Origin of the sequence: Streptomyces rugosispiralis (assembly GCF_024505145.1) — a bacterium.
GTDB lineage: Bacteria > Actinomycetota > Actinomycetes > Streptomycetales > Streptomycetaceae > Streptomyces > Streptomyces rugosispiralis.
The window spans coordinates 402,725-457,760 of the sequence record NZ_JANIAA010000001.1 but is presented as its reverse complement, the minus strand read 5'-3'; the positions used below and the strand labels follow the sequence as shown (position 1 = coordinate 457,760).

The window sequence follows — 55,036 nt, the reverse complement described above, 5'->3', positions numbered from 1 at the left end:
GGGACAGGTCCACCGCGTCGTCGGTGACCACGACATCGCCCTCGGCATCCGGCGCGACCATGAGCACCGTGGGAAACGCCATGATCTCGAATGCCGCGCCCATGGGTTCCTCGTTGCGGGTCTGGGTCACGACCTTCGCCACCGACCGCAGTTCGGCGACCATGGGCGCGGCCAGATCCGCATCGCCCACCACGGCGGCCAGCACCCGATCGCGTCCGCCGGGCATCGTACGCGCGTACTCCATGAACTTCGGCAGTTGCTCCTTGCACGGTCCGCAGGTCGGCGTGAAGAAGCCCACCAGGGTGGCCCCGGTCATCGTGGCGCGGCTCAACGGCTCGCCGTCCACGCTGTGGGCGGTGAATTCACCGACCGGCTCGCCGAGTTCGATCGCCGAGCGTGGCCGGTCGACGGCCCTCGCCGCCAGCAGCTCGCCGTGTTCCCGCAGACGCTTGATCACGCCCAGGGTGAGGATCAGGTCCAGCGAACACAGTGCCCCCACGAGCACCACGGCGCTGATCAGGACTGGCATGGTCGTTCCTCCCGGATGTCCCGGATATCCCGGATGGCCTTCGGATGGTGTGTGCGCGCGTCGAATCGTGGGTCGGCCGGGCCCTGGACGGGCCGAAGAGCTCGGCCAGGTCGTCGAGTACGGTCACCAGGGCACCCGCGACGAGCCCGGCCACCGCCGCCACGAGGGCTCCCGTCGCCGTCGTCGGCGCCCGGTCCGCCAGTGTCATCAGGCCGGCCGCCGCCGCGAGGGCGGTCAGTAGCACATTGCGCACGAGATGGCGGCGGCCGAGCGGGGCCGCCGAGGCCCCGAAGCAGCGGCAGGTGGCGCCCGTTCCCCGCCGTATGGTGCGGGCCGTGGCGGCGGCGAAAACGCTCAACAGCACCGCCGCGAGGGCCAGTCCGGCCACGGCGGCGACGTCCGACGGCGCGATGAGCAGGGCACAGACGGCACCCTCCGCGGTGACCACGGCCCCCGCCGCGGGTCGGACCAGCCGCGGTGGCACCACTCCCATGGCGGGCAGCGAGTCCACGAAGGCCGCGAACCTCCCCCGGCCCGCCGACTTGCCCAGGAAGGCGATCAGGAAGACCACGCCGATCACGGCCCGGACCGCGATCACCAGATACTGCACGGCAACCCTTTCAATCGAGGTAAGGGGTGCGGGCTGAGCGTGAGGGCGGCCCCCGAATGCCCCCGTTGGCCACTCGGGGGCCGCCCGCCCGCTGTCGTTCAGCGGCGCGCCGGGTACGCCGTCGTCCAGGAGCGGACGGCGGTCGGCGCGGCCTCGCGTGGTGTCAGCAGCCCACGCAACCGGCGCAGTCGAAGCCTCCGGCCGAGTTCTTGCAACACCGGGCGTTGCAGCTGCACTGACCGCCGTACTGCCTGTTGCACTGCCAGCACTGCGGCCAGCACTGCTTCACCTGCACGGCAGAGGCCTCCACCTGGGGAACGAACAGGCCGAGCAGCCTGCTGCCCATCGTGGTGAGCGTCCTGTACATGTCCACCCTCCTTCCGTCGAGTCCGGCCCGGCTCCGTGGACTCGGCGCGGGCCGGTGTTGGGTCGAGCCGGCAGACGGCGCCTGCCGACTCCGCCACCATCGCGATCCGGCGGGAGGGATGTCTTGTACGAATGCGACGCAAAGGAGACACGGCGGTGACGCCCCGACTCGGCGGGTCGGCCGCGCGCACTTACTCGGCGAGCAGAACGCTGGTGACCTGATCGGGCAGGAAATCCAGCGGGTCGCCGGGCTTGGACGACGCCCGGCGGGTACCGAACCGGCCCGGCGTACAGCCGACCCGGTCCTTGAAGGCCCGAGCGAAATGGGCCTGGTCGTAGTAGCCCGCGAGGGCCGCCGCCTCCGCCCACGGCAGACCGCCGTCCTGCAGCCGCAGCGCCTCCTGCAGCCGCAGCACCTGGGCCAACTGCTTGGGCGGCAGGCCGATTTGCTCGCGGAAGCGGCGCTCCAGCCGTCGGCGGCTCCATCCGGTCTCGGTGGCCAGGTCCCCCACGCGTATCCGGCCGTGGGTGCGTCCCAGCCGCCGCCATGTCCAGACCACCTCGGGCGCGCACTCCGGCCCGGCCTGGGCGCGGGCCGCGAACACCCCGTCGAGCAGGGCGAAGCGCGATGTCCAGTCGCGGCACTCGGCCAGGCGGCAGAGGAGACGGCCCGCCTCCCGGCCGAGGAGATCGGCCGGGTCCAGATTGTGCTCCGCCAGCTCGGCCATCGGCATGCCGAAGAAGCGGAACGCCGCGATCGGCGTCAGCATGACCGTCACGCCGGATAACTGGCCGGTGTGCTCGCCCAGCGTGGCGGTGGCCCGTAAGCCGTTGATCATTGAGGTTCCGGTGACGGACTGGCGCGGATCCACCGCGTCGGCGATGCGTAGCGGCTCACCGAACCCGAGCATCACCTTCACCACGCCGTCCGGCACCAGCAGTCGACATCGGGGCCGGCGCGCCCCGAACCGGAAGCCCCGGTATCCCAGCACATGCTCGCGGACGGCGGCGCCGGGTTTCCTGGTGATCAGCTCTCGCGAATCCGCCGTGGTCAATGAGGCCCTCGGCGAGTGCGTCTCGTGCATATTGCTTCCCCCTCGTGTCCGTGGATCGGTCACATGAGGCCCATCGTGTCCGGCGCGGGGAGACGGGGACCACAGGGATCAGGCCAATGCGGACGGCGGGGGCGAGCCAGTACACCGGCTACCCGTCGCCGCCCCGCTCCGCGAACCGGTCCACCAGCACGTCGAGCCGTCGTGACGCCTCCTGCCGGGGGAGGCGGCCCGAGCGCGTGAGGCTGACCAGGCCGTGCAGGGCCGACCAGAAGATCTCGACGAACAGAGCCGGATCGGCCGATCCCGCGATATCGCCGAGCGTGTCGAGCAGTGTCTCGAACCCCTCACGCAGCGGCACCGGCGTCGCCTCGTCGGCGAACGGCAGACCGGTGTCGAGGAGGAACATCGCGTCGTAGAGGGCGGGGTTGCGCTCGGCGAAGTCGACGTACGCGTCGGCGAGCGCGGCCACCGCGGCGCGCCCCTCCGGCCCGTTGGCCACCGCCTCCCGCATCGTGGCGGTCAGCTCGGCGAATCCCTCCAGGGCCACCGCCCCGACGATCTCGCGCTTGCCCCGGAAGTGGCTGTAGAGCACGGGCTGGCTGTACTCGATGCGCTCGGACAGCCGACGGGTGGTGACGGCGTCCCAGCCGTGGGCCTCGGCGAGTTCACGAGCCGCCGCGACGATCAGCTGGTGGCGGTGGGCCCGCTCCCGTTCCTTGCGTTCCTGTAGGGACATACCCCGGATCCTAGCAGTGCTAGACATTCGAGCGGCACTCTGTTTAGCATCGCATGGAAATCTAGCAGCGCTAGAAGCTCGCTCAGGGGCTCAGGAGGAGACATGCAGCACACACTCGCCATCGTCACGGTTGTGGTCGTCGGCTTGCTGGTGGGCGTCGAGTTCGCGGTGGCGGCCTTCGTCAACCCGATCATCAGCCGGCTGCCGGACAACGGCGGCCTCGCGGCCCGCGGCGACGGGGCGCGCATCCTCGGCAAGGTGATGCCGTTCTGGTACATCGGTGCGGTCGTGCTCAGCGCCTTCTGGGCTGCCCTGGCGAGGGGCGACGCGGGGGCGGGGATCATCGTCACGGCCACCGCCCTGCTCGTGCTCAGCGTGCTGATGTCGATCGCTCTGCTCGTCCCGATCAACTCCCGCGTGGCCCAGTGGACCGAGGACAGTGTCCCGGCGGACTGGAGGGAGCAGCTCGGCCGCTGGGACCGGTTCCACTATCTGCGGGTCGGTGTCATCATCGCGGCATTCGTCCTGCTGGTCGTCGGCATGGCATGACGCCGCGACCGGGGATGCCCCGCGGCGTGTGGCCGGACCGCCCGACCGTGGCGGTCCGGCCAGGTGCCGGACTCCAGGTCAGGCCCCGGCCGCGGACCGCCCGGTCGCCTGACGGCAGGCGCGTACGTAGTCCAGCACCAGGGGACGGTGGTCGTCGGCGCGCCGGGCGAGCGCGTACTGGCTCGGCGAGATGCCGCGCACCGGCCGGGTCACGACGCCGCCCAGGGTGATGAGCGGCGCGTTCCCGCCGGCCAGCAGGCAGACCCCGCGCCCGTCCACCAGCGCCTCGTACGTCTCCTCGGTGCCGGCGATCTCGGCGCCGACGACCGGTGGCCTGCCGTCGCGGGCGTCCGTGGCGAGCCAGTACTCCCGGAGCGGCCCGGCGCTCGGCGGCAGCGCGAGGAACGGCTCGTCCAGCAACTCGGCGAAGTCGACCACCTCCCGGGCGGCCGGCGGATGCCCCTCGGGCAGCGCGACCAGACGGGATTCCCGGGCCACCACCACCCAGGTGTAGCGGTCCGGATCGGGAATCGGGAGCCAGACGAAGGCGACGTCGCTGGAACCGTCCGCGAGCCCGGCGGTCGGATCCTCCCAGCTGACCTGGCGCGGTTTCATACGGGCGACGGGGTGTGCGTCGGTGAACCGGGACCTGATCCCCGGCAGCAGACCGCCGCGGCCCGGACTGGTGCTCATCCCCACGACGAGCGTGGCCCGTTGCCCGGCCTTGGCCTGCTCGACCGCGTCCCGCGCGGCGTCCCATGCGGTGAGCACCTGCTGGGCGTGCGGCAGCAGCGCGGCGCCCACCGGTGTGAGCCGGACACGCCGAGACGGTCGGGCCCACCCGGCGGATGACCCGGACCGCCGGGGGCACGGAGCCGGGCGACCCGGCGAGGGCCGCGGCGGTGATCCTGGCCGCCCTGGACGCCGAGCGGACACCGCTGCGGCTGCCCCTGGGCGACGACGCGGTCGACGCGGTCCTCACCCACCTCGACGCCATCCGCTCCGACGTCACCACCTGGGAGAAGACCGCTCGCGACACCGCCTACCCGCGGTAGACCCGCGGCAGGCGGGATGTCCTGGAGCGGCGGAGCGAGGCTCAGCGCCCGGTGCTGCCGTCGATGAGCTCGCGCAGGATGTCCGCGTGACCCGCGTGGCGACCGGTTTCCTCGATCATGTGGGTGAGTGCCCAGCGAACACTCGGTGCCGGGCCCGGACGCCCCGGCCGGGGCAGTGGCGCACCGAGATCCGTGCATTCGTCGAGCACCTTGTTCGCCCGCTCGACGGTCGCCCGGTAGCGCGTGACGACGTCGGAGACGCTGTCCTCGGGGGCGGGCCGGAGCGTCGCCTGCCAATCGGTGACCCGCTCGCCGAGGAATGTCGCCCCCTCGACGGCGATCAGATGGTTGAGCACGCCGAGCAGGCTCGTGCCCGAGGGCACTGCCGGCGTCCGGACCTGTGGCTCCGCGGCTCCGTCGACCTTCTCGGCGATCGAGACGCGCAGATAGCCGAGGAATCCGCGCAGGACGTCCGCTTCGCTGTTCGCGGTGCGGGGCGGAGGGGTGTCCTTGCGACGGGAGGGGGTGGGCACGGCGTACTCCTTGTGTGGCGCGCGTTGGGGCGGCCCTCGGCTTCGGAGGAGCCAGTCTCGGCGCAGCCGTCACAAGGTGGCGAGAAACATTGCCGTTTCGGCAAGCCGGCCTCGAGGGTTCATCGTTGCGGGATGTGGTCCGTTTCCCGCTGGGCGGCGTACCAGCCCAGTGCGCGCACCATGGCCTTGTGCGGGGTCGGCGGGAGCAAGGGCGCGAGGGCGCCCCAGGTCTCGTCGACGAGTGTGCGGGCCTCGGCCACGCACGCGTCGACAGCTCCGCTGCGCATCAGCAGCTCGGACGCTTCCAGCGCACCGGCGTCGGAGCGCTCCCGGAGGGCGTCGCGCAGGCGCTGCCGGCCGGTCGCGTCGAGGAGACCGGTGGCGTGGGCCACGGGGTAGGTGACCTCGCCGTTGCGGAGGTCTTCGGCGGGGGAGCGGGTGGTGATGCCCCGCTGGTGTTCGTCGCGGGTGCACTGCCCGTACAGGTCGGCCACGTCGTCGGTGATCTGGTAGGCGATGCCGACGGCCTCGAAGTACTCGCAGATCGCGGCCAGTTGGGGCTCGTCGGCGCCGCCGAGGATCGCGGAGACCTCCGCCGTGCTGCGCACGAGCATGCCCGTCTTCAGCCGGTGGGCGGTGCGGATCTGGTCGAGGAGGGCGCGGGCGTCACCGGTTGCCACGGCTTCGTCGAACGCGGTGTGGTGCCCGGCGAGGTCGAGGGCCTGACCGGCGTGGGCGGCGCGCAGGTCCCGCAGATAGAGCCGGTAGATGCGCAGCATGGTGCCGGGGTCGGCCTGCGGGACGCGCTGGATGAGGGCGTCGAAGGTGTAGTAGCCGAGGGTGCCGGCGGTGATCGCGGGAGCGGTGCCGAAGACCTCGTGGACGCTCGGACGGCCGCGCCGGGTGGGGGAGTTGTCCTGGATGTCATCGATGACCAGCGCCGAGACATGGAGGAGCTCGGTGACCGCGGTCAGCGGCCGGTAGGGCTCGGGGTCGGCGTCGAGAAGGCAGAGCACGGCCGCGGCCACGTACGGGCGCCACGAGCGCCCGGGGTTGTCCAGCAGGTGCAGCAGGGGAGCGGCGACCCCCTGGTGGAGGCGGATACGGGCGGCGGTGTCCAGGCCCGTTCGCTCGCCGATGCCGGTGAGCAGCCCCAGCGCGGTGTCGTCGGTGGCATCGCCGGAGTAGAGCGCGGCGGCTTCCGCACGGGCGATGTCGTGGGTGCGGCGCATGTAGTGCTCGATGTCGCCGATGGTGTTGGTGGGAAGCGTCTGCAGGAACGCCGTACCGGCCACGGGCACGGTCCCCATGACACCGCGCACGGTGGCGGGGCTCTCCCACAGGGCGCGTCCGACGAGCAGCGTACGGACCTCGCCCGCCGCCGCCGGAGCGATCACCTCGACCTCCAGGCCGAGGTCGGGGACGCTCACGCGCACGGCCGTCGGGTAGGTGTTGAGGGTGGCCAGCGAGGTCCAGTGGCGCACGGGCCGCCAGTCCACGTCGTGGTAGCTGACACCGCCGTCCGGGGCGACCGCCGTGGCGCGGGTGAACTCCAGCGTGGTGGCACCGGTGACGGGATCGGTGCTGCGCGCGTGGACGCAGCTGATCTCCCAGTCGTTGCCGAGCTGGATGCCCGCCCATTCCCAGGTGTGCTCCGGCGTTCCCGGGGCCCGCTGGACGTCGTAGTAGGTGCTGCCCCAGTCCTGCTCGAACCAGGCGTGCCCCGCCAGCCGCTTCCGGCTGCCGTCCGCGTGGCGCAGGGTCCCGTGGGCCCGCAGCCGGGGCACGAAGTACGACGTCATCGTGTCCGCCCCGGTCGGAAGCCGACCCGGGTAGCGCCCCTCGGCGTCGAACTGCGGGACCGCCGCCTTGAGGGGGGTGAGGACGAGTTCGAAGCGTTCCTCGTCCTGGAAGGCCAGGCGGTAGCCGCCGTCCTCCTCGCGGCGCAGCGCGGCCGGCTCCCCGAAGGAGATGTCCAGCGTCGCGGCCGACTCCACCACCGGCTCGGCCAGCATCCGGTCGGGCAGCAGCGGGCCCTCCGCGAGGGACTCCGTCAGCGCCTCGCGCACCCGGTGATCCAGCGCGGTGTCGCCGCGGAGCGCGTCATGGACCGCGCGGTGCATGGTGGGCGACATCCAGGCGCGGTGGGAGACCCCCGCCGGGCCCGAGCACGTGGACACCAGGCCGTACCCGGGACGGGCGGCGCGGTCCCGCACATCGTGGTGTTTCAGGAAGCTGACCATCCACGTGTACGCGTCGCCGCTCTCGTCGCGCAGATGCCCGTTGAGATACCACGCTTCGGCGCCGGCCGAGGGATGCGGCGCGCCGAAGGGCGCCGGGGCGGTGGTGTGCCGCGGTGCCGGCCGCGAAGGGCGCTGGGCCACGGAACGGGACGGTGAGCTGGTCATGTCCGAAACCTAGACGTCCATCGCCCGCTCACCGGGTTCCCTCGCACCGGCCCCACCTCATCGGATGAACGCACAGCCCGGATATCGGGTCGTCACCGTGCCCTCCACGCCCCCCGGCTCGTTATAGCGGAACGCCAAGGGGAGGAGGCCCTCGATGGAGGTGACCGGCGTGCCGAGCCCTACCAGGGCTTCGACTGGGAGACCTACCAGCGGTTCTGGGACCTGGCCGGCCGGCTGCGCGAGAACGGCCGGTCGGTCCTCGTGGTCTCCCACCTGGCCTACGACGCCGAACGTCTCGATGTGTTGTGGCGCCTGGAGGGCGGCCTGCTGCACGAGCGGACCACGGAGCCCACCACATGACACCCCTCCGCGCCATACGCCGCCACCGCCCCCTGTTCCTGACCGCGGCCCGCTACGCGCTCATCGAGCATCTGCGCAACCGCTTCGCCATGGTTCGCATCGCCCTGTTCATTCCCGTGTGGACCGCGCTGGCCTTCTGGTCCGTGCCCGGCACCCCCACCCGCTTCCGGCTGCGCGCGACCGGGCACCCGCTCACCCCGCACGGCAACCAGCTCACCGAGATCACCGGTGCCCTCAACGCCGTCACCCTGATCATCGGTTTCATGATGTTCGCGGCCTCCTTCACCGGCGGCCACTTCGACCGCCGACTGGCCCTGGCCGGCTACCCCCGCAGCCATCTCGTCCTCGCCAAGCTCACCTCCCTGGCGCTGGCCTCCGCCGCGGTGGCCGCCTACGCGACCGCCCTCACCTGCGCCTTCTGGAGACCCGAGCAGCCCGCCCTGCTCGCCGCGGCTCTCTTCTGCGCCGGTGTCACCTATGGCGCCCTGGGGGTCGCCTTCGGCTCACTCCTGCGCCGCGAAGTGGAGGGCATGTTCGCCATCGTGATGACCAGCGTCATCGACCTCGCCCTGCAGAATCCGCTCTACAGCTCCAGCTCCGACGGCGGCGTCGTGCGCTATCTGCCCTCCTACGGCGCGATGCAGGCCGCCACCGGCGCCGGGTTCTCCACCACCCCGCTCCCGAAGTACCTCGCCATCCAGGCCGGATGGTTCACCGCCGCCGCACTCGTCGCCCTCCTCGCCTTCCACTTCCGCACCCGCAACACCCTCGGCACGCACCGGCGCCCGGTTCGTGGCCGGACGCCGATGCCCGCCACCTCAGCCCGGTGAGGTGACGGTCCGGCCGAGGTGGCGGGCGAAATCCTGGGATCGGCTGCCACCAGCGGCACCCCGATCGCGGTGCCCATGTCCAGACCGAAGTAGCCGACCGGCTCGCCCGCCGCCATCGCCCGCCGCATCGCGGCGATCTCCCGCTCATCGACCGCCGTACGCGGCGGCCGCCGTGGCCGGGACCTACCCGGCCCAGGCGAAGGTGGCGGCGCCACGCACCCCCTCGAAGACGACCGTGTCGCCCACCTTGTGGGCGCCCCGGCCCGCGTCCCCCGACGGGCGGCCGTTGCGCCAGGCGATCCGCCCGTCCACGGCGATGGTGCGGTCCTTGTGGAGGAGGGGAACCGCGACCCGGCCGGCCGTGCCTTCCGGCGCCCGGACGGTGAGGACGAACGAGTCGTCGCCCGCCCCGCGCCGCCACCGCACGGACAACGTGCCCGCCGGCACCGGGACATCGCCCTGTGCCCAGCCCAGGTCGACCGGATCGGGCTCCACCGCCCACCTGCGGTAGCCGTCGGCGAGCGGCCGGACGCCCAGCACGTTCATCGACAGCGCGGGCACCGCGGTACTCCAGGCGTGGGCCATACCGACGTGTCCGCCCCAGGCCAGTGAGGTGCCGGGCCGGGGCACGGCCGGCTTCCCGTCGGCACCGGCCTCCTCCCACGGGGTGCCGGGACCCGTGCGGATCATGTGATCCCATGCGGTGCGGATCAGCCCGAGCGCCCCGGCGCCGTCCCCGTGGCGGAACCGGCCCAGGCCCTCCTGGGCCATCACGTACGGGGAGATGTACCGCGTCATATAGGGGTTGTCGGTGTGCCGGGTGGTGAGCGTGCCGTACGGACCGCTGAGGTGCGCGTCCAGGTAGGCGATGGCGCGCCGGGCCCGCGGGCGGTCGAGCACCCCGAAGGCGAGGGCGGCGGCGTTGGCATCGGCGGTGTGGTCGCGGCGCGGGTCGTCGGTGTTGAGCCTCATGGCCCCGGCCGCCGGATCCCACAGCCGGGTGAGGAGCGCGGCCCGGACCCGGTCCGCCCGGCGGTCGAGCGCCGCCGCGGCGCCCCGGTCGCCCGCCACGGACCGCTCGAGCCGGGCCAGTGAGCGCAGCGCCGCGTAGTAGGCGGCGTTGGTGGTGGCGTCGACACCGGTGGCCCGGTCCGGGGTGTGCCAGTTCTGGGCGGGCAGCCCGTCGTAATCGGCGGTCCGGAACAGCCCGCCGTCGGCGTCCGTGGCGTGTTCGCCGAAGAACCGCAGGGCGCGGCGTGCGACGGGCAGGAGCGGCCTCACAAAGGCCCTGTCCCCGGTGAAGCGCAGGTAGTCGGCCACGCTGACGACCCACAGCAGGGTGAAGCTGTCGAGCCTGACCTTCCCGGCCGCGCCCGGCGGTTCGAACCCGGCCGGCGACCCGTCCGGCGGGCCGGGGTCGCCGGGCTCGCACGGCACGTCGATCAGGCTGGTGGCCGGAAGCGTGCCGTCGGGCCGCTGCTGGCAGGCGAACAGGTTGATGGTGTCGCGCAGTACCCGGCGGTACGCGCCGCCCTGCTGGTACGCGGCCAGGGCCACCAGCTGGACGTCGCCCGCGTACACGGTGCGGTCCCGCTTGGGGCCGTCCATGACGACCCACGGCCGCCCCACGGCGGTACGGCGGCCACGGGCCGTCGACAGATCCAGGCCGTAGGCGCTCGCGTACCAGGCACGGTTGAGCACCGGGTCGCTGGAGAGGAAGTGCCCGTCGTACGCGCCGGGGAAGGTCGTCTGCCGCACCCGTACGAAGTCCAGAGCGAGCGAGCCGGGTCCGTCCAGCGTGATCGCGACGTACCGCTGGGAGCCGCGCAGACCGGGGCTGCGCAGCACGGTGGATCCGCGCGGTGGGGCGTAGACGTCCGCCCGTCCGTCCGGGTCGTCGTCGGTGCCCAGGGACCGGCCCCCGTAGAAGAAGCCGTCGGGATCGGGATCGGCGTCCCCGGCCGGGCCGAGGTACTGGCGCGCCTCCGCGTACGACGCCCTGATCGGCGCGCCCGACGCGCGCCGGATCCCCAACTCGACGTAGCCTCCCGCCAGTACGCCGAGGTCGATCACCAGCCGCACGCCCCGCGGTGCGGTCGTGGTGAGGACCGCTGCCGCGCCGTCCTCCCGTAACGCCCCGTCGGCGTCGGTGACGGTGCCGCCGTCTCCTTCGACGGTCACCGATGTGGGCCGCACGAAGGTGCCGGGGACGCGGAGCACCTGCTGCCGCCAGGCCGGGTCCATGCCGACCGGTTCCCGGGACAGGGCCACTGCCCGGTCCCGAGGTCCGGCGGCGAGAGTCCCGGAGAGGGTGGCGGCGAGGCAGGCGAGGACCATCATTGAACGAGTCATTCGGTGCGATTTCATTGTTTATGCTGTACGCATACGCTGAGTGGTGGTCAACGTTTGGCGGGGTGATGGCGGATGACATCCGGCCACGGCGAGGAGGCGAGCGCCGTGCGCGGCCTGGAACTGCTCTGGGGCCTGGGCGAGCGCCCCAACCGAGGTCGGCGCCCCGCCTTCACCCTTGAGCAGATCGTGCGCACCGCCGTCGAGATCGCCGACGCGCAAGGACTTGCCACCGTGTCCATGCGCCGGATCGCCGAACGGCTCGGCTGCACCACGATGTCGCTCTACCGGTACGTGCCCGGCAAGGCCGAACTGCTCGACCTCATGACGGATGCCGTGATGGGCGAAGTCCCCCTGGCCGATGCGGCGCCGGGCGACTGGCGGACCCGGCTGGAGCTGTCCGCCCGCGCCGACTGGGGCCTCTACCAGCGCCATCCCTGGATCCTGCGCCTCCCGGCCGGGCGCCCCGCCCTGGGCCCCCACGGCTTCGCCTGGTACGAGTCCGTCCTGCGGGTGCTCACCGCGACCGGTCTGCCCCCGGCGGCGCTGGTCCATGTGTTCGACCTGGTCGACGCCTATGTGCGCGGCGCTGCCCGCGACGCCCTCGACGCCGCCGCCGTCGAGCGCCATTCCGGCCTGACCGACGAGCAGTGGTGGGCCGCCCGCGCCCACTTCTGGGACGCCGTCTTCGTCCCGGCGCGCTATCCCGTGGTGGCGAGCCTCCGCGCCGCGGGTGCCCTGCATCATCCCCGCGACCGTGGCTTCGAGTTCGGGCTCCGGCTCGTGCTGGACAGCATCGAGACGTTCGTCCGGAACCAGCCCAATGCCCGCGACGAAACATCAGGCCGTTACGAAACTCTCTGTCCGCAGTGCGGCAACCCCGTCTCCCGCCCCGCTTCCACCGGCCGCCCTCGTACCTTCTGCTCCGACGCCTGCCGCCAACGCGCCTACCGCGCCCGCCGGGCCCGTCCGGCGTAGGAGGCCCGGTGCCGAAAGTCCAGCCAGGAGTGGCGAAGCAAGACCGGATCATCTCGACCACCGAAAGCTCCGCGGTCCCTTCGCCGCGCCCGCGGCTACGCTCGTCCCCGTGATGCAGTCGTGGAAAGACCACGTCATCCGTCATCCGCTGTGGGGCGCGGTGGAGTTGACGTTCGCATGGCACACCGTGCTGCTGCTCTTCGCCAAGGTGATCCTGCCTCCGCTGGCGCCCTCCTGGTACCCCGATCTCGGCGCCACCCTGGTCAACGCCGGCTGCGCCACGGGGGTGTGGCTCGTGTTGTGGCGGTGGGGATGGCTGCGCGTCTCCGGGGTGGCCGCGCTCGGCCGCCCGCGCGGCTGGTGGCTCGCCGTGCCGATGCTGCTGGTCGCCTGCTCGTACACCGTGGCGGGCCTCGAGGGCAGTGCCACCGTTGCGGTCAGCGGCCTGGTGTCGTTGCTGTGGGTCGGTATCAACGAGGAGATGTACAGCCGGGGACTGGTCCAGCAGGCCCTTGGCCCACTCGGCCCGGTGCGCGCGGCCGTCGGCGTCGCCGTCCTCTTCGGCGCGGGGCACATCCAGAACTTCCTGTTCTTCGGCGACCCGCTCGACGACACCCTGTGGCAGCTGCTGTCCGCCGGATTCTTCGGCTTCACCTGCGCCGCACTGCGCTACGCGATCGGCTCGATCTGGCCGATGGTGATCGTCCACGGCCTCGACGACTTCTTCCAGATCCACTCTCCCGGCTCGGCCCCGGACTGGTGGCAGGCGAGCGTGTACGCCTTCCACTTGATGTACGGCCTGTGGCTGCTGCGCCGGTATGGCGCCAGAGGTGCGCACGCACCTGCCGAGACCGCGCGCACCGGCCCCGACGAGACGCCCGGAACGGGAGTGCGGCGGACCGGGCCGCGTTGAACATGCCCTTCGCCCCGCCACGCGATGGCTGGTCCTATGAGCGCTCATGAATCAACTCGGGGTGTCTGGAGCGGTGTCCGCGGTGGTGAGGGACGCCGTCCGTGGCGGGCGTACTCGCCGGCCAGGGCCCGGAAGGACTCCTTGGGCTCCCAGTGCCAGGGAGAATCCGGCTCCGACGGACGGTCCCGGATCACTTTCACCAGGCTGTAGGCGGCCATGTCCAGGTCGAGTCGCGGGTCGCGGCGGTGTGGGGCGTCGGGCGTGACGAAGGTGTAGGCCATGGCCGCGTACAGGTTCATCGACTCGAACACGCCGAACACATCGGTCAGATACGCCGCCTGTGTGTGCTCGCTGCGCACCAGCCCCTTCTTGACCCGCGGGGGCGTCTTGTCATAGTCGACGACGTCCCAGGCCATGCCGCCCAGGCGGGGTGCGTCCTCGAAGGTGCAGCAGCCGAACTCGGTGATCGCGAGCGGCTTGCCGTGACGCTGGTACTTGCGCAGCTCCTTGACGTGCCCGGCGCGGTTCGGATACCAGCCGTAGTAGTCGATGCACACCAGGTCGAACAGGTCCCAGTCCACGTCCTCGTCCTGTGCGGCCCCGTACGACAGCGGCCCGTGGAAGACCGAGCGGCCGACGGTGGCGGCCCGTGCGGTGAAGCGGCGCAGTCGCCGAGCGGTCTTCACCGGGTCGTAGTTGCCCTTGACCAGGTTCTCGATCCGCTCGGTCGCGGTGGCGCCGGGCACGATCCCGGGGACGAACAGCAGGAACTCGCACCCCACGTTCAGATGAACCCGCACACCCTGCCGACGCAGTCGTTCGGCGAACCGTCCGGTCTCCGCGAGGTGGTCGAGGATGCCCGAAGCGGGCACATCGCCGAGGGTCGGCTCCAGCCAGACACGCAGTCCGTTCTCGGCCGCCTCGGCCGCGGTGCGGGTGAGCCGTTCGACACCATCGCCGGTGATCTTCACCGTGTCGGCGTGCAGTTGGTGGCGGATCGCCCGCAGGTCGGCCCGGGTACGAGCCGCGCTCCACGCCGTCGCAGGCGTCTCGCCCTCGCCCACTTCGTAGACGACCCCGCGATAACGCACCCCGCCCGGCCGGGCGTCCCCCGCCCGCTCCCGATCGGCCGGGGCGCGTGGGCTGTCGTGCCACTCCGCCGCGGCGGCGTACCCGGCGGGCAGTGCCGCGCCGACCGCGACGGCCCCCGCGAGCCGCAGAAACCGCGCCCTGCTGACCTGAGCTGCACCCATCTCGTTCTCTCCCGTCTTCCGGATGGGAACAGCCTGCGGGGACCACCGGGGTCGGCACCATTCGCCGATGGTCCACAAGGAGATGGCGGGAGTCAGACCGATGGCCAGGGGACGTCTGGCCGGTTGGCCGATGTGCCGCCCTTCGCGGTCCGCATACCCTCACCTCATGAACAACGGCCTCGACCCCGCCCTCCCGGCCGGGCACACCCGGCGCGACCGGGCGGTGGACGCGGTCGTCTTCTGCCTGGCCGTCTTCCTCGGCATGGTCGTGCTCGGAGTGGTGAAGGAGCAGGGCGATCTGCCGGGGTGGGCGGCGGAACTGGACCCGCTGCTGGGGCTCGTGGCCTGCTGCGCGCTGTGGTGGCGGCGCGGTTTCCCGCTCGCCGTGGCGCTGATCGGGCTGCCCTCGGTGGCGCTGGCGACCAGCGCTCTGCCCGCCGGTGCGGTGATCGTCACCAACCTCGCGCTGCGCCTGCGCTGGCGGCAGGCGCTGCTGATGCTCGGCGCGTACGTGGTGTGCATGGTGCCCTCTCCGCTGCTGTCGGGAGCGGCTGACGACCTGTGGTTCGACGCGGCGTTCTCGCTGGCCTACCTCCTGGCCGCCTTCGCCTCGGGCAACGCCCTGCGGTCCCGGCGGCTGCTCGTCGAGCGGCTGCGCGCGGACGCCGAGCGGGCTCGGGCCGAGAACGAGCGCCGGCTCGCCGACGCCCGCCGTGGCGAACGCCAGGCCATCGCCCGCGAGATGCACGACGTGCTGGCGCACCGCATCTCCCTGCTCTCGGTCCACGCGGGGGCGCTGGCCTACCGCACCCGGCAGGCGGAAGCGGGCGCCGGTCCCGCGCTGAGCAGTGCCGAGGTCGCCGAGAGCGCCGAGGTGATCCGGGGGAACGCGCATCAGGCCGTGGAGGAGTTGCAGGAGGTGCTGCACCTGCTGCGGGCGGAGGGCGGGGGAGAACCGGTGTCGCTGCTGCCACGGATCGCGGACATCGACGGTCTGGTCGCGGACGCCCGCGCCACGGGCCAGTCGGTGGACTTCCGTACCGAACTGGCCGCCGATGCCGTCCGCGGCCTGCGGCTGCAAATGCACCGCACCGCCTACCGCGTGGCCCAGGAGGGCCTGACCAACGCCCGCAAGCACGCGCCCGGCACACCCGTCAGCGTACGTCTGGCCGGAGGGCCCGGCGGCGGTCTCACGGTGGAGGTGCGCAATGGGCTGCCCGCCGCGCCACGCGCCGACGGGGCGGTGCCGGGCACCGGCGCGGGTCTGACCGGGCTCGCCGAACGCGTCCGTCTCGACGGCGGCACCCTCGACCACACCGCCGCCGACGGCACGTTCACACTGCGCGCCCGGCTACCGTGGCCCACGAGGTGACGCGATGATCCGAGTGCTGCTGGCCGACGACGACCCCCTGGTGCGGACCGGGCTGAAGATGATGCTGCGCGGGGCGGACGGTATAGAGGTCGTGGGGGAGGCGTCGGACGGTGCCGAGGTGACCGCCGCCGTCCGTGAACACACGCCCGATGTGGTCCTCATGGACATCCGGATGCCGGTCGTGGACGGTCTCGCGGCCACCCGTGAGCTCACCCGCGGCGGTGCCCAGTCACCCCAGGTGATCGTGCTGACCACCTTCGACGAGCACGGCCTGGTGCTGGAGGCGATGCGCTCCGGCGCCGCCGGGTACCTCGTCAAACACGCCGTACCCGAGGAAATCGTCGAGGCGGTACGGCGGGCGGCCGGTGGCGAGCCCGCGCTGTCGCCGTCCGCCGCGCGTGCCCTCATCCGGCACGCGGCGGGTGGGCCGGGCGGGCCGGACGACCGCGCCGAACGCGCCCGGCAGCGGCTGGCGTTGCTCACCGAACGCGAGCGCGAGGTGGCCGAGGCGGTCGCCGAGGGCCTGTCCAACACGGACATCGGCACTCGCCTGCACCTCTCCCTCGGCACGGTCAAGGCCCACCTCTCCAGCGCCCTGGCCAAACTGGACCTGGACAACCGCGTCCAGCTCGCCCTCCTCACCCACGATGCCCACCCGCGCCCCTGACCGGACGGCGTACGGATCCGGCCACCGGGCTTCGCCACCGGCGTCAGGGCTGACCGGTGAGGATCGGGGTCTGCCAGTTCCGCCATTCGGCCAGGTTGCCCGCCTTCTTGCCGGAGACCCTGATCACGCCGGGGTCATCCCCCGTCCGCAGCAGGAACTTCCGGATGTTCTGCTGCAGGGGAGCCTTCCACTCGGACCGGACGGCGCAGTGGTTGGCGTCCTGGATGTCGGACCAGTAGCTGATGTCGCTCCCCGCGCCGAGCGCCTTGTAGACCTCCGCTCCGCCCAGGGCCGCCACGCTCCCGGACCTGGCGCCCAGCCAGTCGATATGCGGGTTCTCCATGATGAACAGACCCCGCGGCGCGACCATGGCCACGATCTCGTGGGAGTCCACCGGCAGCGTGGCCGGGTTGCCCGTGAAGGCGCCGAACGCGTCGCCCAGCCACGGCTGTTCGGAGTAGGCGCTGCTCAGCGGCTGTGCACCGCTCTCTCCCGGAACCCCGCGGTAGATGGGGAGCCCGGCGGTGCCCGACTCGATCGGCATGGTCAGGGCGATGCGCTGGTCGAACGCGCCGACCGCGAAGGCACCCTTGCCGTACCGCGAGCATCCCGTGACACCGATCGCGTCCGCCTTGAGAATGCCGCCGCCCGACTGCTCGATGACGTCGATGATCCGGCTGGCGCCCCAGGCCCAGGCCATGAGCAGCCCCGTGCTGCTCGATGAGCCGTAGACGCTGTAGAACGCGCCCTGCTTGTTGTTCCGTGGAGTGCCCTCTCTGCCGACGGCGAGGGGGTCGTAGGAGATGACGGCGGCGCCGGAGGCCTTGATGGTGGCCGTGTCCGCCCCGAACCCTCCCAGGACGACCACGGCCGGGAACGGTCCCGGGCCACTGGGCAGTTCGACCTTCGCCGAGAAGCTGGAACTCCTGCCCTGATCCGTCACGTTCACGGTGATGCTGGTGCCGGAGACCGTACCGGTGACACTCGCCGGCTTCGGGTGCTTCTCGCCGTAGACGAACCGCTCCGCCAGCTTCTTGATCTCTGCCCGTCGGCACCGCCAGTCGGACTTGGCGGTGACGCGCGTACCGTCCAGCCTGATGAAGGGGTCGGGCAGTTTGGAGTTGGCGGTCCCGGCGCCCGGGGCGGGCACCGCGCAGTCGGCTCCGTCGTCCTCGACACCGGGCTTGATGCCGGGACCGGCTCCGAGGCTGTCGGCGGCGCCCGCCGGTGCGTCGAGGGCGGTGGCGGCCAGGCTCGCCGCGGCCAGGAAGACCGCGGCCGCCCACGCCCGGCGCCGAGGATGATGAACGCGCATGGAGGACCTCCATGAAGGGGCACGCGGTCGCGGCGGGCCATGGGGCTACGGGGTTATGGGAGCTATGGGAGCGCTCCCACTGTAGGAGCGGGCCGAGGGGCCGACAACGCCCGGAGTGCGGGACCGTGAAGTTGGCCGTTTTTCCGCCGTCGCGGTCGCTCACCAGTCATGCGGATACCAGGTGGTTGTAGCGGCTCCGGAAGAACAGCAGGGGTGACGCCGTGCTGTCGGCGTCGAGGTCATTGACCCGCCCTATGACGATGTAGTGGTCACCGGCGTCGTGCACGGCTTCGATCCCGCAGTCGATCCAGGCGACCGCGCCGTCGATGACCGGGTCTCCGTGCGGCCCCGGCCGCCAGGCCACCTCGGCGAACTTGTCGCCTCCCGGCACCGACAGGGCGCGGCAGATCCGCTCCTGGCCGGTGGCGAGGACGTTCACGCAGAAAGTGCCGCGTTCGGCGATGACCGGGAACGTCGATGACGTCTTGCCGGGCAGGAACGCCACGAGCGGAGGGGTGAGCGAGACGGAGGTGAACGACGCGACGGTCATGCCCACCGGCCCGCCCTGCGCGTCGCGCGACGTGATGGCGGTGATGCCGCTGGGGAAATGGCCGAGGACGGCCCGGAAACGCGTGGTGTCGGGGCCCGGTTGCTGCGAACTCGTCGATGTAAGCATGCTTACACAATAAAAGCATGCTTAGGAATAATGCAAGCATGCTGATGTTCCGCCCCCGTGGGCCGTATGCTGTACAGGTGTCCAGCGCTCTCCCCTACATCAACCCGTTCGACGACGGTCGCTCGCCGGCCGGGGCCGCCGCAGGCATGGACGAGGCGTCCTCGCTGATCGATGCGGTCTTCCGGCTCGAGCGGGCGGTCACCAGGATCGGGAACACCCGACTGCGTCCGTGGAAGATGACGCTGTCCAGCTACACCGCCCTGCGCATCCTGGCCAATCAACCCCATCTCAGCCTCGCTCAGCTGTCACGCCGCTGCTATGCGCGGCCGCAGACCATGACGCGGATGGTCACACAACTGGAGAATCGCGGATTCGTGGCCCGCGCCGCGCATCCGGAGAGCGAACGGGCGCTCTCGCTCCAGGTCACCGAGGCGGGCCTGGCCGCCTTGGAGGAGATGAGCGACGAGGTTCTCAAGATCAGCGACACATTGAACGCCACACTCGGGCGGGACGACATCGCCGCCACCGACGGCCGCCTGCGGCAGGCGGCGCTCGTGGTGGAGAACGAACTCCGGGACATGGGCCGCCCGGAGGAGTAGACGCGCGGATGACCGACCCGCGGGGGAGCCCCCGCGGGTCGGTCCCCGGTCCGCGCGGTGTGGTCAGGCCGGATGAGGCGCCGACGCGGCTTCGGCCGCGGCGGTGTGTCCGGCCGCGCGGCCGAACACCGCGGCGCGCATCAGGGCGGCGCCACCGGGATAGTCGCCGTAGAACAGACCGCCGATGGCCTCACCCGCCGCGTACAGGCCCGGCACCGGCGCCCCGTCGGCCCCGAGGGCCCGTCCGTCCTGGTCGATCCGGATGCCGCCGAAGGTGAAGGTGAGCCCCGCGACGGCGTGGTAGGCGACATACGGCGGCCGGTCGAGGGGCGCCGCCCAGCGGGACTTCGGCGGGGTGATGCCGGACGTGCCGCGATCCTCACTGATGGTGTCGCCGGGCGCGCAGGCGTTGTTGAACGTCTGCAGCGTGTGCGTCAGCCGGTCCGCGGGCACCCCGATCCGCTCGGCGAGCCCGACGAGCGTTCCGGTCGGCCGCCATGCCCGGCTCGAAGTCCTCGGTGATGGAGGTCAGGTCGTCCGGCCCGTCATAGCGGAACAGAAACAGACCGCCGGAGAAGGCCGCGTTCCCGCCGACGTCCTCGCGGCCGCCCTTCTCCAGCAGCACCACGCGGGCGCCGGCCTCCCGGGCGGAAATCGCCGCGGAGAGGCCGGTCAGCCCGGCGCTGGCGACGACGATCGTGGGCGTACGGGTATGCGTCACTGGTCCTCCTTGATTCATGCTGCTGAACCGGTATGCGTGGGTCGGCGCGACGGTGGCGCGCCGGACGCGGGCTCTCGCCCCGCGTCACCAGGTGAAGGTGAGCGGATCGCCGGGGCGGGCCGTGCTCGGCACGCGACCGGTGTGCCGGACGAACCCCTTGCCGGGCACACCGATCTCGCCGGTGAGCCAGTTCGCCGTCTCGATGAGGCGGGGCAGATCGATACCGGTGTCCACACCGCACAGTTCGAGCATCTGCACGGCGTCCTCGGTGCACAGACCCCCGCCCTGGGCACCGGGCATCGCCGGATGGCCGCCGCTGCCGGCGAGGGAGGTGTCGATGGCGCGGACGCCGAGTTCGAGGAGCGGGAGCAGGGCCGCGAGGCCCATGCCGCGGCCGTCGTGGATCTGCACGGTCAGGTTCCCGGACGGTACGTGGGTGAGCGCGGCGCTGACGAGTTCGCGGATCTGGGGCGGTGCCGCGTAGCCGGAGGAATCCGCGAGGATCCAGTGCTCCACCCCGATGTCGAGGAGCCGCCGGGCCAGCGGCTGGAGATCCTCGCCGGTGCGCGCGGGGCCGGTCGGCCCACCCCAGGCGAAGATGACATACGTGCCGAGCAGGATCTCCTTGTCCGCGGCGTACGCGGCCATGCGCTCCAGCTCGCGCAACGAGTCCGCGGTGGACCGTCCGATGTTGGCGCGGGCGAACTCCTCGTCGGCGGAGAGCAGGAAATGCGCCGTGTCGGCTCCGGCGTCGACCGCGCGGGCGAGCCCGCGCGCGTTGCCGACACAGCAGCCGAGGCTGAGCCCGGGGACCCGCGGCACGCGGGCGAACACCTCCGCGGCGTCGGCGAGACCCGGTACGAGGTCGGGCCGGACGAAGGAGGACAGCTCGAACTCGCGGACACCGGCATCGATCAGGCGCCGCACGAGTTCGATCTTGACGTCGGTCGGGACCGCATGGTCCTGGAAGGTCAGCCGGGGCGCGATCTCGCGGATGCGCACTCCGTCGGGCAGGGACATGGCGGTTCCTCAGACGTGGCGGGTGGGGGTGAGCCCGGCGGCGAGTGCGTCCCAGGCCCCGACGCGGCCCTGGTCACGGAGCTGGTGTTTGCGCACCTTGCCGTTCGGGGTGACGGGAAGCCGGTCCACGACGCGGTAGTAGCGGGGGACCATGAAGTGCGGCATCGAGCGGTCGCAGTGGGCGAACAGCTCCGTGAAATCCAGCTCGTGGCCGGGTTCGGGTTGCACGACGACGAGGACCTCGTCCTCGCCCAGCTCCGACGGGGTGCCGATGGCGGCGGCGGCCAGGACGCCGGGACAGGCGAGCAGAACCGATTCGATCTCGTGGGAGGAGATGTTCTCACCCCGGCGGCGCAACGCGTCCTTCTTGCGGTCGATGAAGTAGAAGTAGCCGTCCTCGTCCGTGTAGCCCAGGTCGCCGGTGTGCCACCACAGATCCTTCATGGTCGCGAGCGTCGCTTCGGGATCGCGGTGGTAGCCGGAGAACATGATGTCCGGCAGGCGGGGCCGGTACACGATCTCCCCGGCCCGGCCGGGCGCGGCACGCTGCCCCGACTCGTCGTGGATCTCCAGAACGGACGATGCGGTGGGCAGGCCCAGCGAGCCGACCTTCCGGGCGCCGAGAGGGTTGTAGAGCACGTTCTTGATCTCGGTGAGTCCGTAGCCCTCGACGACATGGACGCCGAAGCGCTCCTCGAACGGATGCAGCACTTGCGGCGGGGCGGGCGCGGCGAACACCTTCGTCGCCCGGTGGTCGCGATCACGGTCGGACGGAGGCCGCGCCAGGAGCATCGGCAGCACGGAACCGAGCGCGTTGAACTGGGTGACCCGGTGGTCGCGCAGCTCGTCCCAGAACCTGCTGGCGCTGAACCGGCGCCCGAGGACCAGGGTCGCCCCCGCGTAGAAGGCGTGCAGGGATATGTTGATCTGCGCGGCGCCGTGGAACAGCGGCAGGCAGGTGTACAGCCGCTCATCGGCGGTCGTGGCCATCTGCGCCGCGCACTCGCGCGCGGCGACCAGCGGCATCAGATGCGGGTGGACAACTCCCTTGCTGCGCCCGGTCGTTCCGGACGTGAGCATGATCGCGACCGGGTCCCCCGGCGCGACGCGGGGGAGCTCCACCCCCGGGCCGCCGGCCGTGAGCAGGTCGTTCCACGTCCGTACCGTCACTCCGGGCGGGGTGCGGCGGTGGCGTTCGCCGTCGAGCAGGACGACGGTCTCGAGGGTATGCGGTACGTCCGGCAGCTCGGCGACGAGTTCCAGCAGGGCCGCGTCGGTGACCAGCACCCGCACGCCGGTGCCGCGGAGCGCGTGGTCGAGGAAGGAGCCCTTGTAGGCGATGTTGATCGGGACTTCGACGGCCCCGGCGCGGGCCGCTCCCAGCCAGGCGAGCAGATATTCGGGCCGGTTGGGCAGGAAGATCCCGACCGAGCTGCCCGGGGTGGCGCCCGCGGATATCAGACCGCGTGCCACGTCGGTGACCGCGGCGTCGAGCGCGCCGTAGGTCAGTTCACTGTCGTCGAAGACGAGCGCGGGCTTGTCGGGGCGCAGTGCGGCGCGGGCGGCGAGCAGCCCGCCGACCGTGCCGTCGGCGAGATCGGAGAATCCCTCCAGACCCGGGGCGCCATTGCCCCGGGCGACGGACGCCGTCATGCCAGCTCCTTCTTCGCCCGGGCCAGGAAGGACTCCAGCGACGGGTCCCAGGTCGCTTCGGCGCCCGTCGTCACCAAGAACGCGTCGACTCCGAGCTCCCGGTACCTGCCGAGGGTGTCCAGGACGCGCTCCTCGGTGCCGACGAGCGCCTGGGAGTTGGCGAAGCCGCCCAGGAGCTTGGTCAGCCCGGTCCAGAAGCAGTCGTCGTGCAGCTCGTGGTCGGTGAGGGCGAGAGCCCGTTGCCGTCCGACGGAGGTGTCGGTCGACGACGAGCGCAGGAAGGCCGGGGTTCCGGCGGCCTCGGCGATCTGCCGCTCCACGGCCCGGGCCCGGGCCCAGGCGTCGTCGTCGGTGTCACCGATGAACAGGCGCAGGCTCAGCGAGAACCGCATGGCGCGGCCGTGGCGTTCGGCCGCCGCGGTGACCCGGTCGATGCGCTCCTTGGTACCGGCGAGCGGTTCTCCCCACAGCATGTACAGGTCGGCGTGGCGGGCGCCGAAGTCCACGGCGTCGGCGCTCTCGCCACCCATGAAGATGGGCACCTGGCCCCGCACCGGCTTGGTCCGCAGCTTCACCGCCTCGGCCGTGTAGTACTCGCCGTGGTGGTCGAAGGGTTCGGTCTCGGTCCAGGCGCGGCGGATGATGTCGAGGTACTCGACCGCCCGCCGGTAGCGGTCGGCCTTGGGCAGGTCGTCCGACTCGCGGCGCAGGTCCTTGTCGGAGCCGCCCACGACCACGTTGATGGCGAGCCTGCCCCGGGCGAGTACGTCGAGGGTGGCGAAGTAGCGCGCGGCGGCCACCGGCGCCATCACGCCCGGACGGTGCGCGACGATCGGCGAGAACCTCTCCGACATCGCCAGCGCGAAGGGCGCGGTGGCGTGGTTGTGCGGCCAGGTGGCGGAGTACCCGAGGAGGACCCGGTCGATGACCTGCGAGCGGTCCAGTTCCTGGATCCTGGAGATCATGAGGTCGGGGTCGGTTTCGCCGGTCTCGAGGGGCTGCAGCCCGGTGAGGAATTCGACCATGGCGTTCTCAGCTTTCTGTGTGGGGTCCGTTGGGGGACGGTGTCCGGTGGGCGAGCCAGGCCTCGTGACGGGCGAAGTGGTGTGGCCGCCGGGTCCGCAGCTCGGCCCGGGCGGTGGCCAGCGCCGTGCCGGCGAGCGTCATCTCGGCGGAGACGTCCCACTGCCTGCCGGTGTGCCGCTCGATCCGCGCCAGGACGTCGACGGGCCGCCCGACCGGGACCGGGCGGAGGTAGCGGACCGTCAGCGACTTCGTGACCAGCCGCGGTTCGAGCCGCAGCGCGACCACGTTGAGCGCGTCGTCGAACACCGCGGCGGTCCAGCCGCCGTGTGCGACACCGGGTCCGCCGTGCCAGAACGGTGGGCACACGACCTCGAACCGCACCGCGTCGTCCCGCACACCGGCGATCTCGACGCCCAGGCGGCAGGCGTCGTGCGGGGCGCAGCCGCCGCACAGGAACCGGCCCGAAGGGGAGGGCTCGATCGTGAAGGCGTCGGGGTCCTCCATGAAGGCGTCGGGGTCCTCAGACACCTCCGGCACCCGCGGCCTCCTCGCGCAGGGCCGCCACCACCGCTTCCGGTACGTCGATGGCGCCGTGCCGGAGTGTCTCGTCCCGGCGGGCCGCCGAGCGGTCGAACGGCATCCGCACCGGGCGGCCGTCCTCGACCGGACGGGTGGCGCGGACCGATTCCGCGAAGGCCACGACCCGCCGCCGGTAGTCGTCCGGGTCGGTGAGCACGCCGGGGTCGACCAGCACGACGAAGAAGCCGCAGTCCGAAACGCCCGGCGGGTCGGCGGCCGCCCCGGTCATCATGCCGAGCAACTGGACGACCAGGGCGAGCCCGGAGCCCTTGTGCGCGCCCCATACGCCGAACGCGCCCTCGAGTGCGGCGGCCGGGTCGAGCGTCGGGGCCCCGGCCGCGTCGTAGGCCTGGCCGGGGGCGAGCCTCTCGCCGAGCCGCGCCTTCAGCCGCACCTCCCCGTACATCACGGCGGAGGTGCCGATGTCCCAGATGACGGGAGTCGGGGTGGCCGGGAACCCGAACGCGATCGGGTTGGTGCCGAACCGGGCTTCGGTGCCGCCGTGCGGTGCCACCACCGCCGGTCCGCTGCCCGCGATCATCCCGGCGAGTCCGGCGGCCGCGGCCTTCTCCAGGTAGTACGAGAACATCCCGGTGTACCAGGTGTTGTGCGCGCCGACGACCGCGACCCCCTGGGCGCGGGCCTTCGTCATGGCCAGCCGCAGCGCGTGCATGCCGACGAGGTAGCCCACCTGGTCGCCGCCGTCCACGGTGGCGGACACCGGCGTCTCGGCGACGACCCGGATCGGCCGCGGCACCGCCTCGGTTGTGTGGATGCGCTCCGCTATGGACAGCGCGCGGGCGAGCCCGCCGAAGGACAGCCCGCGCAGCTCGCAGTCGAGCAGATGATCGGCGATGGTCTCGGCGGCCTCGGCGGAATGCCCGCAGGCCGTCATCGCCGCCATGACGAGCGCGCGGGCGTCGGGGAGGGACAGAGCCGTCATGAGCCGACCTCCACGGTGAGGAAGCTGGGGATTCGACCGTCCATAAGCATGCTGAGACAGTATAAGCGTGCTTACTAAATAGCAAGCATGCTGATACCCCGGAAGGCTGTCGATGGAGGGTGCGCGCAGGGCGGCGAGGGGTGTGCCTCCGGGGGCCGTCGGCCGACCCCCGGGGCGGAGGTCACATCACGGCGTCGGTCTGGAGCGGGCCCGCGGTGACGCGGAGTGCCCGGACGCGAACCGGGTCTTCCTGGTCGAGATAGAAGATGTGCATGAACGGGGCGCGCACCACCTGGTCCGGAGCGCTCTTCTTGGCCATGGTCGCCTCGCCGCGCAGCAGGCGGACGCCGTCGCCCGCGGTCCAGAACTCCAGAACCTCGTGGGTGATGTTCAGCGGCTCGTCGATCTTGACGAAGAACGCCTTGATGGCCTCGGCGCCATGGATATGCGCGGTGCCGAAGTACATCTCGGTGTCCTCGGTGAGCGGCGCGAAGCCCTCGTCGAACTCCAGGGTGTCGATGGCGTCCATGAACTTCAGGACCCAGTCGGGGACGGATGTCGCGTGTGCGGTGTCTGTCATACCTAGTAGCGTAACGCTACTAGTTTCGATTCGCTACTAGTCTCCTCGGTCGCGTCGCCCTCGGGCCCTCGGGCTGGGTTGTTCAGCGGGCGCCACCTTCCTCGGCGGGTACCGGCCGCAGGGTCGATGCCTCGACCGGCTGATGGCAGCTGCTGCAGGCGAGGTATGGATTGGTCGGGTTGCCGCATACCGTGTGCATCAGTGGGTAATGGCTGATGTCGCTGTCGGTCGCATGGCTCTCGGCCCAGCGCGTGATGGCCGCGATGGCGGGGACGACGAGTTCGCGGGCGCTGTCGGTGAGCTCGTACTCGTACCAGGGCTTGTCCTGGCGGTAGGCGCGCTTGGTGAGCAGGCCCAGTTCGGTGAGGCTGTTCAGCCGCGCGGTGAGGATGTTCGCCGAGATGCCCAGCGCTCGCTTGAGCTCGCCGAACCGGCCGACGCCGAAGAACACCTCCCGCAGGATCTGGTAGTTCCAGCGCTCGGAGATCGCGGCCAGGAACTCCTGGCCGTGCTGGAAGGTGATGTGGTTCCCGCGGTCGGGCACGGCTGCTCCCCTTGGGTGATTCCGGTAGTGGTCTTGAATCGAGAGTAGTCTCGCAATGCTACCGGTGTCCGCGCCGACATGCTCAAGCCCCGCCGTTTGAAAGGGAGTTGTGCCATCGAGATCAAATAGCTGCTTTAATTGAGTAGCTGATCTTGAGTCCCGGCCCCTCGGAAAGGCAGCCTTGATGTCCGCCGTCCGCTACCCGTCCCGCTCCCGTTCCGAGGTCCCGTTCGAGGCTGCCGCCGGAGTTCTCCGCGTCATGTCCAACTCCCGCACTCCGGTGTTCTGCACCGTGCACGCGAGTGGACGGCGCCGGTACGGCTACTGGCAGCCGTACGACTCCGTCACCAACAGGGGCGGCTGCTACGTCGCGCTGCCCACCCCCGTATGCGACAGGCTGTACTCCCAGGGGCGGATCGCTCTCGGTGAGCCCCTGGTGGATCCGGCCAAGACCACCTACCGCGTATGGCCCGCTCATGGCCCGGTCGCGCCGGTACGCATCCCGGCGGCGCCGCTGCCCGCGATGGCGGTGGCGCAGGTGCTCGCCGCCTGAGCCGAGGTTCCGGGAAGCCGGTTCGGCGTTGGGCGACGTATCGGACGTATCAGACGTAGAAGCGGGAGAGGCTCCGCACCACGGCCGCGGGCTTCGTCCCGCCGTCCACCTCGATCGTGCCGTCGACGGTGATCTGGACGCCTCCGGGTACGTCCTCGACCGAGGTGAGCCGGGCCGCGAGCCGTATGCGGGATCCGGCCTTCACCGGTGCGGGGAAGCGCACCTTGTCCAGGCCGTAGTTGACCTTGGTGGTCACGCCCCGTACGTCAAGCAGTTGGGTGAAGAGGGGGATGAACAGGGACAACGTGAGGTAGCCGTGCGCGATCGGTGCGCCGAAGGGGCCCTGGGCCGCTCGCTCCGGGTCGGTGTGGATCCACTGGTGATCGTCGGTGGCGTCGGCGAAGGTGTCGATGTGGTCCTGGGTGACCTCGATCCACTCGCCGGTGCCGAGGTCCGCGCCGGCGAGCTTCGTCAGTTCGTCCAGGCCGTTGACGGTGATGCTCATGAATCGGCTTCCTGTTCAGGGGCGGCGGTGCCGAAGCGGTCGCGCACCCGGGACTTGAGGAGCTTTCCGGAGGCGGTGCGCGGAAGGTCGTCCGCGACCACCAACGACTTGGGGATCTTGTACTTGGCGAGTCGCCCGGACAGTGATGCCAGCACCTGCTCCGGGTCGAGTTCGACGCCCGCCGCCGGGACGACGACCGCGCGGGGCACCTCGCCCCATGTGCCGTCCGGTACACCGATCACCGCGCACTCGGCGATGCCCGGATGGGCGAGCAGGAGGTCCTCGATCTCGGCGGGATAGATGTTCTCGCCGCCGGAGATGATCATGTCCTTGATCCGGTCGACGATGTACACATAGCCGTCTTCGTCGATCCGGGCCGCGTCCCCGCTGCGGAACCAGCCGTCCGCGAACGCGGCCTCCGTCTCCTCGGGCAGCCCCCAGTAGCCGGGCATCACATGTGGTCCGCGCACCACCACCTCGCCGGTCTCGCCGATGCCGACCGGGGTGAGGTCGGGCCGTACGACCCGTGCGTCGCTGAAGAAGTGCGGTACGCCCGCCGACCCCGCCTTGCCGGTCGCGTGCTCGGCGTCCAGGAAGAGGGTGCCGGGCGCGGCCTCGGTCATGCCGTAGCCCTGGAGGAAGGTGAGCCCGCGCTCCTGGTAGGTGGCGATGAGCGGGGTCGGCACCGGTGATCCGCCGCAGGTGAGGATGCGGAGCGAGGACAGATCGGCGGTCGCCCAGCGGGGGTGCCGGGCCACCTGGCCGAACATCGTCGGCACTCCGAACATGAACGTGATGCGATGCCGTTCGATCAGATCGAGGGTCGTTCCCGGGTCGAAGGCCTCCACCAGGACGCAGGTGCCGCCCTTGAGCAGCACCGGCAGGGTGATCATGTTCAGCCCGGCGGTGTGGAACAGCGGGGCGGACACCAGGGCGCGCTCGTCGGCGAAGAGATCGTGGTCGACCAGCACATTGACGGCGTTCCAGATGATGTTGCCGTGGCTGAGCATCGCGCCTTTGGGGCGGCCGGTCGTCCCCGAGGTGTACATGATGAGGCAGGTGTCGTCGGGGGAGACCGGTTCGTCGATCGGCTCGGCCGACGCGGCCGCCAGGGTCTGTTCGTATGCGTCGCCGATCTCGACGCGGATCCGCACATCGGTGCCGGTCGGCAGTCCGGCGACGAGCCCGGCGTGTGCGGCGCCGTGGATGAGGGCCTTGGCGCCGGAGTCGGCGAGCTGGTAGGCGATCTCGGGGCCGGTGAGCCGGGTGTTGAGGGGGACGAAGACGGCGCCGAGGAGACCGGCGGCGAACAGGGTCTCCAGATAGGCGGGGTGGTTGGGGCCGAGGTGGGCGATGCGGTCGCCGCGCCTGACGCCCCGGGCGCGCAGGGCGTGGGCCAGGCGGGTGGTGCGGGAGTGCAGGGTGCGGTAGTCGGTGGACCGCTCGCCGTGGATCAGGGCCGTGCGGTGCGGGGTCTTACGGGCCCGGCGTGCGGGCCATGACCCCAGTCCCTCGTTGCGCATCTGACACCCCTCACGGTTTGGTCAGGCCGAGCAGCCGGGCCGCGTTCTCCTTGAGGATCTTCGGCTTGACCGCCTCCTTGATGGAGAGCTTGTCGAAGTCGGCCAGCCATCGGTCCGGGGTGAGCACCGGGAAGTCCGAACCGAACAGGACCTTGTCCTTCAGCAGCGTGTTGGCGTACTGCACGAGCTGCGGCGGGAAGTACTTCGGCGACCAGCCGGACAGGTCGATGTGCACGCCGGGCTTGTGGGTCGCCACCGCCAGGGCCTCGTCCTGCCAGGGGAACGACGGATGCGCCAGGATGATCTTCAGATGCGGGAAGTCGGCGGCCACGTCGTCCACATGGAGCGGATTGGAGTACTTGAGGCGGATGCCGCCCCCGCCGGGCACACCGGCTCCGATGCCGGTCTGGCCGGTGTGGAAGAGAGCGATGGTGCCGGTCTCCTCGATCACCTCGTACAGGCCGTACGCCACCGAGCGGTCGTCGGGGAAGAAGCCCTGGACGCTGGGGTGGAACTTGAAGCCCTTCACGCCGTACTCCTCGACCAGCCGCCGGGCCCGCTGCACGCCCGCCTTCCCCCGGAAGGGGTCGATGGAGGCGAAGGGGATGAGGACGTCCGCGTTGGCGGCGGCGGCCTCGGCGACCTCCTCGTTCGGGACGGGCTCGGTGCCGGTGGCGGACTCGGCGTCCACCGTGAAGATGACGGCGGCCATCCGCCGCTCGCGGTAGTAGGCGGCCGTCTCCTCGAGGGTGGGCTTCCGGTTGCCCTCGACCTTGAAGTAGGCGGAGGAGGCGTCGTGCAGATCGTCGTCCAGGGAGGAGCGGCCCTTGGAGGAGACCTCGGCGTGGGTGTGGACGTCGATGGCGACCAGATTCCGGAGGTCCATCACGCCTCCGGGGCCTTCGGCGCGGGGATGCCCACCGTCTGCGGCTCGGCGCCGACCGATGTGGGCCAGGCGTCGGCGAGGGCCTCGGGAGTCCAGCCGCCGTCGGCGTAGGCGGTCCGGATCTCCCGCGGATGCGACCAGAGCGCCACCTTGTCGCCGCCGATGCCGACGCACTGCCCGGTGATGCCGCGCGCGGCGTCGGAGGCCAGGAAGGGGACGAGGGCGGCGCAGTCCTCCGGGGTGCCGAACCCCTCGCCCTTGCGGAGGAAGTCCGGCAGCGGCTCGCCGTTCCTCATGGCCTCCACATACGGGGCGAAGGCGGGAATGGTCTCGGTCATCGCGGTGGCGGCGACCGGCACGATCGCGTTGACGGTGACGTTCGCGCGGGACAGCTCCATGGACCAGGTGCGGGCCATGGCGGCGATCCCGGCCTTGGCGGCGGCGTAGTTGGTCTGGCCGAAGTTGCCGCGCTGCCCGGCCGGGGAGCCGACGAGGACGAGCGTGCCGCCCTCGCCCTGCTCGCGCATGCGCAACGAGGCGGCGCGGGCGCAGGTGAAGGTGGCGCGGAGGTGGGTGGTGATGACCGCGTCGAAGTCCTCGTCGGTCATCTTCCACAGCACCTTGTCGCGCAGGATGCCCGCGTTGGTCACCAGGACGTCGAGTCGGCCGAACTCCGCGACGGCACGGCTCACCAGCCGGTCGGCGGCCTCGGCGGAGCCGACCGGAACCACCTCGGCCACGGCCGTGCCACCCGCCTCGGTGATGGATTTGACGGCCTGTTCGGCCACGGCTTCGTCGATGTCGTTGACGACCACGGACGCGCCGTGGGCGGCGAGGGCGTGTGCGTAGGCGAGGCCGAGGCCCCGGCCGCTACCGGTGACGACGGCGGCCTTGCCGGTCAGATCGATGGTGGGCACAAGCGGGTCCCTTCGCATGGGTGCGCCTGTCCGGCGCGGAGTGCGGCGGCGTGATCGAAGCTAAGCGCAATAATTGGTGTCGTCAACAGTTGTTGTCCACCTCGGGTGCGTCATACTGGACTCCGCACACGAGACCCACCCCTCCGGGCGGAGCCGAGACCGGCGCCCCGGGGCCGAGACCAGGGAGCCCGCCATCGCCGCCCGGCACACCGACACCCCGCCCCCCATCGACGCGGACGAACCGTGGATGCGGACGCTGCACGCGGACACGGGCTATCTGCTGTACCGCCTCGGTCTGCGCTCAGGTCAGCTGTTCAACACCTTCCTCCAGGAGTCGGGGCTGCGGCTGCGGCACTACGCCGTGCTGCGCTACCTCGCCACCTGCGAGGGCGCGTTGCAGCGAGAGCTGAGCGCCCGGCTCGGCTATGACCCGAGCGCGATCGTCGGCCTGGTGGACGACCTGGAGAAGCTCGGCTTCGCCGAGCGCCGCCCCGCCCCCGACGACCGCCGCAGCCGCATCGTCGTCCTCACCGAGGACGGCCGCGCGTTCCTCCGCGACACGGATCAGGCGGGCCGGCGGGTGACCGACGAACTGCTCACCCCGCTCGCCCCCGCCGAACGGGAGACGCTGCACACGCTCCTGGCGCGCGTGGCCGGGAACGGGCTCGCCTGACGCCTCACTCGGGAGAGGCCAGGCGATGACCGCTGGTCAACGGCGACCGTTCCACCTCGGCACACGCCGCGAGGCGTCCACTTCCCCGGTATCGAGGAGCTGTCCGGGCCCACACAACCGTCCGCCCCGCGTCCGGACGGCCGGGACGGCATGATGACGCAGTAGAGAGACCGACCGGCGCAACCGACAGCTATGGCGGGCACGACACGTGAGTCCTGCCGACGAGGGAGCACCATGACGACACGGGGCGGCACGATCGGCGTCCTCATACCCCGCGACATCCCGGCGGGCGACATCGTCGCCTTCGCCCAACGCGCGGAGTCGCACGGCTTCGACGAACTGTGGGTCGTCGAAGACCTCGGCTACCGGGGAGGACTGGCCCAGGCAGCCACCGTCCTCGCCACCACGACAAGGATCCGCGTCGGCGTCGGGCTGCTGCCGGCCGCCGCCCGCAACGTGGCCTTCACCGCCATGGAGATCGCCACCCTCGCCCAGTTGCACCCCGGCCGCATCGACATCACCGTCGGCCACGGCATGCCGCACTGGATGCGCGGCGTCGGCGCATGGCCCGCAAGCCCGCTCACCCTCCTGGCCGAGTACATCACCGTCCTGAAACGTCTGCTGAGTGGGCAACTCGTCCACCACGACGGGCAGTACGTCCGCATCGACGGGTTGCGACTGGACGCCGGCGCCCTCCCGACGCGGGTCCCCGCCATCCTGGCCGGTGTACGGGGCCCTCGGTCCCTGGCCGTGTCCGGCGAGGTGGCCGACGGCACCCTGCTCGCGGAACCGGTGACACCCGCCTACGTGCGGCAAGCCCTCGCACACATCGCCCCCGGCCGCCCGCACCGCCTGGTCGCCTACAACATCGCGGCAGTCGACGACGACCCCACCGCCGCGCTCATGGCGGTCCGCCCCGCCCTGGCCGTGGTCGGCGAACCCGACTGGCGCCCTCACATCACCCCGCTGCCCTTCCACGACGAACTCGTCGCCCTGCGCTCGCGCTGCGACAGCCAGCGGGAGTTCGCCCGGTCCCTGCCGGACGAGTGGGTGCGTCAGCTCGCGGTGGCGGGCACGCCGTCACAGGCACGGTCCCAGCTGACGGACCTGTTCGACGCGGGCGTCAGCAGCGCCGTCCTCACCCCGATGGGCGCCGACTACCTCGCGTCGCTGAACTCGCTTGCCGCGGTGTTGTGACGATCACAGCTGTTCGTCGGGGAGGTCGGGTGCCGCGCTGACGACGGCGTGCACGACTCCGGCGACGAGTTGCCGGTTGAGGGGGGCGGCGTCGAAGCGGCTGTGCATGGGCCAGCCCTCGATCAGGGCGTCGAGGGCTCGCGCCACTCCGGGAGTGAAGTGCAGGGCGAGGCTGTCCCGGCTGCGCGCCAGCCAGGAGCGGGTGGTGGCGGCGACCGCGGGGTTGTGGTTGGCGTAGGCGTACATCTCGAAGATGAGCGTCATGTCGCGGTCGGTGGCGTAGGCCGGCCCGCAGATCAGCTCGGCCACGGCCGCCTCGGCCTCGGCCGGCGACCCGGCGCCGCGCAGGGTGCGGCGGTAGAGCTGGGACATCGTGTCGGCGAGGCGGGCGAACGCCAGCGCCAGCAGATCGTCCATGCCGTCGAAGTAGTACGTCAGCGAGCCCAACGGGACGCCGGCCCGTGACGCGATCTTGCGATGGGTCGTCCTGTGAACGCCGCCTTCGGCGATGACGTCGAGGGCGGCATCGAGAATCCGGTCCCTGCGTCCGGGGTCGTTCGGGATCTCACGCCGTGTGCCGCTCACGCCCCCAATGTGTCACAAGGCGGCTCCGCCAAGTGTGTACGATCGTACAGACTTCTGTGTCCGGTCATCCACTGGAGGCATTCCCATGACCGTCAGCCTCGGCCGACGTCGGACCGCCGTGTTCGCCCTGTTCTTCCTGCCCGGCCTGGCCATGGCGTCCTGGGTGACGCGCACCCCCGACGTGCGCGACCTGCTGGGAGCCTCCACCGGACGCATGGGCCTGGTCCTGTTCGGGCTCTCGGTCGGATCCATGGTGGGCATCCTGTGCTCGGGACCGCTGGTGGCCCGCTGGGGCGCCCGGCCCCTCATCGCGGCCGGAACGCTGGCGACCGCCGCGGGATCCGGCGTCATCGGCCTGGGGGCGGCGGCGGGCGCGGACACGGTCGTGGCCCTCGGACTCGGACTCATCGGCCTCGGGATGGGCGGCGGCGAGGTGGCCCTCAACGTCGAAGGGGCGGAGGTGGAGCGGCTGCTCGGCCGTTCCACCCTTCCCGCGATGCACGGCTGCTACAGCTTCGGTACGGTGGTCGGCGCGGTCGGCGGCATGATTCTGACCGCCGTCTCGTTCCCCGTCCTGTGGCATCTCGCCGTCGTCACCGTGGTGGTCCTGGCCGTACTGGTGCCGATGGTCCGATGCGTTCCCGCCGGGGTGGGCCGACGAGCCGGCAACGGCGACGGCGCGCATGCGCCGGCCTCCGCGCGCCCCGCGGTGTGGAGGGAGCCGAGGCTGCTGCTCATCGGTGGCATCATCCTCGCCCTCGCGATGGCCGAGGGAACGGCGAACGACTGGCTGCCGCTGGTCATGGTCGACGGCCATGGCTTCGACCCCGCGCTCGGATCGGCCGTGTACGCGGTCTTCGCGGCCTCGATGACTGTCGGCCGCTTCGTGGGCGGCCGGTTCGTCGACGCTTACGGACGCGCGGCCGCCCTGTGCGCCAGCGCGGTCGTCGGCGCCGTCGGCATCGCACTCGTGATCGTGGTCGACAATCAGGCTGTCGCGGCGGCGGCGGCCGTCCTGTGGGGCATCGGCGCGTCCCTGGGCTTTCCCGTCGCGCTCTCCGCGGCCGGCGACTCCGGCGACAACTCCGCCGCACGGGTCTCCCTCGCCGCCACCGTCGGCTACGTCGCCTTCCTCGTGGGACCGCCCTCGCTCGGCCATCTCGGCGAGCGGTTCGGACTCCGCAACGCGCTGTTCCTGGTCCTGATACTCGTGGTGGCCGCGTCCTTCATCACGCCTGCCGCCCGTACGGCCCACCCCGCACCCACCCCGTGAGCCGTACGGCTGCCCGTCCGGCCGGATGGTGCACGAGTGCGGGGGAGCATCCCGCGGGACACCCTGAATCGGTCGTGGCCCGCCGGAGAGTCTCAGGCCGCCGGTTGGGTGAAGCGGATGCGGTTGCCGAACGGGTCGCGCAGACCGCAGTCGATCCCGTACGGGCGCTCGGTGGGTTCCTCGGTGAACTCCACGCCCTGCGCCAGCAGTGTCTCGTAGGTCTTGCGGCAGTCGGGGGTGGTCAGGATGAGCCAGCCGCCCATCACCCCCTTGGTCACCAGCTCACGGACCTGCTCGGCGGTCTCCTCCGACATCGCCGGAGCGCCCGGCTTCTCCAGCAGGATCTGCCGCTCGGGGTGACCGGGAACGCTGACGGCGAGCCAGCGCATGAAGCCCAAGTTGACGTCCGCGGCGACCTCGAGCCCGAGCTTGCCGACGTAGAAGTCGAGGGCCTCGTCCTGGTCGAGGACGTAAATCTGCGAATGTGTGATGGCGTTGAACATGGGCCTCACGCTACCGAGCGGAGGGGACGAGAACTTATCCGAAACTGCTCAGTCGGCGGACGGTCGGGCGCTCGGCCGCGTCCACGCCATCGTGAAGCACGTCGGCACGCCCGTGGCCACCGCTTCCTTGCGGTAGGCCCGCGGCGATCGGCCGACGATGTCGCGGAACGTGCGGCTGAAGGTGCCGGGGCTGCCGAAGCCGACGTCGAAGCAGATGTCCGTCACGCCGCGGTCGGTCTCCCGCAGCAGGAACATCGCTCGCTCCACACGACGTCGCTGCAGGTAGCGGTGCGGTGTTTCACCGAACGTGGCCCGGAAGGTACGCGTGAAGTGCGCCGCGGACACATGCGCGATCCGGGCCAGGGCCGGGACGTCCAGCGGCCGCGCGTAGTCGCGGTCCATCGCGTCCCGGGCCCGGAGCATGCGGCGGTTGATCTCTTCTGCGGCGCGGCTCACGGTGTCATCACATCACGGTCCACCGACACCGAGAGCTCGGTATCGCCGTCGCGGGCGGCTGGCTCGCGGTGGAGCAGGGGAGCGGGCTGTTGCGGCTCGGGCCCTCGGCGACGCGGCTGGCCTCCGCGGCGGTGAGCTCGACCGATCTGACCGCCACGGCGATGCCGGTCATCTCCCGGTTGATGCGGGAGACCCGGGAGACGGCCAGTCTCGCGGTGCCGAACGGCGTGAACATGGTGTTCGTGCACCGCGAGCGCGGCCCGCGCCCGGTCGCGGTGACGAGCGAGCTGGGTGCGGGCCGGCCGCTGCACTGTACGTCGCTGGGGCGGGCCTATCTGGCGGCTCTCCCGCGGCAGGCGATGGAGGAGAAGCTGGCGGAGCTCGTGGCTTCGGGCGACTCTCCGGTCGATGAGGACTCGGTCGGTCCGCTGCGGAAGATCCTTCAGGAGACGCGGGAGCGGGGCTGGTCGGAGGACCGGCGTGAGTTCGATGAGTCCAGTTGCTGCTGTGGGGCCGCTGTCCACGATCACACCGGGATGCCCGTCGCGGCGATCAGCGTCGCCGGAGTGGCGGAGCGCATGGAACGGGTCCTGAGCGACGTCGGTCCGCCGGTGGCCGAGGCGGCCGCCGAGATTTCAGCGGGCCTCGGCCACGTACGGCGCTGAGCACCGGCCGGCCGCGCGACGCCATCGGGACGGGCGGCGCGGCCGGTGCACCGCCGGTCAGCGTGTCCGGACCAGGAGGCTGTGCCCCAGCAGTGCGAGGAGAGCCGCAGGTTGAAGGCGGCGGCGAGCTGACGGATGGCCTGGGCTCGGTGAAGCCGCCGCATTTGGCCAGGTCGGGCTGGACGATGTCGAAGCGGTGCTCGGCGATGCCACCGGTGAGATGCCGACCAGCTTCGGTGAGCACGCGGCGCTCATCGAGGCGGGCTCCTCCGACTTCGTACAGCCCGACGCGCCACGGGTGGGTGGTATCACCCCGTTCCTGCAGATCTCCGCGCTCGCGGACCACAAAGTGGCTGGAGCCGATGTTCAACGAGCGCCTCGAGCTGAGGGACGGCCGCATGGTCATCCCCAACCGCGGCGGGCTCGGCCTCTCCCTCAGCGAGCAGGCCGCCGCGTGGACCAGGGAGCCGGCGGTCTTCAGCGACGGCCCCCGGTGACCGCCGCCACCCGCGCCGCGGCCCCGGCTCGCCATCCGCCCGGTCGGCGCGTACGTCTTCGCCAACGCCGGGGACCGGCTCGGCCGTAAGAACGCGATGGTCGTCTCGCTCATCATGATGGGCCTGTCCTCGCTGCTCATCGCGGTGTTGCCGGGGTACGCCACGCTCGGCCTGGCCGCACCCTGTCTGCTGATCCTGCTGCGCTGCGTCCAGGGGTTCAGCCTGGGCGGAGAGTCCACCGCGGCCCAGCTCATGGCGATGGAGTACGCGCCGCCGGGCCGCCGGGCGCCGTGGCCGCTGATGCTGCTGGCGATGGTGCTCACGCTGGTGGCGGACTACGTCGAGTTCGGCGTGCTCGCCGCGATCTTCGCGGAGCCCTATCCGAAACAGTCGCGGTACTCCGGACACGCCTCGGCGTACACCTTCACCAATCTGGGCCTCTGAGGCCCTTACCCGGAGCGCCCGGCCGTTGCGGCGGTGCCGGTGTCGAGCAGCGACTCCGTGCTGGTCTCCGGTGCCCACGCCCAGCAGACCAGCCCGCCGGCCAGGAGGATCACCACGCACCCGATGAGAGCGGTGTTGATGCCGTGGCCGTCCTCGACGACGGGGAGCAGGAAGGTGCTGGCGGCGGAGCCGAGCCGGCTGGCGGCCGTCGCGATGCCCACGCCCGAGGCTCGCAGATCGGTGGGGAACAGCTCCGGCGGGTAGACGAACTCCAGGTTCACCGCCGCGGACATGAGGAAGGCGAAGGCGGCGAACACTCCGATGACGACGATGGCGGACGCGCCCGCGCCGGCGAGCAGGATGAGCGCGGCGAGCAGTGCCGCGCCGATGAAGAACGTTCCCACCAGGAACCGGCGGCGGCTGATGCGGTCGATCAGCACCAGGCCGACGACGGCCCCGATGAGCAGGAACACGTTGTAGAGAGCGCCGGCGCCCATCTTGCTGGTGACGCCGAGGGCCTCCATCACCTGGGAGGAGAAGGTGCCGAGCGCGAAGAAGGGGATGACCTGACAGACGTAGAAGAGCGCGCCCACGGCGGTCCGCCTGCGGTATGCGGGCCCGAAGAGGGCCGTGAAGCCGCGGTTCCGGCTCAGCGGGGGAGCGGTGGGCGGAAGCACTCCCGGGCCGAGGTGGCGGCGGACGACATCGGCGGCTTCGGCGTTCCGCTGATGCCTGGCCAGCCAGAGCGGGGATTCGGGCACCCCCAGCCGGAAGCCGAAGACGAGCAGGGCCGGGAGTGCGCTGACGGCGAGCATGTACCGCCAGGCGTTGTCGCCGTGTCCGGTCAGCAGGAAACCGATGAGATAGGCGAAGACGTAACCGGCGGCCCAGGCGACGGCCAGCAGGCTCATGAGGCGGCCGCGGAACGCGCGCGGTGAGTGCTCGGTGACGAGGGACTTGCTCACCACGTAGTCGGCGCCGAGCACCAGTCCGAGGAGCAGCCGCAGGGTCAGGAGCTGTCCCGGTGTCTGCACGAAGAACTGCAGGAGCGACAGAACGGCGAAGAACAGCATGTCCCAGGCGAAGATCCCTCTGCGGCCGATCCGGTCCGCGACCGGGCCCACGGCGATGGCACCGACGAACAGCCCGGTCAGGGTCGCCGCGCCCAGCGCGCCGGTCCACAGCGGAGTGAGACCGAGGGTGTCGCCGGCCGAGGCGATGACGATGCCGATGATGCCGAGGATGAACCCGTCGCTGAACTGGCCGCCCGTACCGGCGACGGCGATCCTGATGTGGAAACGCGTGAGCGGGGCGTCGTCGTAGGCGATGGACGCGGGCTGGGTGGGGGAGACGGGAGTGGTCATCGTGCCGTTCCCCCGTCGCTTCCGCCCGCTCGCAGTTCGGCGGTGGCCGACTCGTAGCCGCGGGTCGCCGCCATCTCGACCCACCGGTCGAGCGCCCCGGCGAGGTTGCGCTCGCGGTGGGGGCCGTTCCAGGTCAGGCCGAGGACGCAGCGCTCGGTGAAGGTCGTGGCGGCCGCGGCCAGGTCGTCGAAGATGGTGCTCAGGGCGTCGAGGATCACCGGTTCCATGACGTTGAGTTCGAGTTCACCGGCGGCGACGGCGCATTCGACGGTGTGGGCGCTTCCCCTGACACGGTAGCTGAGCTGCATCACGTACTCCGGTATCACCGGATTGACCTTGGCGGGCATGATGGAGGACCCGGCCTGGACCGCCGGTATCGTCAGCTCGCCGAACCCGCCCTGCGGCCCGGAGGACAGCAGCCGGATATCGGCGGCGATCTTCGCCATGGTGATCGCCGCCCGAGCGCCCGCCGACGCGATGTGGGCGTAGGGATCGAAATGGGCGAGGCTGTCGTACGGGTTCTCGGACGCGCTGATGGGACGCCCCGTGAGCCGTGCCAGTTCCTCGGCGCAGCGCTCCGCGAAGTGGGCGGGCGCGCCGATCCCGGTACCCACCGCGGTCGCTCCGATCGGGACGGTGGTCAGAGCGTCGGTGGCCGCCTGGAGAACGCCGGCGGTGCGGCGGACGGCCGCCGCCTGTGCCCGGTGGGTGTCACCGGCGGTCAGGGTGACCGCGTCCTGGAGACACGTACGGCCCAGGCGGCGGGTCGTGTCGAACTCGGCCGCCTTCGACTCCAGGGCGTCCGCGAGCCGGTTCAGAGCGGCCACGGGCGCGTCGACCTGGCTCAGCAGCGCGAGCGCCATGGCGGTCGGATAGCTGTCGTTGGTGGACTGGGACGCGTTCACATGGTCATTGGGATGGACCGCGGCTCCGGCCAGTTCACCGGCGCGTGCCGCGATCACCTCATTGACGTTCATGTTGGCGGTGGTGCCGCCGCCACCGTGCACCAGCGCCGTGGGGAATTGCCGGGTGTGCTCGCCGTCGAGGATCTCCTGGCACGCCTTGACGATGGCGTCGCAGCGCTGTGCGTCCAGCACGCCAAGGGCCTGGTTGGCGCGTGCCGCGGCCAGCTTCACCTGGGCGTACCCGTGTACCAGGGGCGGGAAGTCACCGAAGGTGCGGCCACGAGACGGGAAGTTGTCCATGGCCAGCGCGGTCTGCGCTCCGTACAGGGGCGCCCACGTCGAATCCGGATGGATGCCGGTGCTCACAAGCTGTTCCGTTCTTCGGGGAGAGGGTTCGACCACCACCGCGTCTGCGGTGCGCGTCACCCTAGGCACCGATAGGCGGCCTGAACAGGGATGATGCTCTCCCAGCAACAGCCTTGCCTCATCTTGGCAGGTCGGATAGAAAAGTGACGACAGCATGTTGCTGTGGCAACAACAAGAGGAAGGTGGCGGGTATGGACTCTGGGGCCGAACGCGTGGCCACGCTCCTGCTGGCCTTCGGACGTCGCGGCGCCACCGGCGACCACTCCGTCAGCGACCTGGCCAGAGCCGTCGGCCGTGAGCGCAGCCAGGTCTCCCGCATGCTCCAGGCCCTCAGCCGCGGCGGTCTCGTCGAGCAGGACAGCCACACCAAGCGCTACCGCCTGAGCTGGAACATGCTGGTCCTGGCCGCCGGTGCCGGGGACAGCTCGCTTCTGCGGGCGGCCAGACCGGTGCTGCGTGCGCTCGTGGCGCGCACCGGCGAAGTGGCGCTGCTGTCCGTGCAACGCGGCAACCGGTCGCTGACCGTGCTGCGCGAGGAGTCGAACCAGTCCCTCCGGGCCGGCGGATGGGTCGGCCGCAGCTCACCTCTGCACTGCACGGCCTCCGGCCGGGCCCTGCTCTTCGACACCGACGACGATCTCGTGACGGAACTCGTCGCGGAGGATCTGACGACCCCCATGTCGGGGCTGTCCGCTCCCCGGACCCTCGAGGAGGTTCTCGAGCGCCTGCGGAGCGAACGTGACCATGGGTACAGCATGGCGAGCGAAGAGGTCGAGATCGGCCTGACCTCGGTCGGAGTTCCGCTGCGGACGGCGGCCGGTGGCCTGGTCGGCGTGATCAACGTGTCCGGCCCCACGTCACGGATGATCAACCGGCTCGATGACGCGGCCCGGCGACTCCGCGCCGCCGCCACCGCCATCGAGAGCGCCCTCGACCGCAGGCCGGCCCTCGTCCGGTGAGCCGGGCGCCTCGCTGCGGCCCTGACGCTCGCCGGTATCGACACTCTGCTCGAGGGGGGTGCCACGGGTCTCCTCGAGGAAACAGAAGACGATCACGCCGGAGACGAGTGCGATCGAGGACGCGTAGATGGCCGGGGAGACCAGCAGGCCGGTCAGGGAGACCAGCCATGCGGCGACGAAGGGGGCGGTACCGGCGAAGACCGTGTAGGCGAGGTTGTAGCTCATCGAATTGCAGCTGTACCGGACCGACGTCGGGAACAGCTCGGCCGAAAGGGCCGGTACGACCCCCGAGACGGGTGCGATGCACAGGCCGAAGACGATCTGCCCGAGCAGCACACCGGCGAGGTGCCCGGTCTGCATCAGCAGGAAAGCCGGCACTCCGAGGACGACCAGGGCGACCAGCCCCGTGGCGATGACCGGCCGGCGGCCGAATCGGTCGGCCGCGCGACCGCCGAGGAGCACCGCGACACAGAAGATCACGATGGCCGTGCTGTTCATGAAGAGCGAGGCGTTGCGGCTGACACCCAGCTCCGTCTCCGTATAGGTGACCATGTACGAGTTCAGGATGTAGTAGGACGACGCGGTGACCGCGGCCGCGCAGAACACCAGGAGCATCTTGCGCCACTGGGTGCGGATGCCGGTCAGCAGCGGGTTGCGGGGGGCGACTCCCGCCGCCTTCATCTCGGTGAAGACTTCCGGTTCGGCCAGACGCAACCGCACATACAGGCCGATCAGTCCCAGCGGCGCGCCCAGCAGGAACGGGATGCGCCAGCCCCAGGCCGTGAAGGCGCCGTCGTCCAGGAGGGCGGAGATCGTCAGGATGACGATGGCGCCCAGGACGGCCGGGATCGCGGACGACACCGTGACCGTGCTGACGAATGTCGCGCGCTTGTCGCGCGGCGCCGATTCGGCCAAGTACGAGGTCGCCCCGGCGAACTCGCCGCCGTTGGAAACGCTCTGCAGACATCGGCAGACCAGCAGCAGCACCGGGGACAGCAGCCCCACGCCGGCATAGGTGGGAAGCAGACCGATCGCGGTCGTGGTCGCCGCCATCAGGAGAATCGCCGAGGTCAGCGCCTTTGTGCGCCCGAACTTGTCGCCGAGGTAGCCGAAGATGAATCCGCCGAGCGGGCGGAACAGGAACCCCAGGGCGAAGACCACGAAGGTGCTCAGCAGCGCGGCCGTGGGGTCGGCCCTGGGGAAGAACTGGCTTGCGATGGTCGGCGCCATCAGACCGTAGATGGCGAAGTCGTAATATTCCGTCAGCGTCCCGACGGTGGCTCCGAAGATCGTACGCCGGGTGGCCGGGTGCGGGCCGGGCACGGGGGTCACGACGACACCGGCGAACGGTCGCGCAGGGCGGCCCTGACCGTGGCGGTGGCGCTCCAGTCGATGGACAGGTCGCTCCCGCTGCCGGTGATCACGACGCCGTACGCTTCGCGGGCGTGGCCGATGCTCTCCCACCGCCCGAGCACGTCCTTCAGGACGCGCTCGGGGTCGCGGTCCAGGGGGTCGCCATAGCCACCACCGGAGCACTCCACCCCCCGGACGGCCTGGCCGGTGTCGAGGGTGACGACCGCGTTGTTGGGCAGGAGGGTCTCGCCGCCGTCGATGTCGATCAGCCAGCCGGCGGCCAGGGCGCCGTCCTGCCCGCCGAGCACGCCCCTGGGCGGGACGATCTGTCCGTCGCAGGGGTAGATGACCGAGACGCCGTCTTCCTTGGACTCGAAGGCCATGTCGACGGTGCACCCGCCGCGGTGGCGTCCCGCGCCGCCGGAGTCGGCCATCATCCGGATGTGCCGGTACTGGATCGGCATCTTGAGCTCGTCGATCTCGATGGAGTCCCGGTAGGTCAGCCCTGCCGTACTGGGCACGTTCCAGGTCAGCCAGCCGTCGGCGGTGGCGCTGCCGGGCCCACCCGCCGCGCCCATCAGCAACTGGTTGACGAATCGCTCGCCGGTGCGTGAGTCGTATCCGGAGACCACCGCGTGCGGAACCCCCATGCCGACCGGGCCTTCGGCGATCCCGTAGCCCTCACCGAGCTGGGCGAAGGCCGCACCGACGCAGTTGGTCAGCCGGTCCGCGACATTGGTCGTGGCCACCGAGCAGCTGTGGGGGAACTCCGGGATGCCGACGGCGGCGCCCTTCTTGAGACGGACTTCGACGCGCCGGAACGCGCCGGAGTTCTTGGGCACCTGCCCGCGCAGACCGTGGAAGATGCCGCTGTACACGGCGGCCAGCGTGGTGGCCTCGGTGAGGTTGAGCCCGCAGTCGACGTTCGGGGCGTTGTCGGTCAGGTCGACCAGGATCCGGCCGTCCTGCGGGTGGATGTCGATGTCGACCTGGAACTCCAGCCCGTCGGGCAGGTAGGGCTGGAACGGATCGTGGGCGCCGGTGTTGTGCAGACGGGCCTCGGGCAGCTGCGCGATGGTCTTGCGCATGAGGTCCTCGGAGTAGTCGAACCAGCCGCGGATGAACCGCTTGACCTGGTCCTTGCCGTACTTGGCGCACAGCTCCTCGAGGCGCCGCTCGGCGATTCGCGCGGCCCCGAGCGAGGCGAGGAAGTCGCCGTGCCACTGCTGTGGGACGCGGATGCGGGCCATGCACATCCGCATGACGTCGTCGATGGTGGTGTAGTTCCGCTGCACCCGGACCGCGGGGAAGATCAGTGCCCCTTCCTCGTACACGTCCTTCGCACCGGCGAAGTAGGTGGTGGGCAGGGAGTTGCCGGTATCGGCCTGATGTGCCTTGGCCACGGCGGTGAACATGTGCTCGCCGTCGATGAATACGGGCACGAGCACGGAGTGATCGGCGGCGTGAGAATTACCCCCGTAGGGATTGTTGTCCAGGTAGGCGTCACCCTCGGCCAGGTCCGGGTGGGCGGCCAGGATGTCCTCCGCCTGCAGCTGTACGCCGAAGATGTGCACCGGCAGACCCTCCGCGGCGGCCAGCAACTGGTTGTCGGCCGTGGCGATGGCACACGAGAAGTCGCGCCCGCTGTTGATCACCGCCGAGCGCGCCGAGCGCAGCAGGGTGGTGGTCATCTCGCGCACGATGCCGTCCAGGCGGTTGGCCAGGATGGCGGTCAGGATCGGGTCGAACTCGTGGTCGTCCACGGCGAGTGTGCTGTCGTCGGCCACCATCACTCGTCTCCCTCCGGAGTCGTCACATGCAGGATGTAGTTGCCGGACCCGCTGACCTCGGTGGCCATGCCCGGATGGACGACCAATGTGGTCGTCGGCTCCTGGACGATCGCGGGGCCGGGCACGAACTGGCCCGGGCGCAGATCCTGGGGCAGGTACACGGGAGTGTCGGTCAGTCCGGAAGGGCCGAAATAGCAGGCCCGCGTCTTCGTGGGGGCCCCGCGGGTCCGGGCCACGGACCGGACCCGCGGGTGGCTGGTGCGCAGGTCGGCGGTCAGCCGTGCCTTCCAGCTGATGAATTCCAGGTCGGCGGTGTCGTCGCAGAAGGCGAAGAGGCGTTCGTGCTCGTCGTCGAACGCCTTGCGGAGCTGCGCGATGTCTTCGCCGCCGCGGAACTCGCTCACGGGCACCGGGGTGACGATGTCCCACACCTGGGCCTCGTAGCGCGCTTCGGTGAAGTACTCGATCACATAGTCGTCCTCGGCGAGGCCGACCCGGCCCGCGAAGGTGGCAAGCCTGTCGCGCAGACGCGTCAGCGCCGCGTTGACGCCGTCCGCGTCGAAGGCGGACCAGCGGGTGATCAGCGGCGCCGACTCCTCCTTGACGATGTCGGCGAAGTGCATCCCCGCCGCCGACAGGGCCCCAGCGGTCTTGGGCAGGATCACCCGGCTGCTGCCCAGCTCGGCGGCGATCTGCATGATGTTGAGGCCGGCGGCCCCGCCGCCGGCGACGACCGTGCTCTCCTTGGGATCCAGGCCCTGGGAGATGGTCATGTCGTAGACCGCCTTGACCATGTGGTCGGTCGTCAGGGTCAGGATCCCCCAGGCCGTCTCCTCGACGCTCCTGCCCAGCCTCTCGGCCACCCGGGCCACGGCCTCGCGGGCAGCGGCGGTGTCCAGGCCCATGCGCCCGCCGAGGAAGTAGTCCGGGTCGAAGAAGCCCAGGACGCACGCGGCGTCCGAGAGGGTGGCCTCGGTGCCGCCGCGCCCGTAGCAGGCGGGGCCGGGCTCGGACCCGGCCGACTGGGGGCCGACGCGCAGCAGTCCACCGTCGTCGACCCAGGCGATCGAGCCGCCTCCGGAGCCGATCGAGCGGATGTCGACCGACGAGATGCCGAGCAGGTCTCCTTCCCACTCGCCACCGAGCCACGTCTCGCGGGTGTGGACCAGCCCGGAGTCGTGCGACAGACCGACGTCGAACGTGGTGCCACCGGTGTCGCACACGATGGTGTCGCCGCCGAAGCCTTCGGCGTTGGAGAAGTTGACGGCCGCCACCGGGGCCATCGCGGGCCCGGACTTGGCGGCGTTGATCGGCGCGGCGATCATCTCCTCGACGGTCATCACGCCGCCGATGCTCGAGGAGACCAGCAGCTGACCGGTGTGGCCGAAGGCCCGCAGGTCCGACTCGAGTTCGCGGAAGTGGCTCTGCATCAGGGGCTTGAGCGAGGCGTCGATGGCGGTCGCCGAGGCCCGCCGGTACTCGCGGACGATCGGCGCGATCTGGTGCGAGAGCGTGTACGGGACGCCCGGCAGGATCTCTTCGAGGAGTTCGGCGATGCGCAGCTCATGCGCGGGCTCGACGATCGACCACAGCAGGGACACGGCCACTGCCTCGTAGTTGTCCTGGCGGAGGTGGTGCAGGATGTCCCGCACGGCCCGCTCGTCCAGCGGTTTGGTGATCCGCGCCTCGGAGCTGACCCGCTCGGGCACCTCGAACGTCCTGCGCCGCGGGATGTAGGGGTCGGGGTACTCGGTGGTGTAGTCGAAGACGTCCCGCTTGCCGCCCTCCTTCAGCACGAGGATGTCGGGGAAGCCCTCGGTGGTGAGCAGGGCGGTCTTGGCCACCCGACGGGTCACGATCGCGTTGGTCGCCCGGGTGGTCCCGTAGATGAACAGGTCGGTGTGGGCCAGCAGGGCCCGTGCGGTCGTCCCGAGGCCGTCGGCGATGCCCTCGAGGGCTTCGCGCATGCCGTCGAAGACGCGCTGGTGGGTGGTGAGTGCCTTGCCGACGTAGTGGTTGTCGTCCTCGTCGCGGACGACGACGTCGATGAAGGTGCCGCCGGTGTCGGCGGAGACAGAGAATCGCATGAGTGCCTCTCGGATGGGCGACGGCGGTATGGGGCCCGCCGTGGGGTCTGGCACGGCGGCAGCGGCCCGGACGCGGTCAGGCGGTCATGGCCACCGGGCGTCAGCCGGCCGACGGGCCGGAAATCGCGGCCAGCGCCCGGTCGACGGCGGCCAGGGTCCTGTCCACGTCGTCGTCGGTGTGGGCCGTGGAGACGTACCACAGCCCAGTCTCGCGGGCGTGGACACCGTTGCGGACCATGTGCTCGGAGAAGTCGCGCAGCGGCGCGGTGCGACCGGCCAGCGTGTCCGCGTACGTGCGCAGCGGTTCGGGGGCGCCCCAGTGCAGACGGAGCAGCGCGCCGGCGCGCAGGGCCTGGAGCGGCGCCCCGTGGCGGGCGGCGAGCCGCGCGATGCCGTCCGCGAGCTCCCCGGTCAGCCGGTCCAGACGGGGGTAGAGGGAGTCCTGCCCGGTCTCGAGGACGTCGAGGGTCGCGTTGGCCGCGACGACCGACACCGCGTTGCCGTTGTACGTTCCGGCGTGCCCGACGGTGTGCTCGGCCACGCGCATCACCTCGGCACGTCCGGCCACCGCGCTGATCGGGAAGCCGGACCCGAGGGCCTTGGCGAGCACGGTGAGGTCAGGGGTCACACCGGTGCGCTGCTGGGCCCCGCCGGGCGCCAGCCGGAAGCCGGTCACGACCTCGTCGAAGACGAGCAGACAGCCGTGGCGCTCGCACAGCCGGCGAGCGGTGGCCAGATACCCGTCGTCGGCCCACAGGTTGCCGCCGTTGACCGCTACGGGCTCCATGATGACCGCGGCGACGTCCGCACCATGACGTGCCAGCAGACCGGCCAGGGCCTCCGAGTCGTTCCAGGGGCACACCAGGATCTCGGGGCCGACCACATCGTGGTCCGCGGCGATCATCGGACGCGGGGCCGGGCCGGTTCCGGCGGGGCTGCCCGGCCCGTTGGCGGTCATGGGGTCGATCCACCCGTGGTAGTGGCCCTCGAACTTGACCGTCTTGCGCCGTCCGGTCGCGGCGCGGGCGATCCGCAACGCCGCCTGTACGGCCTCGCTCCCGGTCACGTTGAGCAGGACCCTCTCCGCGCCGGGCACCATCCGGACGATGCGCTCGGCCAGCTCGGCCTCCGCCTCGTGCTGACCGCCGTACAGGACTCCGGCGGCGAGCTGCGTGCGCACGGCCTCGACCACCTCGGGCGGCTGGTGCCCGAGCAGCATCGGACCGTACCCGGCGACATAGTCCACGTACTCGTTGCCGTCGATGTCGGTGATCCGGCTGCCCCGCGCACCGGAGAAGGCCAGCGGGGCGGGGCGCAGCACCGACCGCCGCGAGGAGTTCACCCCGCGTGGGATGACCTGGTGGGCACGGCGCAGGTAGCTCTCCGAGCCGGTGAAGGACTCCGCGTTCACCGGGCGGCTCCCGCGGTCACCTCGCGCAGCGTGGTGTCGTCGTCCCAGGCGGAGATCGGCGGGAAGGCGTCCGCCGCGGTCAGCACGTCGATCACGGTCACGGCGGGGGAGCGCAACGCGTCACGGAGCGCACCGGCGAGATCGTCCGCGGACTCGACCCGGACACCTCGCGCCCCGCACGCGGTGGCGATGGCCGCGTGATCGATCGGGGTGATGTCGATGGCGCTGGTGTGCTCGGCGAACTGGTGCAACTCGGAGTGCTTCTGGTAGCCGAGGATCGCGTTGTTGAGCACGATGACCGTGATGGGCAGGTTCATCCGGACGGCCGTCTCCAGCTCGGACCAGCAGTGCGCGAACCCGCCGTCACCGACCACGGCGACCACGGGGCGGTCCGGGCTCGCCGCCTTGGCGCCGATCGCCATGGGGACTCCCCAGCCGAGCCCGGCCAGGCCGCGAGGGGACAGGAACCGTTGACCGCCGCTCCGGGCGCGCAGGTAGTTGGACATCCATATGGAGCTGTAGCTCGCGTCGGCGACGACGATCGTGTCCGGCGTCAGCAGAGCGTCGAGCTCTCGCATGATCCTCTCGGGCCGTACCGGTGAGCCGTCCGCCGTCGCCCGGGGCTCGATACGCTCCTCGTGCGTGGCCCGGGCCCGCGCGATCCGGCCGATCACCTGGTCGCGAGCGGCCGTGCGGGTGTCGAGCGGGCTGGACCGCAACTCGTCGACGATCGCGCGCAGGGTGAGCTTGGCGTCGCCGACCAGGCGGAAGGCTTCGTAGTTGCGGCCCACCTCAACCGGGTCCATGTCGATGTGGACGTAGGTCGCCGTGGGCGGGAAGAGACGCCAGGCGTCCGTGGCGTTCTCGTTGGTTCGCGTACCCACGAACACGATCAGGTCCGCGTCCGCCACCAGGGGGCGGGCGTCGTGAGTGGCCGAGTAGCTCCCCATGGCGTAGCCGATCACACCGACGGACAGCGGGTCGGTCTCGTCCACCGATCCCTTGCCCATGGGCGTCGTCGCCACCGGCAGCGCCCCGAGGTGCTGCAGCTCGGCCAGCTCGGGCGCGGCCCCGGAGACGTGGACGCCGCCCCCGGCGACCACCAGCGGCCGCTCGGCCGTGGCGAGCAGATCGGCGACGTGCTTGATCTGCTCCGGGCCGGGGAGATACCGGTCCAGCGGGAAGTGGCCGTAGCCGGCGCGGCGTGCCGACGCGACCGGCACGGGCTCGGCCAGCACGTCCTTGGGGACCAGCAGCACGACCGGTCCGGGGCGGCCGGACGTGGCCGCGGTGACCGCCGCGTCGACGTAGTCGTCGACCCTGGCGGGGTCGTCGATCCGGTGGATCGCCTTGGCGCAGGCGTCGAAGAGTTTCTCATGGTCCAGCTCCTGGAAGGCGTTGCGGTTCCGGGCCGCCCGCGGGACTTCCTGGACGATCGCGACCACGGGTACCGACGCCTTGAAGGCTTCGGCCAGTGGCGGCACGAGCAGGGTCGCGGCCGGACCATTCTGAGCGGCCACGACGCCGACCTTGCCCGACACCCGTGCGTATCCGTCGGCCATCGCGCCGCCCGCGTTTTCGGTACGGTAGACGATCTGCCGGATCGATTCTTCAGGCGTGGCCAGGAAGAACAGCGACGGCAGGCTCTGCCCGAACACGTCGCTGACACCGTGGCGCCGCAATGCCGCCGCCAGCCCTCGCGCGACCGTACTTCCCATCTGGGATCTCCTCCATCAACGCTGTTCTGCGATTGTTCATGGAGTGGATCACGCGCATTCTCCAGAGGTCCAATAGATGGAATTGCCCTCGCGATAACCGTTGCTTATCGAGATGTGCGGAGCCGGCTCCTTTCGATTCGCGTTGGAAAATGGTAAACGCGGAAGTGGAAAGTGTGCCGGTGATGCTGAAGGAACGGTTCACTTCGCGGGCCGTCCGGCCGCCCGGCGGCGAGCGGCGTCGTCGCGCCGCTGCCGGTTGTGCTCGGCGAACCACGCGCTCCATACCCTCAGATCCCAGTGCATGACGCCGTTGATCAGGCGCGGGGCCGGGTGGCTGTTCTCCTCGCGCTCCCGCCACATCCTGGACAGCGGATTCCGGGTGTAGCCGGTGTGCTCCATGAGGTCGTGGCGGTTGGCGAACTGGCGGCCGTCGATGGTCTCCATCAGCTCTGCTCCGTACCGTGGACTGCTCGGCAAGGTGCACACGTTAGGCAAGGGGGACGAGGGAAGGCATGGGTGCGAGCCCCATAAGGAAGGCGGTCCGTGTGGGGGGTGGGGGAGAGGCGGCAAGCGCCTAGTGTGCCGCCCTTCCCGACCGGGCCAAGGCGCCGATGCGCAGGTCCCGAGTGCGGCTCTGATGGGCGATCATGCGGTCGCGGGCCGCGCCCGCGTCACGGCGGCGCACCGCGTCCAGGATTCCGGCGTGTTCCTCGAGGATCAGGCTGAGGTTGTCGGGGAGGTCGGTGGCCGGGGCGGTGTGCGAGTCGTACACCTTCAGTTGGGCGTCCAGACGGTCCATCAGTTCGGCGATGGTGGTGTTGTGCCCGGCCTCGCGCAGCGCCACGTGCCACAGGTGGTTGAGTTCCCGCAGTTCGGCGGGGTCCTTCGTGGCCGCAGTGCTCTCGTGGACGTGGACGAGCCGGGCGAGATCCAGTTCGGTCCGGCGGATGGCGGCGGCCTGCGCGGCCGACGACTCCAGGGCGATACGCGCCTCGCAGATCTCCAGGATCTCCTCCGGCGTGCGCGTGCGGACGACATAGCCGCGGGTCGCCCGCTCGACCAGACCGTCCTGTTCGAGCCTGATCAGAGCTTCCCGCACGGGTGTGCGCGAGACGTTGTACTGCGTGCTGAGGACCGTGGGTATCAGGACGGTTCCGGGTCCTGCCTGCCCGCTGACGATGCTCTGCCGGATGCGGTTGTAGTGGCTGCCCGGGTGCCCGTCGTCCTGTGAAGTGGCCACGTCCTCTTCCCTCGTCCTCTCGCGCGGCGAATGGTCCTCCTGGGGGCGCGGTCCGCCCGTGACCACAGTCATTCCAGTCCCTGCGGGAGGGGGTCCCGCACCTCGCCCTCCCCGCAGTCTGCCATTGAGTTCATCTGTATACACTTGCTTGCACTTGGATTCAGTCGTGGTCTATCGTCTCCCTCGACGCTCACAGCGTCAGAGCACACGGCCGATCGGCCGGTGACCACGTCCCACGGGAGTTCCAGCATGTACCGCGATGCGCAGTCGAGGTGGGGTTCGGCCCGCCTGGCCGTCGCGGCCGCGCTTCCATGGGCGGGCAAGCTGACGTGTCGTCGGCACATCGATCTCATGCGCGTCTCCAGCGCCGGCTGTCGCTGATCGTCATCTCCTCCTGACGTCGCGCTCCGGCCGAACCGCCCGCGCGTGACCGCCTCCTCCTCGCGCCACGTCATCCCACGGCCCCGGCCCGGCGATCGGTCCGGCCCGGAACCGGTCCCTGACGCCGTTGCTCCGAGCACACCGCGGGGTTCTCCTCCGCCGTGCACGGGGCGCAGCCCGTGCGCGAGTCACCGCCGCGGGCAGTCGTGAGGCCCGATCAACCACTCCTGAAAGGGAGATCCATGCCCGAGCAGCCGCTGCTCGCCAAGGACGGGGAACCACCCTCCTGGCCGGCCGACGCCACCGGCCAGGAGACGGGCCGCGCCACCGCTCCCCGCCCGGCCGGACCACCCGCCACCCGCCGGATCGCCCGTCTGCTGCCACCCCTCGGCCGGGCGCTCGCCCCGTGGGCCGTTCCGCTGCTGGTCCTGGTGGTGTGGCAGGTCACCGCCCAGACGGGGGCCCTGTCCCCGTCGGTCCTTCCCGCCCCGGAGGCGGTCCTGCGGGCCGGTTCCGATCTCGCCGCCACCGGCGAACTCCAGCGGTACATCCTCACCAGCCTGCGCCGCATCGCGCAGGGCTTCGCCCTCGGCGCGGCCACCGGACTCGTCCTCGGGTTCGTGGTGGGGATGTCGAAACCGGCCGAGCTGCTCCTGGACCGCTCCCTGCAGATGGTCCGCACCATCCCGCACCTGGCCCTGGTACCGCTGATGATCGCCTGGTTCGGCATCGGCGAGGAGCCCAAGATCCTGCTGGTGGCACTGGGCACCTTCTTCCCCATCTACCTGAACACCGTCACCGGTATCCGCGGGGTGGACCCCAAACTGCTCCAACTCGGCCGTTCCTACGGCCTGGGACGCTGGTCCCTGATACGTGACATCGCCGTTCCCGGCGCGATGCCCACCATTCTGGCCGGCATCCGCTACTCCCTGGGCGTCGCCTGGATGACCCTCGTGATCGCCGAGACCATCTCGGCCGACGACGGAATCGGCTACCTCGCCCAGGACGCCCGCCAAATGCTGCGCACCGACCAGATCGTGCTCGCCATCGTGCTGTACGCGCTGGCCGGTCTGCTCGCCGATCTCCTCACCAGGCTCATAGAACGAAGGGTCCTCCGATGGCACCCCAACTACCGTCGTCCGTCCCGGTGACGCGCCCTCCAGCCGGTGCCCGGCTCCTCCTCGACGCCGTGGGCAGGCGGTACGGCGACCGGCGGGTCCTGGAGAACCTCGACCTCGAAGTCGAGCCCGGCTCGTTCGTCTCCTTCCTCGGACCCAGTGGCGCGGGCAAGAGCACCCTGCTGCGGATCGTCGCGGGGCTGGAGCGGCCGAGCGCGGGAAGCGTCGAACTCCGCGGAACCGGACCGGAGCCCGTCACGGCGCGCATGATGTTCCAGGAGGACCGGCTGCTGCCCTGGCGCAGCGTCGAGAACAACGTCCTGCTGGGCGTGGGCGGCCGCCGGGAAGAAGCCCGTGCCCTGCTGGAGGCCGTGGGGCTGGCCGGTCGTGGCGGTGCCTGGCCGGCCGAGCTGTCCGGCGGGCAGAGGCAGCGTGTCGCCCTGGCCCGGGCCCTACTGCACCAACCCGAACTGCTCTTGCTCGACGAGCCGTTCGGCGCACTGGACGCCATCACCCGGATCGCCATGCAGCAGCTCGTGGAACGCCTCTGGCTGGACCAGCCCCGCACCGTGCTCTTGGTCACCCACGACGTGGAGGAGGCGCTCGTGCTGTCCGATCGCGTTCTGGTACTGGCGGGCGGCTCGGTCGGACGCGACTTGCGGATCGACCTTCCGCGCGGGGGCAGGCGCGGTCACCCCCGTCTCGTCGCCTGGAAGGAGGAAATCCTCCAGGGCCTGCTCGAACCCGCTTCCGCCACCAAGGGCGCCGCCCGGGAGAAGGCCGGAACCCGCCCGACGACCAGCTGACCGTCCCTACCCACGCTTCCCTCGTGGAACGCGAAGGACCTCAACGTGACCAGACACCACATCATCCCTTCCGGCTCCTCCGCTTCTCCGCCCGCCGGGTTCGCACGCCGTCGTCTCCTCGCCCTGGGCGGCATCGCCGCGCTCGCACCCGCCCTCGCCGCGTGCGGCGGAAGCAGTTCCGCACCCAAGACCCGGCAGCTCGCCGACGGGGTGCCCGAGAAGCTCCGCTTCGCGGTCATCGGAAACGGGAAGACGGGCATACCCGCGGCGCTGCGCCACCGGATGAACGGCGTGGACCTCGGCAGGGAACTGGGCGGCACGACCGTCGCCTGGCCGTCGGGATTCACCGCCTCCCTGCCGGTCATGGAGGCGTTCAAGGCGGGCAGCGTCGACTTCTCGTTCGCCACCGCCACCGCCGTGGCCTACGCGGTCGGCGGTGACGTCCCCATCGTCCCCCTCGCCGCCTATCCGCTGCCCGCCACGGAGGTCGAGATCCTCGTGCCGCGAGGTTCGTCCATTCGCGGTGCGGCGGACCTCAAGGGCAAGCGGATCGCCGACCAGAAGGGCACGACCGGCACCTACAGCCTGATCAAGTACCTGGCCACCGCCGGACTGCGGCTGGACGACGTCGAGTACGTCAACCTGCCCGCCGCCGACGCGGAATCGGCCTTCGCCAACGGCAAGGTGGACGCCTGGATCAGCTGGCAGCCCGCCATCGGCCTGGCCAAGGCCCGGCACCGGGCCCGCGGCCTGCCGAACGTCAAGACGTACGACTACAGCTTCTACGTGGCGAGTGAGTCGTTCGTGAAGGACTATCCCGAGGCCGTGGCGAAGACCGTGCGCGCCGTCCGCGACGCCCAACGGCGCATCAACCACTCCCCGGAGAAGAGCGTCGAGTTCTTCGACGGCGTCGGGGGATTCGGCTCCGCGGGCCCGGAGCGCGAGGTCTATCTGGAGCTGACCCGGAAGAAGCTCCTGTCCGACTCCAACGCCGACCACCTGGCGACCGTGGGCGGCAAGGCGATCGAGAGCACCCAGGACCTCGCGGACAACTTCCACGCCCTGGGCGTCTACCCGTCGAAGATCGACGTGGCCGGGTTCCTCCGGGACTCCCGCTTCGACTCGATCAGAAAGACGGTCGCCGCCGAACTCGCGAAGTGACCCGGCACCGGGCACCCCGACCGCACGGCGCGGCGGTTCGGGGCGCCCGGACTTCCGCGACACCCGCGGCAGCGCCCCAGGAAAGCCACGGCGCCCACATCCCCCTGGCAGAAAGACCTTCGATGAGCACCTCTCGGAACCAGATGCACCTCGCCGCCTTCGTGACCGCGGGGCCAGGCCGGCCCGGCGGTTGGCGCTACCCGGGCTCCGAACCGAATTGGCTGTCCGCCTCCTACTACCAGCACATCGGCCGGGTGCTCGAACAGGGCAGGTTCGACCTGATGTTCTTCGCGGACATCCTGTCCGTACCCGACCGCCTCGGCAACAGCATGGACAGCCAGCTGCGCTACGGCTCACTCGGCTCGCTCCGTCTGGATCCGACGCCCATCCTCGCCTCGGTCGCGGCCGTCACCCGCCACCTCGGTGTGGCCGCGACGGTCTCCACCAGCTATCTGGAGCCCTTCCCGGTGGCGCGGTCGTTCGCCACCACCGACCACCTCAGCGACGGCCGCGCCGCGTGGAACGTGGTCACCTCCTTCCAGGACTCCGAAGCCCGCAACTTCGGCAGCGACCGGCACATCGACCGCGACAAGCGCTACGAGCGGGCCGACGAGTTCCTCGAGGTGGCCTGCAAGCTCTGGGACAGCTGGGAGGACGACGCCCTCGTGGTGGACCCGGCCGTCCCCCTCTTCGCCGACCCCGAGCGAGTACACCGCATCGACCACGAGGGCGAGTGGTTCAGCGTCCGCGGCCCCCTCAACGTCTCCCGGCCGCCCCAGGGCTATCCGGTGATCATCCAGGCCGGCGCCTCCCCCAAGGGACGTGATTTCGCGGCCCGCTGGTCCGATGTCATCTTCTGCAGCCACGCCTCGCTCGAGTCGGCCCGTGAGTTCTACCAGGACATCAAGGGCCGCGCCGTGCGGCACGGCCGCCGGGCCGAGGACGTCAAGATCCTCCCCATGGCCAATCCCGTCATCGGCCCCACCACCGAGGCGGCACACGAGACCGAGCGGCAGCTGACCGACCTGGTGCCGCCACTGGCCGGCCTGTCGACCCTCGCGTACCACCTGGACGTCGATCTCTCCGGCCTCCCGCTCGACGAGCCGCTGCCCGACGTGGACGTACCCGGTGTCCAGGGCCACTACAAGGAGGTCGTGGAGATGACCCGCCGCGACGGACTGACCCTGCGCGAGTTGGGCAAGCGGTACGGTGGCCGCATCGAGGGAGCCTTCGTCGGCACGGCCGCCGAAGTGGCCGATGGCATGGAACGGTGGTACACCGAGGGCGCCTGCGACGGATTCACCGTGGGTGCCGTCCACACGCCGGGCGCGTTCGAGGACTTCGTCCGCCAGGTGGTTCCCGAACTCCAGCGGCGCGGTGTGCTCCGCACCGAGTACGAGGGCAGGACACTGCGCGACAACCTGGGACTGCGACGCCCCGCGTCCGGAGCGTGGCGCGACCGCCGCTACGGCGCCTGAGCA

55 protein-coding genes and 3 pseudogenes (1 of these 58 only partly in view) are annotated in these 55,036 nt (G+C 71.0%); 22 read left to right on the top strand and 36 right to left on the bottom strand.

Annotated elements, in window-relative coordinates; translation table 11 throughout:
* From NP777_RS02020 to NP777_RS02010, 4 genes are all read right to left on the bottom strand, one after another.
* A protein-coding gene (locus tag NP777_RS02020) for a TlpA disulfide reductase family protein (protein ID WP_391858452.1) crosses the window boundary here: on the bottom strand, positions 1-472 show its 5' portion. Its footprint begins 20 nt before the window's first position; only the first 472 of its 492 coding nucleotides appear in the window; the start codon lies at positions 470-472; its stop codon lies beyond the left edge, outside the window.
* A complete protein-coding gene (locus NP777_RS48410) occupies positions 363-1,127 on the bottom strand; it encodes a MauE/DoxX family redox-associated membrane protein (protein WP_391858451.1) in 765 nt (254 codons plus the stop codon). The genes NP777_RS02020 and NP777_RS48410 overlap by 110 nt, the downstream gene beginning before the upstream one ends.
* A 569-nt stretch (positions 1,128-1,696) precedes the next feature.
* Positions 1,697-2,590 carry a helix-turn-helix domain-containing protein gene (locus NP777_RS02015; RefSeq protein WP_256648235.1) on the bottom strand — a complete coding sequence of 298 codons (894 nt, stop codon included), beginning with the start codon at positions 2,588-2,590 and terminating at the stop codon, positions 1,697-1,699.
* 118 nt (positions 2,591-2,708) lie between these two features.
* Positions 2,709-3,296, bottom strand: a complete 588-nt coding sequence (locus tag NP777_RS02010; RefSeq protein WP_256648234.1) for a TetR/AcrR family transcriptional regulator — start codon at positions 3,294-3,296, stop codon at positions 2,709-2,711.
* Between the two features lie 102 nt (positions 3,297-3,398).
* Here NP777_RS02010 and NP777_RS02005 point away from each other — a divergent pair, with 102 nt between their 5' ends.
* Positions 3,399-3,845, top strand: coding sequence for a DUF1772 domain-containing protein (locus NP777_RS02005; RefSeq protein WP_256648233.1), 447 nt, complete (start codon positions 3,399-3,401; stop codon positions 3,843-3,845).
* Positions 3,846-3,923: 78 nt separating this feature from the next.
* On the opposite strand, the pseudogene NP777_RS02000 reads toward NP777_RS02005, so the two are convergent.
* Positions 3,924-4,679, bottom strand: a pseudogene (locus tag NP777_RS02000) (LysR family substrate-binding domain-containing protein); the annotation flags it as partial.
* A 14-nt stretch (positions 4,680-4,693) separates the two neighbouring features.
* Between NP777_RS02000 and NP777_RS01995 the strand changes: the two are divergent.
* Positions 4,694-4,900 (top strand): hypothetical protein, encoded by a 207-nt coding sequence (locus NP777_RS01995; protein ID WP_256648644.1) that lies wholly within the window; start codon positions 4,694-4,696, stop codon positions 4,898-4,900.
* A gap of 41 nt (positions 4,901-4,941) precedes the next feature.
* Here the strand turns inward: NP777_RS01995 and NP777_RS01990 are convergent, their stop codons facing one another.
* Positions 4,942-5,433, bottom strand: a complete 492-nt coding sequence (locus tag NP777_RS01990) for a DinB family protein (RefSeq protein ID WP_256648232.1) — start codon at positions 5,431-5,433, stop codon at positions 4,942-4,944.
* A gap of 119 nt (positions 5,434-5,552) precedes the next feature.
* The gene (locus tag NP777_RS01985) at positions 5,553-7,841 is read right to left on the bottom strand and encodes a polyprenyl synthetase family protein (RefSeq protein WP_256648231.1); all 2,289 of its coding nucleotides are present in this window, start codon (positions 7,839-7,841) and stop codon (positions 5,553-5,555) included.
* 174 nt (positions 7,842-8,015) lie between these two features.
* On the opposite strand from NP777_RS01985, the pseudogene NP777_RS01980 reads away from it, so the two are divergent.
* Both NP777_RS01980 and NP777_RS01975 read left to right on the top strand, forming a co-directional pair.
* A pseudogene (locus NP777_RS01980) lies at positions 8,016-8,201 on the top strand (ABC transporter ATP-binding protein); the annotation flags it as partial.
* Complete coding sequence (locus tag NP777_RS01975; protein ID WP_256648230.1) at positions 8,198-9,031, top strand: ABC transporter permease; 834 nt, start codon at positions 8,198-8,200, stop codon at positions 9,029-9,031. The pseudogene NP777_RS01980 and the gene NP777_RS01975, both read left to right, overlap by 4 nt.
* 183 nt (positions 9,032-9,214) lie before the next feature.
* On the opposite strand, the gene NP777_RS01965 is transcribed toward NP777_RS01975, so the two are convergent.
* Positions 9,215-11,383: an alpha-L-rhamnosidase C-terminal domain-containing protein gene (locus NP777_RS01965; RefSeq protein ID WP_256648229.1), complete on the bottom strand. Its 2,169-nt coding sequence runs from the start codon at positions 11,381-11,383 to the stop codon at positions 9,215-9,217.
* 72 nt (positions 11,384-11,455) lie between these two features.
* On the opposite strand from NP777_RS01965, the gene NP777_RS01960 reads away from it, so the two are divergent.
* Positions 11,456-12,358 carry a TetR/AcrR family transcriptional regulator gene (locus tag NP777_RS01960; RefSeq protein ID WP_256648228.1) on the top strand — a complete coding sequence of 301 codons (903 nt, stop codon included), beginning with the start codon at positions 11,456-11,458 and terminating at the stop codon, positions 12,356-12,358.
* 112 nt (positions 12,359-12,470) lie between these two features.
* Entirely contained in the window at positions 12,471-13,271 is an 801-nt protein-coding gene (locus NP777_RS01955; RefSeq protein ID WP_256648227.1) for a CPBP family intramembrane glutamic endopeptidase, read from the top strand.
* A 44-nt stretch (positions 13,272-13,315) separates the two neighbouring features.
* On the opposite strand, the gene NP777_RS01950 is transcribed toward NP777_RS01955, so the two are convergent.
* Positions 13,316-14,524: an abortive phage infection protein gene (locus tag NP777_RS01950; protein WP_256648226.1), complete on the bottom strand. Its 1,209-nt coding sequence runs from the start codon at positions 14,522-14,524 to the stop codon at positions 13,316-13,318.
* Positions 14,525-14,690: 166 nt separating this feature from the next.
* On the opposite strand from NP777_RS01950, the gene NP777_RS01945 reads away from it, so the two are divergent.
* The gene (locus NP777_RS01945) at positions 14,691-15,896 is read left to right on the top strand and encodes a sensor histidine kinase (RefSeq protein WP_256648225.1); all 1,206 of its coding nucleotides are present in this window, start codon (positions 14,691-14,693) and stop codon (positions 15,894-15,896) included.
* Positions 15,897-15,900: 4 nt separating this feature from the next.
* Positions 15,901-16,563 carry a response regulator transcription factor gene (locus NP777_RS01940; protein WP_256648224.1) on the top strand — a complete coding sequence of 221 codons (663 nt, stop codon included), beginning with the start codon at positions 15,901-15,903 and terminating at the stop codon, positions 16,561-16,563.
* A 43-nt stretch (positions 16,564-16,606) separates the two neighbouring features.
* Here the strand turns inward: NP777_RS01940 and NP777_RS01935 are convergent, their stop codons facing one another.
* Together NP777_RS01935 and NP777_RS01930 are read right to left on the bottom strand one after the other, a co-directional pair.
* Positions 16,607-17,878, bottom strand: a complete 1,272-nt coding sequence (locus NP777_RS01935) for a glucuronyl esterase domain-containing protein (protein ID WP_256648223.1) — start codon at positions 17,876-17,878, stop codon at positions 16,607-16,609.
* A 166-nt stretch (positions 17,879-18,044) separates the two neighbouring features.
* Entirely contained in the window at positions 18,045-18,554 is a 510-nt protein-coding gene (locus NP777_RS01930; protein ID WP_256648222.1) for a flavin reductase family protein, read from the bottom strand.
* Between the two features lie 77 nt (positions 18,555-18,631).
* Here NP777_RS01930 and NP777_RS01925 point away from each other — a divergent pair, with 77 nt between their 5' ends.
* On the top strand, positions 18,632-19,153 hold the full coding sequence (locus NP777_RS01925) for a MarR family winged helix-turn-helix transcriptional regulator (protein WP_256648221.1): 522 nt from the start codon (positions 18,632-18,634) through the stop codon (positions 19,151-19,153).
* 63 nt (positions 19,154-19,216) lie between these two features.
* Here NP777_RS01925 and NP777_RS01920 read toward each other — a convergent pair whose 3' ends face one another.
* The 9 genes from NP777_RS01920 to NP777_RS01880 form a co-directional block, all read right to left on the bottom strand.
* On the bottom strand, positions 19,217-19,606 hold the full coding sequence (locus tag NP777_RS01920; protein WP_256648220.1) for an FAD-binding protein: 390 nt from the start codon (positions 19,604-19,606) through the stop codon (positions 19,217-19,219).
* Positions 19,533-19,874, bottom strand: coding sequence for an FAD-binding protein (locus NP777_RS01915; protein ID WP_256648219.1), 342 nt, complete (start codon positions 19,872-19,874; stop codon positions 19,533-19,535). The genes NP777_RS01920 and NP777_RS01915 overlap by 74 nt, the downstream gene beginning before the upstream one ends.
* A gap of 84 nt (positions 19,875-19,958) precedes the next feature.
* Positions 19,959-20,894 (bottom strand): pyruvate carboxyltransferase, encoded by a 936-nt coding sequence (locus NP777_RS01910; protein ID WP_256648218.1) that lies wholly within the window; start codon positions 20,892-20,894, stop codon positions 19,959-19,961.
* A 9-nt stretch (positions 20,895-20,903) separates the two neighbouring features.
* Entirely contained in the window at positions 20,904-22,547 is a 1,644-nt protein-coding gene (locus NP777_RS01905; RefSeq protein ID WP_256648217.1) for an AMP-binding protein, read from the bottom strand.
* The gene (locus tag NP777_RS01900) at positions 22,544-23,572 is read right to left on the bottom strand and encodes an LLM class flavin-dependent oxidoreductase (protein WP_256648216.1); all 1,029 of its coding nucleotides are present in this window, start codon (positions 23,570-23,572) and stop codon (positions 22,544-22,546) included. Before NP777_RS01900 ends, NP777_RS01905 begins: the two co-directional genes overlap by 4 nt.
* 7 nt (positions 23,573-23,579) lie before the next feature.
* Positions 23,580-24,110, bottom strand: coding sequence for a PaaI family thioesterase (locus tag NP777_RS01895; RefSeq protein ID WP_256648215.1), 531 nt, complete (start codon positions 24,108-24,110; stop codon positions 23,580-23,582).
* Positions 24,094-25,095: an Ldh family oxidoreductase gene (locus NP777_RS01890; RefSeq protein ID WP_256648214.1), complete on the bottom strand. Its 1,002-nt coding sequence runs from the start codon at positions 25,093-25,095 to the stop codon at positions 24,094-24,096. The genes NP777_RS01895 and NP777_RS01890 overlap by 17 nt, the downstream gene beginning before the upstream one ends.
* Before the next feature lie 181 nt (positions 25,096-25,276).
* Positions 25,277-25,675, bottom strand: coding sequence for a nuclear transport factor 2 family protein (locus NP777_RS01885; protein WP_256648213.1), 399 nt, complete (start codon positions 25,673-25,675; stop codon positions 25,277-25,279).
* An 82-nt stretch (positions 25,676-25,757) separates the two neighbouring features.
* On the bottom strand, positions 25,758-26,219 hold the full coding sequence (locus tag NP777_RS01880; protein WP_256648212.1) for a winged helix-turn-helix transcriptional regulator: 462 nt from the start codon (positions 26,217-26,219) through the stop codon (positions 25,758-25,760).
* Positions 26,220-26,403: 184 nt separating this feature from the next.
* Between NP777_RS01880 and NP777_RS01875 the strand changes: the two genes are divergently transcribed.
* Positions 26,404-26,772 carry a hypothetical protein gene (locus NP777_RS01875; RefSeq protein WP_256648211.1) on the top strand — a complete coding sequence of 123 codons (369 nt, stop codon included), beginning with the start codon at positions 26,404-26,406 and terminating at the stop codon, positions 26,770-26,772.
* 49 nt (positions 26,773-26,821) lie between these two features.
* On the opposite strand, the gene NP777_RS01870 is transcribed toward NP777_RS01875, so the two are convergent.
* Genes NP777_RS01870 through NP777_RS01855 form a run of 4 tightly spaced genes read right to left on the bottom strand, consistent with a single transcriptional unit; the run spans position 26,822 to position 30,603 of the window.
* Positions 26,822-27,277, bottom strand: a complete 456-nt coding sequence (locus NP777_RS01870) for a MaoC family dehydratase (RefSeq protein WP_256648210.1) — start codon at positions 27,275-27,277, stop codon at positions 26,822-26,824.
* Positions 27,274-28,800 carry an acyl-CoA synthetase gene (locus NP777_RS01865; RefSeq protein WP_256648209.1) on the bottom strand — a complete coding sequence of 509 codons (1,527 nt, stop codon included), beginning with the start codon at positions 28,798-28,800 and terminating at the stop codon, positions 27,274-27,276. The genes NP777_RS01870 and NP777_RS01865 overlap by 4 nt, the downstream gene beginning before the upstream one ends.
* A gap of 10 nt (positions 28,801-28,810) precedes the next feature.
* Positions 28,811-29,686, bottom strand: a complete 876-nt coding sequence (locus NP777_RS01860) for an amidohydrolase family protein (protein WP_256648208.1) — start codon at positions 29,684-29,686, stop codon at positions 28,811-28,813.
* On the bottom strand, positions 29,686-30,603 hold the full coding sequence (locus tag NP777_RS01855) for an SDR family NAD(P)-dependent oxidoreductase (protein WP_308404991.1): 918 nt from the start codon (positions 30,601-30,603) through the stop codon (positions 29,686-29,688). The genes NP777_RS01860 and NP777_RS01855 overlap by 1 nt, the downstream gene beginning before the upstream one ends.
* A 247-nt stretch (positions 30,604-30,850) precedes the next feature.
* Here NP777_RS01855 and NP777_RS01850 point away from each other — a divergent pair, with 247 nt between their 5' ends.
* Together NP777_RS01850 and NP777_RS01845 are read left to right on the top strand one after the other, a co-directional pair.
* The gene (locus NP777_RS01850; RefSeq protein WP_198269570.1) at positions 30,851-31,276 is read left to right on the top strand and encodes a MarR family winged helix-turn-helix transcriptional regulator; all 426 of its coding nucleotides are present in this window, start codon (positions 30,851-30,853) and stop codon (positions 31,274-31,276) included.
* Positions 31,277-31,510: 234 nt separating this feature from the next.
* Positions 31,511-32,473 (top strand): LLM class flavin-dependent oxidoreductase, encoded by a 963-nt coding sequence (locus NP777_RS01845; RefSeq protein ID WP_256648207.1) that lies wholly within the window; start codon positions 31,511-31,513, stop codon positions 32,471-32,473.
* A gap of 3 nt (positions 32,474-32,476) precedes the next feature.
* Here NP777_RS01845 and NP777_RS01840 read toward each other — a convergent pair whose 3' ends face one another.
* A complete protein-coding gene (locus NP777_RS01840; protein WP_256648206.1) occupies positions 32,477-33,058 on the bottom strand; it encodes a TetR/AcrR family transcriptional regulator in 582 nt (193 codons plus the stop codon).
* An 85-nt stretch (positions 33,059-33,143) separates the two neighbouring features.
* Here NP777_RS01840 and NP777_RS01835 point away from each other — a divergent pair, with 85 nt between their 5' ends.
* Entirely contained in the window at positions 33,144-34,331 is a 1,188-nt protein-coding gene (locus tag NP777_RS01835; protein ID WP_256648205.1) for an MFS transporter, read from the top strand.
* 92 nt (positions 34,332-34,423) lie between these two features.
* On the opposite strand, the gene NP777_RS01830 is transcribed toward NP777_RS01835, so the two are convergent.
* Positions 34,424-34,834 carry a VOC family protein gene (locus NP777_RS01830; RefSeq protein ID WP_256648204.1) on the bottom strand — a complete coding sequence of 137 codons (411 nt, stop codon included), beginning with the start codon at positions 34,832-34,834 and terminating at the stop codon, positions 34,424-34,426.
* A gap of 48 nt (positions 34,835-34,882) precedes the next feature.
* Complete coding sequence (locus tag NP777_RS01825) at positions 34,883-35,290, bottom strand: helix-turn-helix domain-containing protein (protein WP_256648203.1); 408 nt, start codon at positions 35,288-35,290, stop codon at positions 34,883-34,885.
* 89 nt (positions 35,291-35,379) lie between these two features.
* Between NP777_RS01825 and NP777_RS01820 the strand changes: the two genes are divergently transcribed.
* From NP777_RS01820 to NP777_RS01810, 4 genes and pseudogenes are all read left to right on the top strand, one after another.
* Complete coding sequence (locus NP777_RS01820) at positions 35,380-35,955, top strand: IclR family transcriptional regulator (protein WP_256648202.1); 576 nt, start codon at positions 35,380-35,382, stop codon at positions 35,953-35,955.
* 220 nt (positions 35,956-36,175) lie between these two features.
* Positions 36,176-36,241, top strand: a pseudogene (locus NP777_RS47575) (hypothetical protein); the annotation flags it as partial.
* A 76-nt stretch (positions 36,242-36,317) separates the two neighbouring features.
* Positions 36,318-36,452, top strand: coding sequence for a hypothetical protein (locus NP777_RS47570; protein ID WP_305889365.1), 135 nt, complete (start codon positions 36,318-36,320; stop codon positions 36,450-36,452).
* Positions 36,453-36,485: 33 nt separating this feature from the next.
* A complete protein-coding gene (locus NP777_RS01810; RefSeq protein WP_256648618.1) occupies positions 36,486-36,896 on the top strand; it encodes an MFS transporter in 411 nt (136 codons plus the stop codon).
* Between the two features lie 5 nt (positions 36,897-36,901).
* Here the strand turns inward: NP777_RS01810 and NP777_RS01805 are convergent, their stop codons facing one another.
* Positions 36,902-38,260 (bottom strand): MFS transporter, encoded by a 1,359-nt coding sequence (locus tag NP777_RS01805; protein ID WP_256648201.1) that lies wholly within the window; start codon positions 38,258-38,260, stop codon positions 36,902-36,904.
* Complete coding sequence (locus tag NP777_RS01800) at positions 38,257-39,531, bottom strand: lyase family protein (RefSeq protein ID WP_256648200.1); 1,275 nt, start codon at positions 39,529-39,531, stop codon at positions 38,257-38,259. Before NP777_RS01800 ends, NP777_RS01805 begins: the two co-directional genes overlap by 4 nt.
* A gap of 191 nt (positions 39,532-39,722) precedes the next feature.
* Here NP777_RS01800 and NP777_RS01795 point away from each other — a divergent pair, with 191 nt between their 5' ends.
* Positions 39,723-40,490, top strand: a complete 768-nt coding sequence (locus tag NP777_RS01795) for an IclR family transcriptional regulator (protein WP_256648199.1) — start codon at positions 39,723-39,725, stop codon at positions 40,488-40,490.
* Here the strand turns inward: NP777_RS01795 and NP777_RS01790 are convergent.
* From NP777_RS01790 to NP777_RS01760, 7 genes are all read right to left on the bottom strand, one after another.
* Entirely contained in the window at positions 40,389-41,822 is a 1,434-nt protein-coding gene (locus NP777_RS01790) for an MFS transporter (RefSeq protein WP_256648198.1), read from the bottom strand. The genes NP777_RS01795 and NP777_RS01790 overlap by 102 nt on opposite strands.
* Positions 41,819-43,633, bottom strand: coding sequence for a hydantoinase B/oxoprolinase family protein (locus NP777_RS01785; RefSeq protein WP_256648197.1), 1,815 nt, complete (start codon positions 43,631-43,633; stop codon positions 41,819-41,821). The genes NP777_RS01790 and NP777_RS01785 overlap by 4 nt, the downstream gene beginning before the upstream one ends.
* A complete protein-coding gene (locus NP777_RS01780) occupies positions 43,633-45,720 on the bottom strand; it encodes a hydantoinase/oxoprolinase family protein (RefSeq protein ID WP_256648196.1) in 2,088 nt (695 codons plus the stop codon). The genes NP777_RS01785 and NP777_RS01780 overlap by 1 nt, the downstream gene beginning before the upstream one ends.
* A gap of 100 nt (positions 45,721-45,820) precedes the next feature.
* Positions 45,821-47,131: an aspartate aminotransferase family protein gene (locus NP777_RS01775; RefSeq protein ID WP_256648195.1), complete on the bottom strand. Its 1,311-nt coding sequence runs from the start codon at positions 47,129-47,131 to the stop codon at positions 45,821-45,823.
* Positions 47,128-48,849 (bottom strand): acetolactate synthase catalytic subunit, encoded by a 1,722-nt coding sequence (locus tag NP777_RS01770; RefSeq protein ID WP_256648194.1) that lies wholly within the window; start codon positions 48,847-48,849, stop codon positions 47,128-47,130. The genes NP777_RS01775 and NP777_RS01770 overlap by 4 nt, the downstream gene beginning before the upstream one ends.
* A 198-nt stretch (positions 48,850-49,047) precedes the next feature.
* Positions 49,048-49,293: a hypothetical protein gene (locus NP777_RS01765; RefSeq protein WP_256648193.1), complete on the bottom strand. Its 246-nt coding sequence runs from the start codon at positions 49,291-49,293 to the stop codon at positions 49,048-49,050.
* A 130-nt stretch (positions 49,294-49,423) separates the two neighbouring features.
* Entirely contained in the window at positions 49,424-50,089 is a 666-nt protein-coding gene (locus tag NP777_RS01760; RefSeq protein WP_256648192.1) for a GntR family transcriptional regulator, read from the bottom strand.
* 623 nt (positions 50,090-50,712) lie between these two features.
* Here NP777_RS01760 and NP777_RS01755 point away from each other — a divergent pair.
* From NP777_RS01755 to NP777_RS01740, 4 genes are all read left to right on the top strand, one after another.
* Complete coding sequence (locus NP777_RS01755) at positions 50,713-51,621, top strand: ABC transporter permease subunit (RefSeq protein WP_256648191.1); 909 nt, start codon at positions 50,713-50,715, stop codon at positions 51,619-51,621.
* Positions 51,618-52,394, top strand: coding sequence for an ABC transporter ATP-binding protein (locus tag NP777_RS01750; RefSeq protein WP_256648190.1), 777 nt, complete (start codon positions 51,618-51,620; stop codon positions 52,392-52,394). Before NP777_RS01755 ends, NP777_RS01750 begins: the two co-directional genes overlap by 4 nt.
* Before the next feature lie 45 nt (positions 52,395-52,439).
* The gene (locus NP777_RS01745; RefSeq protein ID WP_256648189.1) at positions 52,440-53,555 is read left to right on the top strand and encodes an NrtA/SsuA/CpmA family ABC transporter substrate-binding protein; all 1,116 of its coding nucleotides are present in this window, start codon (positions 52,440-52,442) and stop codon (positions 53,553-53,555) included.
* Positions 53,556-53,677: 122 nt separating this feature from the next.
* Positions 53,678-55,033 carry an LLM class flavin-dependent oxidoreductase gene (locus NP777_RS01740; protein WP_256648188.1) on the top strand — a complete coding sequence of 452 codons (1,356 nt, stop codon included), beginning with the start codon at positions 53,678-53,680 and terminating at the stop codon, positions 55,031-55,033.
* Positions 55,034-55,036 lie beyond the last annotated feature (3 nt).

Bases quoted from the DNA above. Each gene is read 5' to 3' on its own strand.
- NP777_RS02015 (WP_256648235.1), bottom strand. From the start codon at position 2,590: ATGCACGAGACGCACTCGCCGAGGGCCTCATTGACCACGGCGGATTCG.
- NP777_RS02010 (WP_256648234.1), bottom strand. From the start codon at position 3,296: ATGTCCCTACAGGAACGCAAGGAACGGGAGCGGGCCCACCGCCACCAG.
- NP777_RS02005 (WP_256648233.1), top strand. From the start codon at position 3,399: ATGCAGCACACACTCGCCATCGTCACGGTTGTGGTCGTCGGCTTGCTG.
- NP777_RS01995 (WP_256648644.1), top strand. From the start codon at position 4,694: ATGACCCGGACCGCCGGGGGCACGGAGCCGGGCGACCCGGCGAGGGCC.
- NP777_RS01985 (WP_256648231.1), bottom strand. From the start codon at position 7,841: ATGACCAGCTCACCGTCCCGTTCCGTGGCCCAGCGCCCTTCGCGGCCG.
- NP777_RS01975 (WP_256648230.1), top strand. From the start codon at position 8,198: ATGACACCCCTCCGCGCCATACGCCGCCACCGCCCCCTGTTCCTGACC.
- NP777_RS01965 (WP_256648229.1), bottom strand. From the start codon at position 11,383: ATGACTCGTTCAATGATGGTCCTCGCCTGCCTCGCCGCCACCCTCTCC.
- NP777_RS01960 (WP_256648228.1), top strand. From the start codon at position 11,456: ATGACATCCGGCCACGGCGAGGAGGCGAGCGCCGTGCGCGGCCTGGAA.
- NP777_RS01955 (WP_256648227.1), top strand. From the start codon at position 12,471: ATGCAGTCGTGGAAAGACCACGTCATCCGTCATCCGCTGTGGGGCGCG.
- NP777_RS01950 (WP_256648226.1), bottom strand. From the start codon at position 14,524: ATGGGTGCAGCTCAGGTCAGCAGGGCGCGGTTTCTGCGGCTCGCGGGG.
- NP777_RS01945 (WP_256648225.1), top strand. From the start codon at position 14,691: ATGAACAACGGCCTCGACCCCGCCCTCCCGGCCGGGCACACCCGGCGC.
- NP777_RS01940 (WP_256648224.1), top strand. From the start codon at position 15,901: ATGATCCGAGTGCTGCTGGCCGACGACGACCCCCTGGTGCGGACCGGG.
- NP777_RS01935 (WP_256648223.1), bottom strand. From the start codon at position 17,878: ATGCGCGTTCATCATCCTCGGCGCCGGGCGTGGGCGGCCGCGGTCTTC.
- NP777_RS01930 (WP_256648222.1), bottom strand. From the start codon at position 18,554: ATGCTTACATCGACGAGTTCGCAGCAACCGGGCCCCGACACCACGCGT.
- NP777_RS01910 (WP_256648218.1), bottom strand. From the start codon at position 20,894: ATGTCCCTGCCCGACGGAGTGCGCATCCGCGAGATCGCGCCCCGGCTG.
- NP777_RS01905 (WP_256648217.1), bottom strand. From the start codon at position 22,547: ATGACGGCGTCCGTCGCCCGGGGCAATGGCGCCCCGGGTCTGGAGGGA.
- NP777_RS01900 (WP_256648216.1), bottom strand. From the start codon at position 23,572: ATGGTCGAATTCCTCACCGGGCTGCAGCCCCTCGAGACCGGCGAAACC.
- NP777_RS01890 (WP_256648214.1), bottom strand. From the start codon at position 25,095: ATGACGGCTCTGTCCCTCCCCGACGCCCGCGCGCTCGTCATGGCGGCG.
- NP777_RS01885 (WP_256648213.1), bottom strand. From the start codon at position 25,675: ATGACAGACACCGCACACGCGACATCCGTCCCCGACTGGGTCCTGAAG.
- NP777_RS01875 (WP_256648211.1), top strand. From the start codon at position 26,404: ATGTCCGCCGTCCGCTACCCGTCCCGCTCCCGTTCCGAGGTCCCGTTC.
- NP777_RS01870 (WP_256648210.1), bottom strand. From the start codon at position 27,277: ATGAGCATCACCGTCAACGGCCTGGACGAACTGACGAAGCTCGCCGGC.
- NP777_RS01865 (WP_256648209.1), bottom strand. From the start codon at position 28,800: ATGCGCAACGAGGGACTGGGGTCATGGCCCGCACGCCGGGCCCGTAAG.
- NP777_RS01860 (WP_256648208.1), bottom strand. From the start codon at position 29,686: ATGGACCTCCGGAATCTGGTCGCCATCGACGTCCACACCCACGCCGAG.
- NP777_RS01850 (WP_198269570.1), top strand. From the start codon at position 30,851: ATGCGGACGCTGCACGCGGACACGGGCTATCTGCTGTACCGCCTCGGT.
- NP777_RS01845 (WP_256648207.1), top strand. From the start codon at position 31,511: ATGACGACACGGGGCGGCACGATCGGCGTCCTCATACCCCGCGACATC.
- NP777_RS01835 (WP_256648205.1), top strand. From the start codon at position 33,144: ATGACCGTCAGCCTCGGCCGACGTCGGACCGCCGTGTTCGCCCTGTTC.
- NP777_RS01830 (WP_256648204.1), bottom strand. From the start codon at position 34,834: ATGTTCAACGCCATCACACATTCGCAGATTTACGTCCTCGACCAGGAC.
- NP777_RS47570 (WP_305889365.1), top strand. From the start codon at position 36,318: ATGTTCAACGAGCGCCTCGAGCTGAGGGACGGCCGCATGGTCATCCCC.
- NP777_RS01805 (WP_256648201.1), bottom strand. From the start codon at position 38,260: ATGACCACTCCCGTCTCCCCCACCCAGCCCGCGTCCATCGCCTACGAC.
- NP777_RS01795 (WP_256648199.1), top strand. From the start codon at position 39,723: ATGGACTCTGGGGCCGAACGCGTGGCCACGCTCCTGCTGGCCTTCGGA.
- NP777_RS01785 (WP_256648197.1), bottom strand. From the start codon at position 43,633: ATGGTGGCCGACGACAGCACACTCGCCGTGGACGACCACGAGTTCGAC.
- NP777_RS01780 (WP_256648196.1), bottom strand. From the start codon at position 45,720: ATGCGATTCTCTGTCTCCGCCGACACCGGCGGCACCTTCATCGACGTC.
- NP777_RS01770 (WP_256648194.1), bottom strand. From the start codon at position 48,849: ATGGGAAGTACGGTCGCGCGAGGGCTGGCGGCGGCATTGCGGCGCCAC.
- NP777_RS01765 (WP_256648193.1), bottom strand. From the start codon at position 49,293: ATGGAGACCATCGACGGCCGCCAGTTCGCCAACCGCCACGACCTCATG.
- NP777_RS01755 (WP_256648191.1), top strand. From the start codon at position 50,713: ATGCCCGAGCAGCCGCTGCTCGCCAAGGACGGGGAACCACCCTCCTGG.
- NP777_RS01740 (WP_256648188.1), top strand. From the start codon at position 53,678: ATGAGCACCTCTCGGAACCAGATGCACCTCGCCGCCTTCGTGACCGCG.